The 57076-nt window shown below is 67.0% G+C and carries 49 protein-coding genes, 3 tRNA genes and 1 rRNA gene (1 of these 53 cut by a window edge); 17 read left to right on the top strand and 36 right to left on the bottom strand.

Annotation, left to right across the window (positions count from 1 at the left end; translation table 11 throughout):
* The 5 genes from METUNV1_RS00410 to glnA all read right to left on the bottom strand — a co-directional run.
* Nucleotides 1-90: the 5' portion of a biotin--[acetyl-CoA-carboxylase] ligase gene (locus tag METUNV1_RS00410; RefSeq protein ID WP_008057715.1), read on the bottom strand. 714 nt of this gene lie to the left of the window's left edge; only the first 90 of its 804 coding nucleotides appear in the window; its start codon is at nt 88-90; the stop codon falls past the left edge of the window.
* 38 nt (nt 91-128) lie between these two features.
* Nucleotides 129-1544: a nitrogen regulation protein NR(I) gene (gene ntrC / locus METUNV1_RS00405; protein ID WP_008057713.1), complete on the bottom strand. Its 1416-nt coding sequence runs from the start codon at nt 1542-1544 to the stop codon at nt 129-131.
* Nucleotides 1541-2632: a nitrogen regulation protein NR(II) gene (gene glnL, locus METUNV1_RS00400; RefSeq protein WP_008057711.1), complete on the bottom strand. Its 1092-nt coding sequence runs from the start codon at nt 2630-2632 to the stop codon at nt 1541-1543. Before glnL ends, ntrC begins: the two co-directional genes overlap by 4 nt.
* Nucleotides 2633-2686: 54 nt before the next feature.
* Nucleotides 2687-3166 (bottom strand): DUF4124 domain-containing protein, encoded by a 480-nt coding sequence (locus tag METUNV1_RS00395; RefSeq protein ID WP_008057708.1) that lies wholly within the window; start codon nt 3164-3166, stop codon nt 2687-2689.
* Between the two features lie 179 nt (nt 3167-3345).
* Complete coding sequence (gene glnA / locus METUNV1_RS00390; protein ID WP_008057706.1) at nt 3346-4758, bottom strand: type I glutamate--ammonia ligase; 1413 nt, start codon at nt 4756-4758, stop codon at nt 3346-3348.
* Between the two features lie 344 nt (nt 4759-5102).
* Between glnA and METUNV1_RS00385 the strand changes: the two genes are divergently transcribed.
* The 9 genes from METUNV1_RS00385 (at nt 5103) to METUNV1_RS00345 (ending at nt 13165) form a co-directional block, all read left to right on the top strand.
* Nucleotides 5103-5552 carry a rhodanese-like domain-containing protein gene (locus tag METUNV1_RS00385; RefSeq protein ID WP_008057704.1) on the top strand — a complete coding sequence of 150 codons (450 nt, stop codon included), beginning with the start codon at nt 5103-5105 and terminating at the stop codon, nt 5550-5552.
* A gap of 38 nt (nt 5553-5590) precedes the next feature.
* The gene (nadA, locus tag METUNV1_RS00380; protein ID WP_008057702.1) at nt 5591-6697 is read left to right on the top strand and encodes a quinolinate synthase NadA; all 1107 of its coding nucleotides are present in this window, start codon (nt 5591-5593) and stop codon (nt 6695-6697) included.
* Nucleotides 6698-6725: 28 nt separating this feature from the next.
* Nucleotides 6726-7478: an endonuclease/exonuclease/phosphatase family protein gene (locus tag METUNV1_RS00375; protein WP_008057700.1), complete on the top strand. Its 753-nt coding sequence runs from the start codon at nt 6726-6728 to the stop codon at nt 7476-7478.
* Complete coding sequence (clsB, locus tag METUNV1_RS00370) at nt 7475-8650, top strand: cardiolipin synthase ClsB (protein ID WP_008057698.1); 1176 nt, start codon at nt 7475-7477, stop codon at nt 8648-8650. The genes METUNV1_RS00375 and clsB overlap by 4 nt, the downstream gene beginning before the upstream one ends.
* 53 nt (nt 8651-8703) lie before the next feature.
* Nucleotides 8704-9048, top strand: a complete 345-nt coding sequence (locus METUNV1_RS00365; protein ID WP_008057697.1) for a PepSY domain-containing protein — start codon at nt 8704-8706, stop codon at nt 9046-9048.
* Nucleotides 9049-9200: 152 nt separating this feature from the next.
* Nucleotides 9201-9875, top strand: coding sequence for a response regulator transcription factor (locus tag METUNV1_RS00360; protein ID WP_008057695.1), 675 nt, complete (start codon nt 9201-9203; stop codon nt 9873-9875).
* Nucleotides 9872-11245, top strand: coding sequence for an ATP-binding protein (locus METUNV1_RS00355; protein ID WP_008057693.1), 1374 nt, complete (start codon nt 9872-9874; stop codon nt 11243-11245). The genes METUNV1_RS00360 and METUNV1_RS00355 overlap by 4 nt, the downstream gene beginning before the upstream one ends.
* Nucleotides 11246-11247: 2 nt before the next feature.
* Nucleotides 11248-11562, top strand: a complete 315-nt coding sequence (locus METUNV1_RS00350) for a PepSY domain-containing protein (protein ID WP_008057691.1) — start codon at nt 11248-11250, stop codon at nt 11560-11562.
* 100 nt (nt 11563-11662) lie between these two features.
* Complete coding sequence (locus METUNV1_RS00345) at nt 11663-13165, top strand: CoA-acylating methylmalonate-semialdehyde dehydrogenase (protein ID WP_008057688.1); 1503 nt, start codon at nt 11663-11665, stop codon at nt 13163-13165.
* A 16-nt stretch (nt 13166-13181) separates the two neighbouring features.
* On the opposite strand, the gene METUNV1_RS00340 is transcribed toward METUNV1_RS00345, so the two are convergent.
* On the bottom strand, nt 13182-15329 hold the full coding sequence (locus METUNV1_RS00340) for a putative bifunctional diguanylate cyclase/phosphodiesterase (RefSeq protein ID WP_043358706.1): 2148 nt from the start codon (nt 15327-15329) through the stop codon (nt 13182-13184).
* Between the two features lie 112 nt (nt 15330-15441).
* Complete coding sequence (locus METUNV1_RS00335; protein WP_051165413.1) at nt 15442-15963, bottom strand: hypothetical protein; 522 nt, start codon at nt 15961-15963, stop codon at nt 15442-15444.
* Between the two features lie 164 nt (nt 15964-16127).
* Here METUNV1_RS00335 and METUNV1_RS00330 point away from each other — a divergent pair, with 164 nt between their 5' ends.
* Nucleotides 16128-16706, top strand: a complete 579-nt coding sequence (locus METUNV1_RS00330) for a histidine phosphatase family protein (RefSeq protein WP_232416284.1) — start codon at nt 16128-16130, stop codon at nt 16704-16706.
* Here the strand turns inward: METUNV1_RS00330 and METUNV1_RS00325 are convergent.
* From METUNV1_RS00325 to METUNV1_RS00310, 4 genes are all read right to left on the bottom strand, one after another.
* Nucleotides 16700-17251: a cytochrome P460 family protein gene (locus tag METUNV1_RS00325; protein ID WP_008057681.1), complete on the bottom strand. Its 552-nt coding sequence runs from the start codon at nt 17249-17251 to the stop codon at nt 16700-16702. The two genes, METUNV1_RS00330 and METUNV1_RS00325, sit on opposite strands and share 7 nt — an antisense overlap.
* Nucleotides 17252-17341: 90 nt before the next feature.
* Nucleotides 17342-18274: a DMT family transporter gene (locus METUNV1_RS00320; protein WP_008057679.1), complete on the bottom strand. Its 933-nt coding sequence runs from the start codon at nt 18272-18274 to the stop codon at nt 17342-17344.
* A gap of 21 nt (nt 18275-18295) precedes the next feature.
* On the bottom strand, nt 18296-18676 hold the full coding sequence (locus METUNV1_RS00315) for a YybH family protein (RefSeq protein WP_008057677.1): 381 nt from the start codon (nt 18674-18676) through the stop codon (nt 18296-18298).
* A 77-nt stretch (nt 18677-18753) separates the two neighbouring features.
* Complete coding sequence (locus tag METUNV1_RS00310) at nt 18754-19257, bottom strand: MarR family winged helix-turn-helix transcriptional regulator (protein WP_008057672.1); 504 nt, start codon at nt 19255-19257, stop codon at nt 18754-18756.
* A 105-nt stretch (nt 19258-19362) separates the two neighbouring features.
* On the opposite strand from METUNV1_RS00310, the gene METUNV1_RS00305 reads away from it, so the two are divergent.
* Nucleotides 19363-19959 (top strand): DUF4126 domain-containing protein, encoded by a 597-nt coding sequence (locus tag METUNV1_RS00305; protein ID WP_008057670.1) that lies wholly within the window; start codon nt 19363-19365, stop codon nt 19957-19959.
* 67 nt (nt 19960-20026) lie between these two features.
* Nucleotides 20027-20200 (top strand): DUF3149 domain-containing protein, encoded by a 174-nt coding sequence (locus tag METUNV1_RS00300; RefSeq protein WP_008057668.1) that lies wholly within the window; start codon nt 20027-20029, stop codon nt 20198-20200.
* Between the two features lie 19 nt (nt 20201-20219).
* Here METUNV1_RS00300 and METUNV1_RS00295 read toward each other — a convergent pair whose 3' ends face one another.
* From METUNV1_RS00295 to ettA, 4 genes are all read right to left on the bottom strand, one after another.
* Complete coding sequence (locus METUNV1_RS00295; RefSeq protein ID WP_043358704.1) at nt 20220-20948, bottom strand: TFIIB-type zinc ribbon-containing protein; 729 nt, start codon at nt 20946-20948, stop codon at nt 20220-20222.
* An 85-nt stretch (nt 20949-21033) separates the two neighbouring features.
* Nucleotides 21034-22980 carry a peptidase U32 family protein gene (locus tag METUNV1_RS00290; protein WP_008057661.1) on the bottom strand — a complete coding sequence of 649 codons (1947 nt, stop codon included), beginning with the start codon at nt 22978-22980 and terminating at the stop codon, nt 21034-21036.
* A gap of 92 nt (nt 22981-23072) precedes the next feature.
* On the bottom strand, nt 23073-24023 hold the full coding sequence (locus METUNV1_RS00285; protein WP_008057659.1) for a PEP-CTERM sorting domain-containing protein: 951 nt from the start codon (nt 24021-24023) through the stop codon (nt 23073-23075).
* Between the two features lie 121 nt (nt 24024-24144).
* Nucleotides 24145-25809, bottom strand: a complete 1665-nt coding sequence (gene ettA / locus METUNV1_RS00280; protein WP_043358702.1) for an energy-dependent translational throttle protein EttA — start codon at nt 25807-25809, stop codon at nt 24145-24147.
* 249 nt (nt 25810-26058) lie between these two features.
* Between ettA and METUNV1_RS00275 the strand changes: the two genes are divergently transcribed.
* The 3 genes from METUNV1_RS00275 to METUNV1_RS00265 all read left to right on the top strand — a co-directional run bounded on the left by METUNV1_RS00275 (nt 26059) and on the right by METUNV1_RS00265 (nt 29875).
* A complete protein-coding gene (locus METUNV1_RS00275; RefSeq protein ID WP_008057654.1) occupies nt 26059-27987 on the top strand; it encodes a CHASE domain-containing protein in 1929 nt (642 codons plus the stop codon).
* Nucleotides 27984-28139 carry a LiaI-LiaF-like domain-containing protein gene (locus METUNV1_RS00270; protein WP_008057652.1) on the top strand — a complete coding sequence of 52 codons (156 nt, stop codon included), beginning with the start codon at nt 27984-27986 and terminating at the stop codon, nt 28137-28139. The genes METUNV1_RS00275 and METUNV1_RS00270 overlap by 4 nt, the downstream gene beginning before the upstream one ends.
* Nucleotides 28140-28222: 83 nt before the next feature.
* Nucleotides 28223-29875 (top strand): methyl-accepting chemotaxis protein, encoded by a 1653-nt coding sequence (locus METUNV1_RS00265; protein WP_008057650.1) that lies wholly within the window; start codon nt 28223-28225, stop codon nt 29873-29875.
* Nucleotides 29876-29911: 36 nt separating this feature from the next.
* Here METUNV1_RS00265 and METUNV1_RS00260 read toward each other — a convergent pair whose 3' ends face one another.
* From METUNV1_RS00260 to gltX, 13 genes are all read right to left on the bottom strand, one after another.
* Entirely contained in the window at nt 29912-31345 is a 1434-nt protein-coding gene (locus METUNV1_RS00260; RefSeq protein WP_008057646.1) for a mannose-1-phosphate guanylyltransferase/mannose-6-phosphate isomerase, read from the bottom strand.
* Nucleotides 31346-31458: 113 nt separating this feature from the next.
* Nucleotides 31459-32751, bottom strand: coding sequence for an ATP-binding protein (locus METUNV1_RS00255; RefSeq protein WP_008057645.1), 1293 nt, complete (start codon nt 32749-32751; stop codon nt 31459-31461).
* 26 nt (nt 32752-32777) lie between these two features.
* On the bottom strand, nt 32778-33395 hold the full coding sequence (locus tag METUNV1_RS00250) for a hypothetical protein (RefSeq protein ID WP_008057644.1): 618 nt from the start codon (nt 33393-33395) through the stop codon (nt 32778-32780).
* The gene (locus METUNV1_RS00245; RefSeq protein ID WP_043358700.1) at nt 33392-33760 is read right to left on the bottom strand and encodes a response regulator; all 369 of its coding nucleotides are present in this window, start codon (nt 33758-33760) and stop codon (nt 33392-33394) included. Before METUNV1_RS00245 ends, METUNV1_RS00250 begins: the two co-directional genes overlap by 4 nt.
* A 4-nt stretch (nt 33761-33764) precedes the next feature.
* The gene (nosR, locus tag METUNV1_RS00240; protein WP_008057642.1) at nt 33765-35096 is read right to left on the bottom strand and encodes a response regulator c-di-GMP phosphodiesterase, NosR family; all 1332 of its coding nucleotides are present in this window, start codon (nt 35094-35096) and stop codon (nt 33765-33767) included.
* A 121-nt stretch (nt 35097-35217) separates the two neighbouring features.
* Nucleotides 35218-36057 (bottom strand): HDOD domain-containing protein, encoded by an 840-nt coding sequence (locus METUNV1_RS00235; RefSeq protein ID WP_008057640.1) that lies wholly within the window; start codon nt 36055-36057, stop codon nt 35218-35220.
* Nucleotides 36044-36217 carry a hypothetical protein gene (locus METUNV1_RS00230; protein ID WP_158005290.1) on the bottom strand — a complete coding sequence of 58 codons (174 nt, stop codon included), beginning with the start codon at nt 36215-36217 and terminating at the stop codon, nt 36044-36046. Before METUNV1_RS00230 ends, METUNV1_RS00235 begins: the two co-directional genes overlap by 14 nt.
* Nucleotides 36218-36242: 25 nt before the next feature.
* Nucleotides 36243-37355, bottom strand: a complete 1113-nt coding sequence (locus tag METUNV1_RS00225; protein WP_008057633.1) for a response regulator — start codon at nt 37353-37355, stop codon at nt 36243-36245.
* A 23-nt stretch (nt 37356-37378) separates the two neighbouring features.
* Entirely contained in the window at nt 37379-37603 is a 225-nt protein-coding gene (locus tag METUNV1_RS00220) for a hypothetical protein (protein ID WP_139026254.1), read from the bottom strand.
* Between the two features lie 301 nt (nt 37604-37904).
* Nucleotides 37905-39050 (bottom strand): hypothetical protein, encoded by a 1146-nt coding sequence (locus METUNV1_RS00215; RefSeq protein ID WP_008057630.1) that lies wholly within the window; start codon nt 39048-39050, stop codon nt 37905-37907.
* An 11-nt stretch (nt 39051-39061) separates the two neighbouring features.
* Entirely contained in the window at nt 39062-44452 is a 5391-nt protein-coding gene (locus METUNV1_RS00210; RefSeq protein ID WP_008057628.1) for a DUF7379 domain-containing protein, read from the bottom strand.
* A 40-nt stretch (nt 44453-44492) separates the two neighbouring features.
* Entirely contained in the window at nt 44493-45560 is a 1068-nt protein-coding gene (locus tag METUNV1_RS00205; RefSeq protein WP_008057627.1) for a toll/interleukin-1 receptor domain-containing protein, read from the bottom strand.
* Between the two features lie 433 nt (nt 45561-45993).
* Nucleotides 45994-47391, bottom strand: a complete 1398-nt coding sequence (gene gltX / locus METUNV1_RS00200; protein WP_008057625.1) for a glutamate--tRNA ligase — start codon at nt 47389-47391, stop codon at nt 45994-45996.
* Between the two features lie 104 nt (nt 47392-47495).
* On the opposite strand from gltX, the gene METUNV1_RS00195 reads away from it, so the two are divergent.
* Both METUNV1_RS00195 and METUNV1_RS00190 read left to right on the top strand, forming a co-directional pair.
* Nucleotides 47496-47570, top strand: a tRNA-Val gene (locus METUNV1_RS00195).
* A 240-nt stretch (nt 47571-47810) separates the two neighbouring features.
* Complete coding sequence (locus METUNV1_RS00190; protein WP_232416285.1) at nt 47811-48410, top strand: TetR family transcriptional regulator; 600 nt, start codon at nt 47811-47813, stop codon at nt 48408-48410.
* Nucleotides 48411-48491: 81 nt separating this feature from the next.
* Here METUNV1_RS00190 and METUNV1_RS00185 read toward each other — a convergent pair whose 3' ends face one another.
* The 8 genes from METUNV1_RS00185 to rrf all read right to left on the bottom strand — a co-directional run bounded on the left by METUNV1_RS00185 (nt 48492) and on the right by rrf (nt 56954).
* A complete protein-coding gene (locus METUNV1_RS00185; RefSeq protein ID WP_008057620.1) occupies nt 48492-50396 on the bottom strand; it encodes a SurA N-terminal domain-containing protein in 1905 nt (634 codons plus the stop codon).
* A 76-nt stretch (nt 50397-50472) separates the two neighbouring features.
* Nucleotides 50473-50549: transfer RNA gene (locus tag METUNV1_RS00180), tRNA-Asp, on the bottom strand.
* A gap of 22 nt (nt 50550-50571) precedes the next feature.
* Nucleotides 50572-50647, bottom strand: a tRNA-Val gene (locus METUNV1_RS00175).
* An 88-nt stretch (nt 50648-50735) separates the two neighbouring features.
* Nucleotides 50736-53147, bottom strand: a complete 2412-nt coding sequence (lon, locus tag METUNV1_RS00170; RefSeq protein ID WP_043358693.1) for an endopeptidase La — start codon at nt 53145-53147, stop codon at nt 50736-50738.
* Between the two features lie 105 nt (nt 53148-53252).
* Nucleotides 53253-54518: an ATP-dependent Clp protease ATP-binding subunit ClpX gene (gene clpX, locus METUNV1_RS00165; protein ID WP_008057617.1), complete on the bottom strand. Its 1266-nt coding sequence runs from the start codon at nt 54516-54518 to the stop codon at nt 53253-53255.
* 53 nt (nt 54519-54571) lie between these two features.
* The gene (gene clpP / locus METUNV1_RS00160; RefSeq protein WP_008057615.1) at nt 54572-55192 is read right to left on the bottom strand and encodes an ATP-dependent Clp endopeptidase proteolytic subunit ClpP; all 621 of its coding nucleotides are present in this window, start codon (nt 55190-55192) and stop codon (nt 54572-54574) included.
* Nucleotides 55193-55289: 97 nt separating this feature from the next.
* Complete coding sequence (tig, locus tag METUNV1_RS00155; protein WP_008057613.1) at nt 55290-56591, bottom strand: trigger factor; 1302 nt, start codon at nt 56589-56591, stop codon at nt 55290-55292.
* A 249-nt stretch (nt 56592-56840) separates the two neighbouring features.
* Nucleotides 56841-56954: ribosomal RNA gene (gene rrf, locus METUNV1_RS00150) — 5S ribosomal RNA — on the bottom strand.
* Nucleotides 56955-57076 lie beyond the last annotated feature (122 nt).

Raw genomic sequence — 57076 nt, 5'->3', positions numbered from 1 at the left:
TGCCACCACATCGATGCCGGCGGCGGCGGGCAGCGCGGGCGCGCGGGCGCGCAGCGCCTGCGCGAGCAGAAGGAGGTCGTCGGCGGTCATGCGCGGATTGTAGCCGCGCCGCCGCCCGCGCCGGGCGCTTACTCGGCCTCGCTGTCGCCGTCGCGCCCGCCCTCGATATTGAGTTCCTGGATCTTGCGCGTGATGGTATTGCGGCCGATGCCCAGCAACTGCGCCGACTCGATGCGCCGGCCGCCGGTGCTGGCCAGCGCGCGCCGGATCAGCGTGCGCTCGAATTCCTGCATCAGGTGGTCGAACAGCGCGGGCTGCTTGACCGCGATCAGACGGTCCACCTCGGCCGCCAGCGCACCGCCCCAGTCGCCGTTGGATTCACGCGCCGGCTGGGCCCGCAGCTCGGCCGGCAGATCCTTCACGTCCACCGTCTGGCCGGGCGCCATCACGGTGAGCCAGTGGCACAGGTTTTCCAGCTGGCGGACATTGCCCGGGAAATCCAGCCCCTGCAGATAGCGCATGGCCGCCTCGGACAGCCGCTTGGCTTCGACGCCCAGTTCCTGCGCGCTCTTGGTCATGAAGTGCTGGGCCAGCAGCACGATGTCCTCGCGCCGCTCGCGCAGCGGCGGAATGCGCAGCCGGATCACGTTGAGCCGGTGGAACAGGTCCTCGCGGAACAGGCCCTGCTTCACCCGGTCCTCGAGATTCTGGTGGGTGGCGGCGATCACCCGCACATTGGACTTGATCGGCGAATGGCCGCCGACCCGGTAGAACTGGCCATCGGACAGCACGCGCAGCAGGCGGGTCTGCAGCTCCGGCGGCATGTCGCCGATTTCGTCCAGGAACAGCGTGCCGCCGTCGGCCTGTTCGAAACGGCCGCGACGGGTGGCGGTGGCGCCGGTGAAGGCGCCGCGCTCGTGGCCGAACAGCTCCGATTCCAGCAGGTCACGCGGGATGGCCGCGGTGTTGATCGCGATGAAGGGCGCGTCGCGGCGCGGGCTGTGACGGTGCAGCGCGCGCGCCACCAGTTCCTTGCCGGTGCCGGATTCGCCATTGATCAGCACGGTAGCGTGGCTCTGCGACAGCCGGCCGATGGCACGGAACACGTCCTGCATCGACGCCGCCTTGCCGAGGATTTCCGGCGCCATGTCGGCTTCGACCGGCGCACCACCCTGGTGCATGCTCTCTTCAATCGCGCGCCGCACCAGTTCGATCGCGTGGTCGACGTCGAAGGGCTTGGGCAGGTATTCGAATGCACCGCCCTGGAACGCGGCCACCGCGCTGTCGAGGTCGGAATAGGCGGTCATGATGATGACCGGCAGACTGGGATGGCGGGCCTTCACCTTCTCCAGAAGCGTGAGGCCGGATTCGCCCGGCATGCGGATGTCCGACAGCAGCACCTGCGGCTGGCCGCCGCCGTCCATCGCGTCCAGCGCTTCCTGCGCACTGGAATAGGCTTCGAAAGGAATGGATTCGCGGGCAAGGGCCTTTTCCAGCACCCAACGTATCGAGCGGTCGTCATCGACTATCCAGACCGGGTTCATGGCTTCTCCGTCGTGCCCTGTTTGAAGGGCAGCAGTATTGTGAATACAGTGTGGCCAGGCCGGCTCTGCACCTCGATGGTGCCGTGGTGCTGGTGCACGAAGCTCTGCGCGAGCGTCAGACCCAGACCGGTGCCGCCATCGCGGCCGGACACCAGCGGGTAGAAGATGCGATCGAGCAGTTCCTCGGGAATGCCGGGGCCGTTGTCGATCACTTGCAATTCGAGTGCCAGCTTGTGGCGGCGCTTCACCAGCGTGGCCTGACGGTAGGCGCGGGTGCGCAGCCGTATCTCGCCTTCGCCGTTCATCGCCTGCGCCGCGTTGCGCGCGATGTTCAGAACCACCTGGATGAGCTGTTCCCGGTCGGCGACCAGATCCGGCAGGCTGGTGTCGTAGTCGCGCTGCACCCGCACCTTCGGATATTCCGATGCGATCAGCAGCCGCACCCGCTCCAGCACCTCATGCACGCTGACCGTGGTGACCTGCATCGCGCGATGCGAATGCAGCAGACGGTTCATCAGGTCCTGCAGGCGGTCGCTTTCCTTGATGATGACCTGGGTGTATTCGCGCAGTTCCGGCCGCTCCAGCTCGCCTTCGAGCAGCTGTGCGGCGCCGCGTATGCCGCCGAGCGGGTTCTTGATTTCGTGCGCGAGATTGCGGATGAGCTCGCGGTTGGCCTGTTGCTGCTGCAGCAGCTGCTCTTCGCGCGCCACCCGCAGCTGCTGATCGATGGGACGGAATTCCAGCAGGATGCGGGCATTTTCCGCCTGCACCGGAGACACCGTGCAGTCCAGCTGCAGCGGCCCGCCGAGCAGGCGATCGACCGTGAGGTTGTGGCCGGTATAGCTCCAGTCGTTGGCCAGCGCGTTGTCGAGTGCGCTGTCCAGACCGTGGGCCGATCCGATCAGCCGGTCGCAGTGCTTGCCCACCAGCTTGATCGCACTGACGGCGAACAGGTTTTCAGCGGCGGGATTGAGATAGACGATATGGCGCCCTGCGTCGAGCAGGGCGACCGCACTGGCCAGAAGTTCCAGCCCGTGGAAGCGCTCGGGCCAGTGATGCGGGGACAGTCGGGGCGTGGTCGGCGTCATGGCACCGAACCACGCAAGAAGCGAGCCAGAGCGCAGGCTCTGTGCCCGCCTGCGTCAGGGCAGCTTGGACAGCTCCTTGCGCAGGGCATCGACATTCCGTTCGTGCAGAGAAACATTGTCCTTCAGCCCCTGGATGCGATCGAGATACTTCTGGTAGTTGCGCTCGTCGCCCAGGCGCACCGCCTCGCCCTCGGCCAGCGCCTTGCGTGCGGCTTCCAGGCTTTTCGATTCGGTATCCAGCTCGGCTTCGAGGATGCGGCGGCGCTCGCCGTCGCGCGCCTTCTGCTGGTCGCCGCTCACGCTTGGAAAGCTGCCACCGGAATTCGCCGGCTTCGCGGGCGCCGCCGCCGGACCGGGGACGGAACTGACCGGCATTTCGCTGGACAGCGTCTTGCAGCCGCGCGCATTCGACTTGTCGTTGGTGTAGGTCACGTGACCATCGGGACCGACGCACTTGAACACGTCGGCATGGGCCGGCAGCACGCACAGTGCGGCGGCGGTGGCGATCAGGAAACGGGAACAGCCTCTGAACATGTGAATCACCGGAACGGGACGTAAGCGGGCCGCGGCAGTGTAGGCCGCGCACACCGGCAGTGACAATGAAAAAGGACGGCAAGTTGCCGTCCTTTTTCGGGACCGGACGCGCACTGCCTGCGTCCGGCTTCAACGCCCCGCGTGCGGCCTGCGCCGACACGCGGTCCGGCCGGGCCGGATCAGAGGCTGTAGTACATGTCGAACTCGACCGGGTGGGTCGTCATGCGGGTGCGGTTGACTTCGCCCATCTTCAGTTCGATGTAGGCGGCGATGAAGTCTTCCGAGAACACGCCACCCTTGGTCAGGAAGGCATGGTCGGCTTCCAGCGCGGCAAGCGCTTCGTCCAGGCTGGCACACACGGTCGGGATGAGCTTGTCCTCTTCCGGCGGCAGGTCGTACAGGTTCTTGTCAGCCGGGTCGCCCGGGTGGATCTTGTTCTGCACGCCGTCCAGACCCGCCATCATCAGTGCTGCGAAGCACAGGTAGGGGTTGGCCAGCGGATCCGGGAAGCGGGTTTCGATGCGGCGGGCCTTGTCCGATGCGACGTGCGGAATGCGGATCGACGCCGAGCGGTTGCGCGCCGAGTAGGCCAGCTTGACCGGTGCTTCGTAGTGCGGAACCAGACGCTTGTACGAGTTGGTGCCCGGGTTGGTGATCGCGTTCAGCGCCTTGGCGTGCTTGATGATGCCGCCGATGTAGTACAGCGCGAACTCGGACAGGCCGGCGTAGCCGTTGCCCGCGAACAGGTTCTTGCCGTCCTTCCAGATCGACTGGTGCACGTGCATGCCGGAGCCGTTGTCACCGACGATGGGCTTGGGCATGAAGGTCGCGGTCTTGCCGTAGCTGTGGGCGACGTTGTGCACGATGTACTTCAGGGTCTGGGTCCAGTCGGCGCGGCGGACCAGGGTGTTGAACTTGGTGCCGATCTCGTTCTGGCCGGCGGTCGCCACTTCGTGGTGATGCACTTCGACCGGGATGCCGACGGCTTCCAGTGCCAGCACCATGGCAGCACGGATGTCGTTGTGCGAATCGACCGGCGGAACCGGGAAGTAGCCGCCCTTCACTGCCGGACGGTGACCGGTGTTGCCGCTCTCGAACTTCTCGCCCGACGACCAGGCGGCCTCTTCCGAGAAGATCTGCACGCGGCAGCCCGACATGTCGATGTTCCACTCGACGCTGTCGAAGATGAAGAATTCGGGTTCCGGACCGAAGTAGGCGGTGTCGCCCAGGCCGGAGGACTTCAGGTAGGCCTCGGCGCGCTTGGCGATCGAGCGCGGGTCGCGGTCGTAGCCCTTGCCGTCCGACGGTTCGACCACGTCACAGCTCAGCACCAGCGTGGTTTCGTCGAAGAACGGGTCGATGAAGGCGGTTTCCGGGTCCGGCATCAGCAGCATGTCGGAAGCCTGGATGCCCTTCCAGCCGGCGATCGACGAACCATCAAACGCGTGGCCTTCGGTGAACTTGTCAGCGTCGAAGTGGCTGACGGGCACGCCAACGTGCTGTTCCTTGCCGCGGGTGTCGGTGAAACGGAAGTCGACGAACTTGACTTCCTTTTCCTTGATGATGTCGAGAACCTGCTTCGCGGTGGTCATGAATCTCTCCTACGAGGTATGGATGTGCAACGAGTCGGCTTAGGGTCACGACGAACGGCGCGCGGATGCGCATCCGTTCCGGCGCGATCGGCCGGCGGCGGTCACCCGCGCCGGTCATCGCGACTTTGTCCTGCTGCGCGGCTCAGAAGCAGAACCCGTGCCACGCGATTCCTGAAGCCCGATGATTGTGCCACAGGCGGGCATGCAGGCGATGCGATGCACAAAACGAGCGCAGAGTCGCACCAACACGGGGCACTCGCACCATCGATAGGCACTGTTTTGGTGCAAACCACCTGCCGGCGGCGCGCTATATACTTTCGGCCATTCCACGGAGACGGATTGCGATGACTACGCTCGGACACATCCTGGGCCTCGCGCGCGAGCGTGCCCAGCAACTGCAACTGCCGTACGCCGGCGCACTCACCCCGGCCGAAGCCTGGGAACTGTTGAAACTGGCGCCCGGTGCCCGCATCGTCGACGTACGCACGTCGGCCGAATGGCAGTGGGTCGGTCAGGTACCCGACGCGGTGCAGATCGAGTGGAACCTGTCGAACGGCCAGCGCAATCCGGACTTCATGACCCAGCTCAAGCACCAGGTCGATCCGGAAACGCTGGTCATGTTCCTCTGCCGCAGCGGCGGACGTTCGCATGGCGCCGCCACGGCCGCGGCGGCGTCGGGTTACGGCAACGCCTACAACATTCTCGAAGGATTCGAGGGCGACCTGGACGCCAACGGTCACCGCAACAGCGTAGGCGGCTGGCGCAAGGCCGGCCTGCCCTGGCGCCAGGGCTGAGCACTCAAGCGGGACACCCCGCAGCACAAGGATTCAAGATGCAAGTCGCCACCATCAGTTTCGACCGCTTCAACGCCCTCGCCGACGAACAGGCGCAGGCGCGCATCCTCGCCGCCCGCGAAAAGCTGGGCAAGCGCGCGGTCATCCTCGGCCACCACTACCAGCGCGAAGACGTGTATCGCCACGCCGACCTGACCGGCGATTCGCTCAAGCTGTCGCGCCTGGCCAGCCAGACCGACGCCGAATACATCGTGTTCTGCGGCGTGCATTTCATGGCGGAAGTGGCGGACATCATGTCCAAGCCGGAACAGATCGCCATCCTGCCCGACCTCGCGGCCGGCTGTTCGATGGCCGACATGGCCAACCTTGCCAAGGTGGAACGCTGCTGGCGCGAGCTGCGCGGCCTGCTTGGCGGCGACCCGGACAACACTTTCACCCCGGTCACCTACATCAATTCCGCCGCCGACCTGAAGGCCTTCTGCGGCGAGCATGGCGGCATCGTGTGCACCTCGTCCAACTGCGGCAGCATTCTCGAATGGTCGCTGGCGCGGCGCGAGAAGGTGCTGTTCTTCCCGGACCAGCATCTGGGCCGCTGGACCGGCTACAACATGGGCATTCCGCTGGAAGACATGCTGGTGTGGGACCCTGACCTGGAGAACGGCGGCCTGACCGCGGAGCAGGTCGCGAAGGCGAAAATCCTGCTGTGGAAGGGCCACTGCTCTGTGCACCAGATGTTCCAGCCGTCCCACATCCTGCGCTGGCGCAACCAGAACCCGGACGGCATCGTCATTTCCCACCCGGAAAGCGCGTTCGAGGTGTGCCGGCAGTCGGATTTCGTCGGCTCCACCGAATACATCCTGAAGACGGTGAAAGCCGCGGCGCCGGGCACGAAGTGGCTGGTCGGCACCGAACTGAATCTGGTGAACCGGCTGGCCGAAGAAGTGAAGCACGAAGGCAAGACGGTGCAGTTCATGGCGCCGACCGTGTGCATGTGCTCGACCATGCAGCGCATCGACCCGCAGCATCTGGCGTGGACGCTGGAGAACCTGGTCGAGGGCAATGTCGTCAATCGCATCAGCGTGCCGGCGCACGAAGCCGGGCCGGCGAAGCTGGCGATGGACCGCATGCTGGCCGCCTCGCCCTGATCGCCCGGCTCCGCAGGCCCTGCCCCGCATGACTGACCTGCGCATCTGCACCTGGAACATTCACAAGGGCTTCTCGCAGTTCAATCGCCGCATGGTGGTCCACGAACTGCGGGAACGCCTGCGCGCTTTCGGTGCCGACCTGGTGTTCCTGCAGGAGGTGCAGGGTCTGCATCACGGCCACGCGCAGCGTCACGCCGACTGGCCGAGCGAACCGCAGTACGAATTCCTGGCCGACCAGGTGTGGCCGGCCACCGCCTATGGCCGCAATGCGGTGTATGACCACGGCCACCACGGCAACGCCATCCTGTCTCGCCATCCCATCGTGCAGGCGGTGAATCACGACGTGTCGGCCCACCGCTTCGAGCAGCGCGGCCTGCTGCACTGCGTGATCGAGCCGGACGAAGGCCGGCGCGTACACGCACTGTGCGTGCACCTCGGGCTGACCGCGCGCGGTCGCGAACAGCAGTACGCCATGCTGGCTGACCATATCCGCCAGAACATCGCGACGGACGACGCCCTCATCGTCGCCGGCGACTTCAACGACTGGCACAACCGCGCGGAAGACCAGTGGTCGCGCGCGCTCGGTCTGCACGAGGCGCACAGCCTGGTGCACGGCCGGCCGGCGCGCAGCTTTCCGGCCGCCTTCCCGCTGCTGCGCCTGGACCGCATCTATGTGCGCGGACTGCATGTCGGCGAAGTCCGCCTGCATTCCGGGCCGCCCTGGTCCAGGATATCGGACCACGCCGCACTGACCGCCCGCCTGACGCCGACCCCGATATGAGTCGACTGCTGCCCGGAAACGACGTCCGGCTGCTGGTGTGCGGCATGCAGTATTTCCCGGCGCTGGAACAGGCGATCAACGCTGCGCGCAGCGAAATCTTCCTGGAAACCTACATCTTCGCCGACGACGATACCGGCCGCCGCATCGCCACCGCGCTGGCCCGCGCGGCACGGCGCGGCGTACGGGTGCGGGTGCTGGTAGATGGCTTCGGCGCACGCGAATTCGAGCTCACCCACCAGCGGGGCCTGGAAGCCGACGGGGTGCACGTGCTCACCTTCCGGCCGGAAGTGGGACGGCTCAGCTTCCGCCGCAACCGGCTGCGCCGCATGCACCGCAAGATGGCGGTGATCGACGGCGAAACCGGCTTCGTCGGTGGCATCAACATCATCGACGACATGCACACGCCGCATCAGACGCCGCCGCGCTTCGACTATGCGGTCAGCGTGCGCGGACCGCTGGTGGCGCGCATGCAGGCCGAATGCCAGAAGCTGTGGGAACGGGTCGCGTGGGCCACGCTGCAGTTCCGGCCCCGGCTGCCGCGGGCACCGCACTACGGCCATCGCCACGCCGGCCGGGTGCGCGCGGCCCTGCTGGTGCGCGACAACCTGCGGCACCGGCACGACATCGAGAACGCCTATCTGCAGGCCATCGATGCCGCGTATGACGAAATACTGATCGCCAACGCCTACTTCCTGCCCGGCCGCCGCTTCCGGCAGGCACTGATCGCTGCCGCGGCACGCGGCGTGAAGGTCACCCTCATCCTGCAGGGCCGGGTCGAATACGCCCTGCTGCATTACGCGTCGCAGGCGCTGTACGGTTCGCTGCTGTCGCAGGGCGTACGCATCTTCGAGTACCGGCGCAGCTTTCTGCACGCGAAGGCGGCGGTGGTGGACCGTGACTGGGCCACGGTGGGCTCCAGCAACATCGATCCGTTCAGCCTCATGCTGGCGCGCGAAGCCAATGTGGTGGTGCGCGACGCCGGCTTCGCCGACGAACTGCGGCAGAGCCTGCGTGCCGCGGCCAAGCACGGCGGACGCGAACTGCGCCACCGCCAGTGGCGTGCGCGCCCGCTGCACGAGCGGGTGCTGCGCTGGCTGGCCTACGGCGTGGTCCGGCTCATGATCGGTCTGGCCGGCGAACGGGTGAGCCGCCACATGCTGAGGAAATCCTGACGCCAGCCGCGTCCTTTCAGGCTGGTTTCAGCCTGGCCGCCTACACTTGCGGCATGAAACCGAGACGCCTGCTCCTGCTGTTCGTACTGCCCGCCTGCGCGCTGATCGTCATGCTCGGCGCCGCCGGCCTGCTGCTGTTCCACGCCGGCGACAGCCTGGCCGGCGACGACGCGCAGAAGGCGCGCGCACTGAGTCAGCGCGGCGACATCCTGCCGCTGGAGAAGATTGCCGAACACGCGCGCGCGGCAAAGCCGGGCAAGCTGATCGACATCGAACTGGAGCAGAAGCACGGCCGCTGGATCTACGAAGCCGAAGTGCTGGACGAGACCGGCCGCGTGTGGGAGCTGAAGCTCGACGCACGCACCGGCAGCGTTCTGAAGATGGAACTGGATGACTGACATGAAACAGCGCCCTTGCCCGCTGCGCTTGCACAGCGTCGGCCTTGCACAGCCAACCCGTTCGGCATGCGCGGCGCAATGCGCCGCGAAACCCCTGCATCCCCCTCTCCGGGGAGCGCTCAGTGGCTTCGGAACGGCGGTGCGGAACTGACATGCGCCTGCTGCTCGCCGAAGACGACGAAGCGCTGGTGGCCGGACTGAAGCCGGCGCTGGAACGCGCCGGATACGCGGTCGACCTCGCCACCGACGGCATCTTCGCGCAGATGTCGGCGGAATCCATCGCCTACGACCTGGTGGTGCTCGACCTCGGCCTGCCGCGGCGCAGCGGTGTCGAGGTGCTGCGCGCCTGGCGGTCGACACGCCGCGCCATGCCGGTGGTGGTGCTGACCGCACGCGACACCTGGCAGGAAAAGGTCGAAGTGCTGAATGCCGGCGCCGACGACTATGTGTGCAAGCCCTTCCACACCGAAGAGCTGCTGGCGCGCATCGCGGCGGTGCTCAAGCGCAGTGCGGCGGTCGCTACGCCCGGCCCGCTCGCCCGCGGCGCACTGCGGCTGGACGAAGGCACGCAGAGCGCCACGCTGGACGGCGCGCACATCAGCCTGAGCGGCATCGAGTTCAGACTGCTGCGCTGCTTCATGCTCCATGCCGGTCAGGTGCTGTCGCAGCAGCGCCTCGGCGAACACCTGTACGACCACGAGGCCGAGCACGACAGCAACGTGATCGAGGCCCACATCACCCGGCTGCGCCGCAAGATCGGCCGCGACTGGATACGCACCCGGCGCGGCCAGGGCTATGTGTTCGGCGAACCGGAGAGCACGACGTGAGCAGCTCGCTGCGCCGACGTCTGGCCGGCGGACTGGCTGCCGGCTTTGTCGTGCTGGCCGGCCTGCAGTGGTGGCTGGCGGGGCTCGCGGTCGAACGCATGCTGCAGCAGCAGCTCGCCCAGCGCCTGCAGCGCGACGCGGAAAACCTGCTGGCCGCGCTGGAGCCTGCGGCGGATGGCCTGCCCGCACTCGATGCCGGGCGCATCGGCGGCGAATACCAGCGTCCGTTCTCAGGTCACTATTACCGCATCGTCGCCAACGGCGTAGATCTGTCCTCCCGCTCGTTGTGGGACGCGACGCTGCAGCTGCCGGGCGGCGACGCACCGGTGGTACAGCAGGCGGCGGCAGGCCCCGAGGGTCAGTCGCTGTGGCTGCTGGTGGCGCGCTACCGCAAGCACGGGCGCGACATCCGCATCGCGGTGGCCGAGGACAGCGCCCCGGTCGCAGCCGCGCTGCGCGAATGGCATCTGCTGTACGGCGCGCTGACCGTGACGGTGCTGGCGCTGGTGCTGGCGGTGCAGCAGTGGCTGCTGCGGCGCGCGCTGGCACCGCTGGACACGCTGGGTCGCCAGATGCAGGCGCTGGAGCGCGGCGAACGCGACACGCTGGACACCGCGCTGCCGGCGGAGATCGCGCCGCTGGTCGACCAGTTCAACCGGCTGCTCGGGCAGCTGCTGCGCCGTTCGCGCCGCTCGCGCGACGCGCTGGGCAATCTGGCGCACGCACTGAAAACCCGGCTGGCGGTCATGGTGCAGGCGGCGGAATCGCCGGCGCTGGACGCGCACCCGGAACTGCGGCAGCGGCTGGCGGACAGCGCCGAACTGATGCGCCGCTCGATCGAGCGCGAACTGCGCCGCGCCCGTCTGATGGGCGGCGCCCATCCGGCCCGGCGCAGCAGCGTGCGCGACGCGGCCGACGCGCTGGCGCGCACGCTGGCCATCCTGCACGGCGGGCGTGCGCCCAACATCGCGCTCGATCTGCCGCCCGGCCTCACGCTGGCCATGGACGAAGAAGACCTGATGGAGCTGCTGGGCACGCTGCTGGACAACGCCTGCACCTGGTGCGCGGGCCGTGTATGCCTGTCGGTCAGCCCGGCCGACGGCGAGCGTGGCGACGACCTCATGCTGACGGTCGAGGACGATGGCCCCGGCTGTCCGCCCGATCAGCTGGAGTCGCTGAGCACCCGGGGCTTTCGCGCCGACGAGGCGAAGCCGGGGAACGGCCTCGGCCTGTCCATCGTGCGCGATCTGGTCGACAGCTACGGCGGTGCGCTCGAGTTCGGGCGCTCGCCTTCCCTCGGCGGGCTGCGCGTCACCGTGCATCTGCCGTCCCGTCTGGCGCTGAGCGCGCCGGCCACCGTGAAGGAGTGATCATGAAAACGTCCACCACCGCCCTGCTGCTCGCCGCCGCGCTGCTGCTGTCGGCCCCGGTGCGGGCCGACGACGACGACCTGCCCAAGATGCGCGCCATCGCCGCCGCGATGAAGCTCATATCGCTCGAGGACGCCACCGCCAAGGCACTGGCGGCCAGGCCGGGCACGGTGATCGAGGCCGACCTCGACCGCCGCATGTTCGGCGGCTACGACTACGAGTTCGAAATCATCGATGCCGACGGCCAGAACTGGGACGTGCACATCGACGCCCGCGACGGCACGGTGCGCTCGGTGCGGCGCGACTGGTTCGACTGAGAGCGGGTGACGGAGGCGGCGGCCATGCTGCCGTGCGGCGGGAACTTGTAGCGCGACTGACGCACAATGCAGATCCTTCGACCTGCATCGGACGACCACGATGAGTACGCCCACCGACACCCTCACTCACTGGATCGACGGCCAGCGCAGCGCGCTGGACAGTACCCGCACCGCCGACGTGTTCGACCCGGCCCACGGCCGGGTGGCCCGTCAGGTGCTGCTGGCATCGGAAACGGATGTGAGCCGCGCGGTGGCCGGCGCGGCCGCCGCCCAGCCGGCCTGGGGCGCGCTGGCGCCGCAGCGGCGTGCCCGCGTGCTGTTCCGGATGAAGGAACTGGTCGAGCGCCACAGCGCCGATCTCGCGCGGCTGATCACCCGCGAACACGGCAAGACCTTCCCGGACGCGCAGGGCGAGGTGCAGCGCGGTCTGGAAGTGATCGAGTTCGCCTGCGGCATTCCGCAGCTGCTCAAGGGCCAGTATTCCGACCACGTCGGCGGCGGCATCGCCAACTGGAGCCAGCGCATGCCGCTGGGCGTCACCGCCGGCATCACGCCGTTCAACTTCCCCTTCATGGTGCCGATGTGGATGGCCCCGGTCGCCCTGGCCTGCGGCAACAGCTTCATCCTGAAGCCGTCCGAACGCGACCCGTCGCCGTCGCTGCTGACCGCCGAACTGTTCCGCGACGCCGGCCTGCCGGACGGCGTGTTCAACGTGCTGCAGGGCGACCGCGTCGCGGTCGATGCGCTGCTCGAACACCCGGACGTGCGCGCGGTGAGCTTCGTCGGCTCGACGCCGATCGCCCGCCACATCTTCGAGACCGCGGCGAAGCACGGCAAGCGCGCACAGGCGCTGGGCGGCGCGAAGAATCACATGGTGGTGATGCCGGACGCCGACATCGACCAGGCCGCCGACGCGCTGATCGGCGCAGCCTACGGCTCGGCCGGCGAACGCTGCATGGCGATTTCGGTTGCGGTCGCGGTGGGCGACATCGCCGACGCGCTGGTCGAGGCGGTGCGCACGCGCGCGCAGAAGCTGAACATCGGTGACGGCGAAGGCGACGGCATCGACATGGGCCCGGTGGTGACCGCCGCCCACCGCGAACGCATCGTGTCGCTGATCGATGCCGGCATCGCCGAAGGCGCGCAGCTGGTGCTGGACGGCCGCCGGCACACGGTGGCCGGACGCGAGAACGGATTCTTCCTCAGCGCCACGCTGTTCGATCGCGTCACGCCGGCGATGCGCATCTGGAAGGAAGAGATCTTCGGCCCGGTGCTGTGCGTGGTGCGCGCGGCGAATCTGGCGGAGGCGATCGCGCTGGTGAACAGCCACGAGTACGGCAACGGCGTGTCGCTGTACACCCGCGACGGCGCCGCCGCACGCGAATTCGGCCAGCGCATCGAAGCCGGCATGGTGGGCATCAACGTACCGATCCCGGTGCCGATGGCCTGGCACTCATTCGGCGGCTGGAAGCAGAGCCTGTTCGGCGATCTGCATGCCTACGGCGAAGAAGGCGTGCGCTTCTACACCCGCTACAAGAGCATCATGCAGCGCTGGCCGGACAGCGGCTCCAAGGGGCCGGAATTCGTGATGCCGGTGAACTGAGGCGACGGGCGGCTGATCAGGCGGCGCCGCGCGCGAGCAGCGCGGTCGCCTGCTCCGCCGGCACCGGTCTGCCGAACAGATAGCCCTGCCCGATGCGGCAGCCCTGATCGCGCAGGAAAGCCAGCTGGTCCTCGGTCTCGATCCCTTCGGCCACCGCATCGATGCGCAGCGCGTCGGCCATCGCCAGGATGCAGGCGCAGATCGCGGCATCGTCCGGGTCGTGGCCGATGTCGCGCACGAAGGACGCATCTATCTTCAGCAGGTCGATCGGGAAGCGCCGGAGATAGGCAAGACTGGAATAGCCGGTGCCGAAGTCGTCGATCGCCAGCGCGACGCCGAGGCGCTTGAGATCGCCAAGCCGCTTCACCGTCTGCGCGACGTTGTGCATCAGCATCGATTCGGTCAGCTCCAGTTCGAGGTTGCGCGGCGACAGGCCGCTGCGCTCCAGTTCGCGCGACACCGTGCGCACCACGTCGCTGCCGACGAACTGTCGTGCCGACACATTGACCGCAATCCGCAGGTCCGGATCGAAACGCTCGGCCCACGCCCTGCCCTGCGCGCAGGCCTGGCGCAGCACCCACTCGCCAAGCGGCACGATGAGGCCGGTTTCTTCGGCCAGCGGAATGAAATCCAGCGGTGACACCAGCCCGCGTTCCGGGTGACGCCAGCGCACCAGCGCCTCGAAGCCGATGATGCGGCGACCGTTCAGCAGATCGACCTGGGGCTGGAAATGCAGTTCGAACTGCTGCTGTGCCAAGGCGGTGTGCAGTTCGGCTTCAAGACGCAGCACGCCCGACGCGGGGTTCTGGTCCGGTTCGTGAAAGCAGATGGTGTTGCGCCCCGCCTGCTTGGCCCGATACATCGCGGCGTCGGCGTGACGCAGCAGCGTGGCCACGTCGCGGCCGTCGCGCGGGAACACCGCGACACCCATGCTGCCGGTGCAGTGGATGTCGTGATTCCGTATGGACACCGGCGGCGCCATCGCCGCCAGCATCTGTTCGCACACCGCCTGCGCGTCCTGCGGCTGGCGGATCTCCGGCAGCAGCACCACGAATTCGTCGCCCCCCAGCCGGGCCACCGTGTCGCTGGCGCGCACCCGCTGCGACAGCCGGCGCGCCAGCACGCGCAGCAGTTCGTCGCCAGCGTCGTGCCCCATGCTGTCGTTGACGATCTTGAAGCGGTCGAGGTCGATGAACACCACCGCCATCATCGCGTCGGTGTCGATCGCCGCGTCAATCGCCTTCTGCAGACGCTCGTTCAGCAGGATGCGGTTGGGCAGGCCGGTCAGCACATCGAAATGCGCGGCCTGGCGCAGCTTGGCTTCGCTGCTGCGCTGCTGTGTCACGTCGCGGGCGATGCCGTCCAGCCGTATTCGCGCACCGTGCTCGTTGAACACCACGCGTGCGCGATCGAGTATCCAGCGCACTTCGCCATCCGGTCTGACCACGCGGTACTCGGTGGTGAGGCTGCCGCTGGTGGTCGCTTCCTTCAGCGAACGCAGCATGCGCTCGCGGTCGTCCGGGTGCACCATCTCCAGCCAGTCGACCTCTCCGCGCAGAAAGGCCTCGGCGCTCACGCCGTAGATCGATTCAGCCGAGGGATTCAGATAGACCAGGCGCTGCGACGGCAGCTCGATCGACCAGATGATGTCTTCCAGCGTGGCCAGAATGCTGTGCAGACGCAGTTCGCTCTCGCGCAGCTTCTGCCTTTCGGCCCTCAGGGCCCGCGCGGTGGCCGACTTCGTCAGCTCGCGCTCGACCACCGCGCCGAGGCGCAGCAGGTTCTGTTTCAGCAGATAGTCCTGCGCGCCGGCCCGCATGGCGTCTACCGCCACCGCCTCGCCGATGCCGCCTGACACCAGGATGAAGGGCAGATCCGGCTGCATGCGCCGGACCACGCTCAGCACGTCGAGGCCGTCGCAGTCCGGCAGCACATAGTCGGAAATCACGATGTCCCAGTGCCGCTCGCCCAGCGCCGATTCGAGCGCGGGAATGCTGTCCACGCGGCGATGCTCGACCGCAAAGCCCGATGCACTGAGCTTGGCCAGCACCAGGACTTCGTCCACCGGATTGTCTTCGACAATGAGCGCGTGCAGCCGTCTCGCGACGCCGCCTGGGTCACGATCCGGAAGAGGAGATGCTGCGTGCTCAGGCAAGGGAGGCATCGATGCCGGCCTTGGTTCGACAATGATCCGTTAACGGCCCACGACGCCGCTGCTTGAACACTGCCTGAACGCTGCCTGAGCGCCGCGCAAGGCGGACGGGATACGCCCCGGCTTACTCGATCAGCAGCGTGGGCAGCCAGTGTGACTTCGGATCACCGACGCTCAGGTCGGCGTCACGCAGCGGCCTCGTTCGCCGTTCAGCCGGAACGGCATCCGGCGTAATGAAGGGGTCCATATCGACGTCATGCGCCTGACCTTCGATGCGCTCGCCGACCACTTTCATCCGGTAGTACACGCCGTTGAACGGATTGATGTGCAGCGAGGCGGGCGCGGTGCGCATGAACATCAGCGCGTATTCCAGCGGAACCAGATCGCCCGCGCTCACCACCTGCGGCTCGCGTTCGACCGGAAAGCTGCACAGCCGCTGGGTCGGCCCGGTCAGGCAGCGGAAGGGGCGCATGGCGAGGAAGTACTCCTCCAGCCGTGGGTCCAGCGTCACCGTGAAGGCGGACCGGCCATCGCCCAGCGGTGCGAACACCACTCGACCGATCACCTCGCGGCCCCCGTCCGCGTTGGCAAGCACGATGGATCGTGGGCCGGACAAGGGATCTGCCTGCACGGGCAGCGCAGTCATCAGCCCGCACAACACCATCGCACTCACCGCTTTGCTCGATTTCATCTTCGCCTCTGGTCGTCGGAAGGTTTCAGTTCGGTTCATCCGTGGCGCCTGACGGCCCGCCGGAAACCGAGACGAGTATGACCGGTCGACAACCCAAGTCCTACTCCGGCTCACCGCATATGAACAGACGTCACGCCCTGCAGGCGCTCGGCGGCCTGATGCTGCAAGCGACCGGTGCGCACGCCGGCTACGGCGCCGCACTGGCGTCGCTGCGCGCTGGCGGCGTCCTGCTGCTGCGCCACGCGCAGACCGAACCCGGCATCGGCGATCCACCGGGCTTTCGCATCGACGACTGCGGTACACAGCGCAACCTGTCGGCGGCGGGCCGCGCCCAGGCCCGCGCTGCCGGTGATGCCCTGCGGGCGCACGGCGTGCGGATCGACGCGGTGTACAGCAGCGCCTGGTGCCGCTGCATCGACACCGCTGCGCAGATGTTTCCAGACCTTCGGGTGGACCTGCTGCCGGCGCTGAATTCGTTCTTCGACGGCCAGGGCGACCGCGAGCGACAGACCGCCGCGCTGCGCGACTGGATCGCGAAGCTCGATGAAGGGCGACGGGTCGCCATGGTGACGCATCAGGTAAATGTGCTGGCGCTGACCGGCGACAATCTGGCGATGGGCGGCGCGGTGCTGATCGCGCCGGACGGCCGGGGCGGCATCCGCCGCCTCGGGCGCGTCGTGCTCGACGGCGATCAGTAGCCGGCGGTCTTCACCGCGGCGAAGTGCTCGTCATAGCGGAACACGAAATCCTTGTCCTTCAGCGGCGCGTGGCAGCCGCGACAGGTTTCGTACTTGGCTTCGCCATTCAGTTCGCCATTGCCCTTGAAGGCGGTGTAGATCCAGTTGCCATTGCGCTGGGCTTCCGGCACGTTGCCGCCCCAGCCGCTGTTCTTGCCCATCACGAACACCGCGGCCAGCTTGTCCTTCACCAGCTTGCCATCGGCGCCCTTGACCGGCTTGCCGTCGGCGTCCAGCTTGACCGCCCAGTTCTCCATCACGAACACCGAACCATTCGGGAAGCCCTTGTCGGCGGACCCCTTCTTCGCATCGGCATTCATGTAGATGTCGCGTACCTGCTTCGCGTCCTCGCGCTGCACCGCGGTCAGGAATTTCGGCCAGCTCCTGTAGTCGCCGGGCAGTGACAGCTGACCGTCGTTCAGCTGGGCAACCGGCTTCGATTCCATCTGGCTGCAGCCGGCGATCAGCAGGCCGAGTGCAAGGGCGGTCAGGGTGGGGGTCTTCATGGGCTCACTCCTCAGTTCAGGTCGTTCGCGGGATGCCGCGGCTGCAGGCGTGCTGCCCAAGCCGCTCCTTTCACATCCCGGATACCTGCACTACGCGCGAGCCCCATTTCCGGATGCAGCCGCCGCGAAATTCTTCTGCCGGCGGCGGCGCACCCCTTCGAGCGACAGCAGCACCAGGCCGGCACCGATCAGCAGCATGCCGGTCAGTTCGTTGGCCCCCGGCCGCTCGCCGAGCTGCAGGGCGGCCGCCACCACGCCGATCACCGGCGTCAGCAGCGACACCATGCTGGTGGTGCCGGCGGACAGCCGGCGCAGCGCGTACAGCCACAGCAGCCAGGCCAGCGCGTTGGCCAGCACGATGTTGAAGCCGAGCGCGGCGATCAGCGACGGCGACCAGTTCGCCTGGCGGGCCGGCCAGAACAGCGCGAAAGCGACCAGCGGCAGCGAACCGATCAGCATCTGCCACGCGGTCATGGACAGCAGATCGATGTCCGGCGCCCGCGTCTGCAGCCGCTTGGCGACGATGACCGCCAGCGCCCACAGCGCACCGGCCAGCGTGGCCAGTGTCATGCTGAACAGATCGCCGCCGAGGTGGGCCGGATCGAGAATGAACAGCAGGCCGGCCAGCGTGGCCGCGGCCGACGGCCACTGCCAGCCGTGCAGGCGCTCGCCCAGCAGCGGCCAAGCGAACATCATGACCCAGAAGGGCATGGTGTAGGTGAGCACCGCCGTCTTGCCGGCGCCGCCGGTCACCAGCGCGATGATGATGAGGCCGGTGAACCCGCAGGTCTGCAGCACGCCCATCAGCGCAACGGTGGGCAGATGGCTGGGGCGGAAGGGCCGGCGCAGCACCGCCATCAGCGCGAACAGGCTCAGCGCGCCGCCGAGGGTGCGCCAGGCCCCGAACTGGAGGGCGTCCATGTCGGCCAGACCGACCTTCATGACCACCCAGTTGTAACCCCAGATCACGGCCAGCAGCCCGAGGGCGGCCACGGCACGCAGCGACGGCGAGCGGGTATTCATGCGCGTTCCTTCCGTTCCGGCTCAGTTCCAGATATGGGTCAGCGCACGCCAGCCGCCATCCGGCTGCCGGCGATACACCACGGTGAGGTGACCGGAGAAGGTCTGCAGTTCGCCGTCGGCGTTCTTCGCCTGGGCGCTCCAGCGGCCGCGCTGGGTCGCGATGAGGTCATCGCCGGCCACCGCGTGCTGCTCGATCCGGTGGTTGTGGATGCCGCTGGCGATGGCGCCCGCGAACAGCGTCTGGATGGCGGCCGGGCCGACGGCCGCGTCCCCGCCGGCCGGCAGCACCGCCGCTTCGGCATCGTACAGCGCGGCCACCGCGGCGGCGTCACCCCGGTTGAAGGCGGCGTCCCAGCGGGTGTTGATGTCAGCGATGGCGGCTTGCAGGGTGGTCTGGCTCATGTCGTTCTCCTTGAAGTGAGGGGTGAATTCAGGTTTTGATACGGAACCTAACTATTTCGGCAAATTTTTTTCGCCGGTTACGCGAAAGCGTCTGCCGCGCCGCGCAGCGTGCCCAGCATGGATTTCAGCAGTACGCGCTCGTCCTCGTTCAGGCCGGTCATCAGGGTGCGCACGCGGCGGTAGTAATCCGGCATCACCGCGTCCAGCACCGCCTGCCCGGCCGGCAGCAGACGGATCGTGATGCGGCGGCGGTCCGCCGCGTCATACACCCGCTGCACCAGTCCGTCGCGCTCCAGCCCGTCCAGCAGACCGGTCATGGTGGCGCGCGTGACGCCCGCCTTGTCCGCCAGCACCGACGGCGACGACTCCAGCGTTTCCTCGCGGAACAGCAGGATGAGCACCCACCAGCGGCCCTGCAGCAGACCGTGCCGGGCCAGGAAGGCGTCCAGCATCTGCGACAGTTCGGTTGCGGTGCGCAGCAGGGTCAGAAAGGTACTGACTCCGCTGATGTCGGCGTCCGGATAGCGCTGCGCGAAACGTCGCAGCACTTCGGGGGTGGGCAGATCACGTACGGTCAGCATGGTTAGGGAGATTATAGTTAGGAACCGTACTTGTCAACAGGACTGGAAAGCGGTCTTCGGGCTGGCTAGCATGAGACATTCCATCGCCATCGCCCGGACTTCGCCATGGACACACTGGATGCCATCGCCGCCGCCGCAGGCCTCGCCTGGGCCAGCGGACTGCGGCTGTATGCCGTGGTTTTCCTGGCTGGACTGGCCGGCCGCATGGACTGGCTTGAACTGCCGGGCGATCTCGACCTGCTGGAACATCCGCTGGTGATGGCCGCCGCCGGCTTCATGCTGTGCGTCGAATTCTTCGCCGACAAGGTGCCGGCGCTGGACAGTTTCTGGGACGCCGCCCACACCTTCATCCGCATTCCGGCCGGCGCCCTGCTCGCCGCCGGTGCGCTGGCCGATCAGGGTACGGCGGCGGCGCTGGCGGCGGCGCTGCTGGGCGGCACACTGACCGGTGCCACCCATCTGACCAAGGCCGGCAGCCGCATCGCCATCAACACCTCGCCGGAACCGGTGAGCAACGTGATCGCCTCGACCGGCGAGGACGGCATGGCGGTGGGCGGGCTGTGGCTGGCCTTCACCCATCCGCTGGTGTTCCTGGCGCTGCTGGCGCTGGCGGTGCTGGGCATGCTGTGGCTGCTGCCCCGGGTATGGCGCTTCCTGACCGGGCTGCTGCACTGGGTGGCCGGCAAGCAGGCGCCCGGTTGACCTGCATCAGACCGTCATGAGCCGACCGGCGCTTCAATGACAAAAACAAGCCCACAGGGAGGGTGTCATGAAAGCGTGGTCCGATCTGCTGACGACCGATTACGGCCTGATGAGTCTGGTGGTGATCGCCATCGTCATCTTCATGAGCGTGTGGTTCTCGCGCTTCTTCAAGCGTCACATGGACGAGGACGCCGCCGCTGCGGCCCGCGCCGAACAGCAGTCGGGCAAGCCGGGGGCCTGAACCGGCCCGCATCGACCGCTCAGCGGGTGAGCACCCGCCACACCAGTCCGACGCCGGCCACCAGCAGGTCGGCCACATCCAGCCCGCCGGTATCGCGGGCTGTTTCGATGCGCTGCTGCCGCTCGGCGCGCGCACGCGTACGTTCGCTCTCGACGATGGCATCCGCCATCATCATCGGGTCGCGCGTAGTGCGTTTCGCTTCTGCCTGCTGATAGCCCTTCAGGGCGTTCTCGACCGCATCCGGATCGAGCAGCGAAAAGGCCGAGCGACAGTGCGGGCAGGCGTGATCCTTGCGGATATCGACCGGCGCACCGCAGCTGGTGCAGTAGATCGCCCCCACCCGCTTGGCCAGGTCGGCGATTTCGGCGGCAGTCATCTGCCGCACGAAACCCTTCTCCACCATGAAGGACGAAAAGCTGCTGTAGCGGCCGTGCTTTTCCGGGCAGCGGTAAGTCATGTAGCGACCGCTGCGCACCAGGTCGAAACCCTTGTCCAGCTTGCGGCTGCAGCGCGGGCAGGCCATCACGTTGGCGACCGGATGCTGCATTTCGTCGCGGTGGGCGTGCATCAGCTTGAACAGGTCGTTCACCGAACCGGGCGACAGCTGGAGGTTCTCGAAGGTGTCGAACCAGATGCCCTGGCAGTTCCAGCAGATGTCCAGCTCCATGTCTTCGCCACCGTGGTTCCTGAAGCGGTGAACCTTCATCGGCAGCCGGCAGGACGGGCAGTGCGGAACGGTATTCAGCATGGTGATCGGCGAAGCTCCGGAGCGCGGCGGACGGGCACCTGCACCGTCCTCATCCGCCTTGTCAGCGGCCTGCGCGGCGCAAGGTTTAGGGCCGTGGCGCCGAACGCGTCACCTTGACGCCTTCCGGCGCCGTGCGATGGAAGGTGACCGGCACCGCCTGCGCCTTCAGCACGTTCTTGCGGATACGGCCCACCACGTGCATTTCGCACTTCTTGCAGTCGAAACGCAGCGTCAGCTTGTCGTTGCCGTTCATCAGCGTCATCGGCTCGGCCTTCACCATGCCGCGCAGATCGTATTCCTTCAGTTCCTTCGGGCAGAGGTTGTGGCTGAAGCGCAGGCAGTGCTTGGTGATCATCAGCGACACCTCGTCCAGTTCCTGGTTCGCCTCATAGGCATCGGCGATCAGTTCCACGCCGTGCTTGCGATAGAAGGCACGCGCCTTCTCGTTGTACACATTGGCGAGATAGGACAGTTCGGTGTCGGTGAAACGCACCGGCGGTTCGACCGGCACGCCGGGCTGCGGCCGCAGGTGGGCGGCGATGCGGTTCGCCTCCAGCAGCGCCACCGCGTCACGGCGCAGGCCGTTCAGCGCGGATGCCGGCAGGAAGCGCGCCTGCGGCAGGTCGATCGCGATGTCGCCGGCTTCGAACAGCGTGTTGCCGAGCTTGCCGAGACTGTCGCGGATACCGGCCAGCGCCCGCTCGGCGTCGCGCGCCGGCTGCTTGTCGTGCGTCAGTTCGACGCGGGCGCTGACGCCGTCCTCGTCGGTCATCGTCAGCGCGAAGCCGTCCGCGGTTTCCTCGAAGCGCAGGTCGGCGCGGATGCGGCGGTCGGCCGACTTCTTCTCCAGCGCGCGTTCGAAAGCCTGGTCGCGGTTGCGGTACAGCGTCATGCCCGGCTTCAGGTCGCCCGGCATCACGTTCGGGTAGAGCTTGCGGCCCTGCGCGACGTTGATGCGCAAACCCATCAGTTCGCGGTGGCTGTCGTAGTAGCTCAGGCCGTCGCCGTTGTGGATGTCCACCGCGGCATCGACCTCGATGTGATCCGCCGCCACCTTGCTGATCGTCGCCGCCTCCTCGCCGACGAAGCTCGGCGATTCGAAGGCTTCGATGCCGTGCTGCCGGCCGTTGGCGAAGTAGTCGGTCGAGCCGCGGTTGAAGGTTTTCTCCGGCTGCGGCACGAAGGTGTAGCTGCAGCGGCCGCTGGACGCGCGGCGGTAGCCCGGCAGGTCTTCGAGCAGCCCGTTCAGCAGCGTACTGTAGTGGGCGGTGATGTTCTTCACATAGCCCAGATCCTTCAGCCGGCCCTCGATCTTGAACGAGGACACGCCGGCGTCGATCAGCGCGCGCATGTTCGCCGACTGGTCGTTGTCCTTCATCGACAGCAGATGCTTGTCGTGCGCCACCACCCGGCCCTGCGCGTCGGTCAGCGTATAGGGCAGGCGACAGGCCTGCGAGCATTCGCCGCGGTTGGCGCTGCGGCCGGTGTGCGCATGGCTGATGAAGCACTGGCCGCTGAAGGCCACGCACAGCGCGCCATGGACGAAGTATTCGAGCGTACAGGAGGTGTTCGCCGCGACCTTGCGCACGTCCTCCAGCGTCATTTCCCGCGCCAGCACGATCTGCGTGAAACCCACGTCCTGCAGGAAGCGCGCCTTGGCCGCGTCGCGGATGTCGGTCTGGGTGCTGGCGTGCAGCTGGATCGGCGGCAGGTCCATTTCCAGCAGCGCCATGTCCTGCACGATGAGCGCGTCCACGCCGGCGTCGTACAGCTGCCAGATCGCGCGCCGTGCCGGTTCCAGCTCGTCGTCGCGCAGTATGGTGTTGAAGGCGGTCAGCACGCGCGCGTGGTAGCGGTGCGCGTGCGTGCACAGGCGGGCGATGTCGATGATGTCGTTGTCGGCGCCCTTGCGCGCGCCGAAGGACGGACCGCCGATATAGACGGCGTCGGCGCCGTGGTTGATGGCCTCGATGCCGAAATCGGCGTTCTTGGCGGGCGCGAGCAGTTCGAGGATGCGGCGGTCGGCGGTCATGGATGCGGCGGACACTTCAAAACGCGGATTATCCGCGAGCGCGCCACAAATGAAAAACCGGCCCGCAGGCCGGTCTGGTGGCGCCGGCCGGATCAGGTCCGGCGGCGGGCCGATACGCCGACCAGCAGCAGGCCGCCGGCCAGCAGCGCCCAGCTGCCGGGTTCCGGCACCGGCGCCGGAATGGTCGCCTGCAGGCTGGCGACCTGCCAGCCGATGTCGTCCAGCGCAGCCCAGTCGAGATCGGTCATGTAGCGACGGGCACCGAGCGGAATGAAGGGCGACAGCAGCGGCACCTGCGCGCTTCCATTCACATGACCGGTCAGGGTGGTGGCGAAATGGGCGTCCGAACCGTCGTTGCGCAGCGCAGGCGCGACACCGCCATTGACCGCGGTGGCCAGCGTTCCGGTGAAGGTGTCGCCGACCACCTGCGCGAACCAGCTGTCGGCGGTACCGATGCCCAGCACGTGCGCCGTTTCATGAACCGCGACCGTGAACAGGTCGAACTGGCCGCTGAAGCTTTCGACCGTGCTCAGGTCGCTGTCGGCATACCAGCTGATCTGGGCGCCGAAGGTGATGGTGCCGCCCCAGGGTGCAAAATCGGTGGCCGGATTGAGCAATGCGCCGGGTTCGCCCCGCGATTCGACCTGGTTGATGAAGGCCTGGCTGCCGCCGAGCGACTGGAAGCCGGGTCCGCCCACCCCCAGCGTCTGGCCGGAAAACGCGTACGAACCGACGAAAATGCGGATCTGGTTCGCCGCGACCGTGAGGTTGTCCACCACCACGGAACTGTTCAGCGGATCGACCGGATCGTAGATGCGCGCCACGAACAGCTCGTCGCTACCGGGCTGGATGGCGCTCAGCGTGTCGGTCAGGTTGTCGCTGAACAGTCGGGCCACACCGTCCAGCACCGCCCGCCGGTCAGCGGTAAAGAAGCCGCTGCTGTCATAGCGGTAGTCGAACACGATGTCGACCGCCGATGCGGGCAGGGCCGCCGACAGCAGGCCGAGCGCGCACAGCGTGGATGAAATGCGGCGAATGGTCATGAAATGCTCCGGCGGGACAGAAGGAAGGTGCCGCAGCAGCCTAGCGCGGCAGGGCGCCGACCGGAAGCCCCCCGGCTTCCGGTTTCAATGCGACAGCGTGATCAGCTTGCCGCAGGCGTGATCAGCGGCTGATCGGCTTGTAGCGGATGCGCTTGGGCTTGGCGCCTTCCTCACCCAGACGCTTCTTCTTGTCGGCCTCGTACTCCTGGTAGTTGCCGTTGAAGAAGGTCCATTGCGAATCGCCTTCCGCCGCCAGGATGTGGGTGGCGATGCGGTCGAGGAACCAGCGGTCGTGCGAGGTCACCAGCACGCAGCCGGAGAACTCGAGCAGCGCGTCTTCCAGCGCCCGCAGCGTTTCCACGTCCAGGTCGTTCGACGGTTCGTCGAGCAGCAGCACGTTGCCGCCCGAAATCAGCGTCTTGGCCAGATGCAGGCGGCCGCGTTCGCCGCCGGACAGGTTGCCGACGATCTTCTGCTGGTCGCCGCCCTTGAAGTTGAAGCGGCCGATGTAGGCGCGGCTGGGCATTTCGAAGCGCCCCACGGTCAGGATGTCGGCGCCGTCGGACACCGCCTCGAACACCGTCTTGGAGGCGTCCAGCCCGTCGCGCGTCTGATCGACCGCGGCAATCTTGACCGTCGGCCCGACCACGATTTCACCCGAATCCGGCGTGTCCTTGCCCTGAATCATCCGGAACAGCGTCGACTTGCCGGCGCCGTTCGGGCCGATCACGCCGACGATGGCACCCGGCGGAATGGTGAAGCTGAGGTTGTCGATCAGCAGACGGTCGCCGAAACCCTTGGAAACATTGTGGAATTCAATCACCTTGTCGCCCAGGCGCTCGCCCGGCGGGATGAAGATTTCGTGCGTCTCGTTGCGCTTCTGGTATTCGACGCTGCTCATTTCCTCGTAGCGGGCAAGACGCGCCTTGCTCTTGGCCTGACGTGCCTTCGGGTTGCCGCGCACCCACTCCAGTTCGGTCGCCAGCGCCTTCTGGCGGGCGGATTCCTGCGACTCTTCCTGACGCAGGCGCTCGCCCTTCTGGTCCAGCCAGCTGGAGTAGTTGCCCTTCCACGGAATGCCGTGGCCGCGGTCCAGTTCGAGAATCCACTCGGCCGCGTTGTCGAGGAAGTAGCGGTCGTGCGTCACCGCCACCACGGTGCCCGGGAAGCGCACCAGGAACTGTTCCAGCCACTCGACCGATTCGGCATCCAGGTGGTTGGTCGGCTCATCCAGCAGCAGCATGTCCGGCTTGGACAGCAGCAGCTTGCACAGCGCCACGCGGCGCTTCTCGCCGCCGGACAGCGGGCCGATCTTCGCCTCCCAGGGCGGCAGACGCAGCGCGTCGGCGGCGATTTCCATCTGCGTCTCGACGTCCGAGCCGGCCGCGGCCAGCACCGCCTCGTACTTCGCCTGTTCCTCCGCCAGCTTGTCGAAATCGGCGTCTGGCTCGGCGTAGGCGGCGTAGATCTGTTCCAGCTTCTGGCGCGCCTCGACGATTTCGCCCAGCGCCGATTCGACTTCCTCGCGCACCGTCTTGTCCGGATCCAGTTCCGGTTCCTGCGGCAGATAGCCGATGCGCACGCCCGGCTGGTGCTGGACCTCACCGTCGTACTCACGGTCGGCGTTGGCCATGATGCGCAGCACCGTGGACTTGCCCGAGCCGTTCAGGCCGAGCAGACCGATCTTGGCGCCCGGGAAGAAGGACAGGGAAATGTCCTTGATGATGGTGCGCTTGGGAGGAACCACCTTGCTCACGCGGAGCATGGACATGACGTATTGAGCCATTTTGCCTAGTGCACTGACGAAGAAAACGCGCAAGTATATGCGCCGGGAGGTTGAAAGCCGATCCGGAAGGTGCAGCGCCGGCAGCCTTCAAGTACATTGTATTTTCCGTCGTAAAACGGCTAGTCGGAACAGAACCGGCGCCCGCTGCGCATATGCGCCCAGGTCGCCGGCCACCCACGCCCGGATCTCGCAGCTTCGATGCCCGACACGACACCAGACCCCCTCGGGGGAACGACCGCTGACCGCTCCGTGTGGCAGATCGTGCTGCCGGTGGTCGTGGCCATTGCGCTCGCGGTGGGCGCCTTTTCGCTGGTGTGGTCCGAGATCGGCCGCCGCCACCAGGAGCGGGTGACCGAAAGGCTGGATTTCGCAGCGCATGACGTCGCCCAGCAGATCGAACAGCGCATGCGCGCCTACCGGCAGGTGCTGCGGGGTGCCCGGGCACTGTTCGACGCTTCCGACGAAGTCACCCGCGAGGACTGGCACGCCTACGTGTCGGCGCTGTCGCTGCAGCGTGACTTTCCCGGCATCCAGGGGGTGGGGTTCTCACGCTTCGTCCCGGCGGCCGAACTGAGTGCCCACGAACTGGAAATGCGCTCGACAGGGCACGGCGACTACCGCGTCCGCCCGCCGGGCGAACGCCGCGAATTCAGCAGCATCGTCTACCTGGAACCGTTCGACTGGCGCAACCAGCGCGCCTTTTCCTTCGACATGATGTCGGAACCGGTGCGCCGTGAAGCCATGCAGCGTGCCCGGCTGAGCGGGGAAGCGGCCCTGACCGGCAAGGTGCGGCTGATACAGGAAACCGACCAGGACATACAGACCGGCGTGCTGCTCTATCTGCCGGCCTACCGTCACGGCATGCCGCTGGACACAGAAGTCCAGCGCTCGGACGCGCTGATGGGCTGGGTATTCAGCCCGTTCCGGATGCGCGACCTGATGGAGGGCACGCTGGGGCGCTCCATGACCGGCCTGCGCATGCGCATCTACGACGGCGAGGGCCGGCCGGAGGCGCTGCTGTACGACAGCCATCCGGACGACCCGGAGCGCTACGACGCGCCGGAGCACCGCCTCGAACGCGACATCGATGGCCGGCGCTGGCTGCTGGTGTTCGAACAGCGCGAGGTCACCGCGTCGGAGCTGGACCGCTGGCGCACCGAACTGGGGCTGGTCATCATGTTCGGCGCGCTGCTGGTCGCGCTCAGTGCCAGTCTGGGCATCGCTCGTCGACGTGCCGCCCGGCTGGCCGCGGTCAGCCGCTCGCTGGCGCGCAGCGAATCGATGTATTCCACGCTGGTCAATCTGTCGGGCGAGGGCATCCTGTCGGTCGATGTCCGGCAGGCCATCGAATTTGCCAACCCGGCGCTGCACCGCATGCTCAATCTGGACAGCCGTGACGTGGTCGGTCTGCCGGCTGACGAACTGGCCCCGGACGGCGGGCGCCATGCCCTGCAGGCCATGTTCACCGCACTGCTCGCAGGCGAGACAGTCAGGATGGAGCTCACGCTGAAGGCACGCGACCGCGGCGACGTGACCGTACTGGCGTCCGGCGTGCCGCGCATCGACAGCGACGGGCGCGTGACCGGGGCCATCGTCGTGATGGCCGACATCAGCGAACGCAAGGCGGACGAAGCGCGCATCGCCTGGCTGGCCACCCACGACAGCCTGACCGGGCTGCCCAACCGCTCCCTGCTGGCCGACCGGCTGAACCGCACCCTGGTGGCGGCCCGGCGCTACGACACGCCGTTCTGCGTGCTGTTCATCGACCTCGACCACTTCAAGGACGTGAACGACAGGCTGGGCCACCAGGCCGGCGACCAGGTGCTGATCGAAGCCAGCCGCCGCATGCTGTCCTGCCTGCGTGCCGCCGACACGCTGGCGCGCCACGGCGGCGACGAATTCGTCGCGCTGCTGCCGGAAACCGGCAGCGTGGACGCCGCCTGCGCGGTGGCCGAGAAGATACGTGCCCGGCTCGGCGAACCTTTCATGGTCGAACGGGGCGACGCGCAGATTTCGGCCAGCATCGGCGTGGTGACCTGCCCCGAGCAGGGCGAGGACTTCGACACACTGCTGGCGCGTGCCGATGCCGCCATGTATGCCGCCAAGGCCGACGGACGGAATACCATCGCGGTCTGGAAGGAACAGGACGGCAAACAGGACTTCAAGGACCCCTCATGATCGGATCGATCGGCCTCATCGTCATCGGCGCACTGCTGCTGGCGTCCAACCTCAATCTTTTTTCGCTGCGCGAGCTGGCAGAACTGTTCGGCACCTGGTGGCCGGCGCTGCTGATCGCCGCCGGGGTCGCCGGCCTCGCCAAACGCAAGTGAGCCTTCCGACCGTCCGTCACTGACGGATACAGATTCCCGGTTTTCGTCCGTTATTCAGGCACTTGTTAACAGGAGTGCCCGTCATGCCCGGATTGAAAACACTGCGCGGCCGACTGCTCGCCCTTGGCATCATCGCGCTTGCCGGCCTGATGGCGGCAGGCGGCTTCGGCCTGCTCCAGCTCTACCGCCTCGACCGCGGCGTCGCTGAAGATCTGGGGCGCCTGCAGCGCACGGTCGAGATCGGGCTGGATGTCCAGAATGCAAGCATCGACTTCAAGACCCAGGTGCAGGAATGGAAGAACATCCTGATCCGCGGCAGCGATGTCGAGCAGTTCCAGCGCTACGCAAAGAGTTTCGAGAAGCACGCGCAGGAGGTGTCCGCCCGTCTGGCCGACCTCGACGGCCGCCTGCAGGCGGAAGGATCGCCGCGCGTCGCCGAGGTGAAAGCGCTCGCCGCCGCACACGCCGCGATGCAGGCGCGCTATGTGGCGGCCCTGAAGAACTTCGACCCGGCCGATCCCGAATCGGGCAAGAAGGTGGATCGTGCCGTGAAGGGCATAGACCGCAGCGCGACCGAGGCGATGACCGCGCTGACCCGGCTGATCGAGCAGGACGTGAAGACGCTGGGCGACGACACGCGCGCCCGCACCAGCGCGCTCTACCGCACAGGCCTGATCACGCTGGGCATCGCCATCGCAGTGCTTTCGCTGCTGCTCATCGTCGGCATCGTGCTGACGCTGCGTCGTCTGACCACCAGTCTGTCCTCGCTGCAGGGTGCGCTCGGTCAGGCACGGGCGCGGATGGACCTGACCGTGCGCGCACCCGACAGCCGCGGCGACGAACTGTCGGCCGCCGGCGCGTCGATCAATGCGCTGTTCGCCGAGCTGCAGTCGACACTGAAATCGATGCGCGACAACGCGCAGCAGGTCGCCAGCCACTCCTCTTCACTGCACGGCTCGGTCGACACGCTGGCCGGTGCCGTGGCACAGCAGAACGATTCGACCTCAAGCATGGCGGCGGCGGCCGAACAGCTCGCAGTCAGCGTGGCCCACGTCAGCGAAAGCGCCGGTCACGCACGCGACGTATCCCGCAGCTCGCTCGAACGCGCCGACTTCGGTGGCGGCGTGATCGAAACGACCGCCTCCTCGATGCGCGACGCAGCCGTGGACGTCCAGGCGGCGGCCGGCGGCATGGAGGAACTGAGCAGGCAGGTGGAACAGATCGGGGACATCGCCGGCACCATCAAGGGCATCGCCGACCAGACCAATCTGCTGGCACTCAACGCGGCGATCGAAGCCGCACGCGCCGGCGAACAGGGCCGCGGTTTCGCGGTCGTGGCCGACGAGGTGCGCAAGCTGGCCGAGCGCACGACCGAAGCGACCAAGCAGATCGACGGTGTGGTCGGCAACGTCCAGTCGGTCACCGAACAGACGCGTAGCCGCATGCAGGAACTGGTGTCGCAGTTCGACCAGATCGGCCACTCGACACAGCAGGCGGCGCAGGCGATGGGCGACATCAAGAGCGAATCGCGCAACGCGGTCGGAGCGACCGATGAAATCTCGCGCGCGCTGCGCGAACAGACCAGCGCCAGCGAAAGCATCGCGCAGCAGGTCGAGCGCATCGCCGGCATGAGCGAGCACAACAGCGCGGCGGTACGTCAGGTGAGTCAGGCGGCCGACTCGATGAACGCGCTGTCGCAGTCGATGCGGCAGCGCCTGGAAACCTTCGTCGTCTGATCCGGCGACACGGCCCGCGCGCGCGGGCCGGCCCCCTCACTTGCGGCCGTAGGTGTCCTCGAAGCGGACGATATCGTCCTCGCCCAGATAGCTGCCGGACTGCACCTCGATCATTTCCAGCGGCAGCTTGCCCGGGTTTTCCAGCCGGTGCGTGGTACCCAGCGGAATGTAGGTGGACTGGTTTTCCGACAGCAGCAACACGTTGTCGCCGCAGGTGACGCGGGCGGTGCCGCTGACCACGATCCAGTGCTCGGCGCGGTGATGATGCATCTGCAGCGACAGCGAAGCGCCCGGATTGACCACGATGCGCTTGACCTGGAAGCGCGGGCCGGCGTCGATCGAGTCGTAATAGCCCCACGGGCGATACACCTTACGGTGGTTTTCCGCCTCAGGGCGCTTCTTCGCCTTCAGTTCGGTCACGATACGCTTCACGTCCTGGGTGCGGTCCTTGGCCGCCACCATGACCGCGTCACTGGTTTCGACCACCACCACGTCCTTCAGGCCGAGGCAGCTCACCATGCGGGTTTCGGCGAACACCAGGCTGTCCGAAGTGTCCTGCAGCAGCACGTCGCCGCGCGCCACGTTGCCGGCGGCGTCCTTGTCGGCCACCTGCCACAGCGCGTCCCAGGCGCCGACGTCGGACCAGCCGGCGTCCAGCGGCACCACGACTGCCGGCGCCAGGCGCGGCTCTCCGGCGGCCAGCGGTTCCATGATGGCGTAGTCGATCGAATCCGACGGGCAGGCGGCGAAAGCCGCCTTGTCAACGCGGTAGAAGTCGTGGTCGGCGGCGCCGCCTTCATAGGCGGCACGGCTGGCGGCCTCGATGTCCGGACGGAAACGCTTCAGCAGTTCGAGCGCGACCCCGGCCTTCATCATGAAGATGCCGGCATTCCACAGGTAATCGCAGCTTTCCAGGTAGGCAGCCGCGGTCGGCGCGTCCGGCTTCTCGACGAAGCGGTCCAGCGTGCGCGCCGGGCTGCCGGCCAGCGCCGCACCCACCTTGATATAGCCGTAGCCGGTTTCCGGCCGGTCCGGCGTGATGCCGAAAGTCACCACCGCACCCTGCTCCGCCTGGGCCGCACCGATGGCGACCGCGGCACGGAAGGCCGGGGTGTCGCGGATCACGTGGTCGGACGGCATGACCAGCAGCACGGTGTCCGGTCCGGCTGCGGCCAGCGCAGCCAGCGCCAGCGCCGGCGCGGTATTGCGGCCGACCGGTTCGAGCAGCAGCGCGGCCGGATGCACGCCGATCTGGCGCAGCTGTTCGGCAGTCAGGAAACGGTATTCCTCATTGCACACCACCAGCGGCGGCGCCAGTTCGATGCCCGGCGCGCCAGCACGCAGCGCGGTGTCCTGCAGCAGCGTGTTGTCACCATCGAGCGGCAGCAGCTGTTTCGGATAGCGCTCGCGCGACAGAGGCCACAGGCGGGTACCGGAACCGCCGCACAGGATGACGGGCTGCAGGGACATGACGCTTACCTGAGAAGAATCGGAAGCGCACGAGTCTACGCGAGGCGCCGGCCGTTTCTGCGATAAATCCGTTACAGCGCGCTGCAGGACGCTGGACCGGCAGGCCCGCCGGCTCAGGCGGAGGTCTGGCGCAGCGGCAGACGCAGCGTGAAGGTGGTGCCCTGCCCCGGCGTGCTGTCCACCGCGATGCTGCCGCGATGGCGGCCAACGATGCTGTGGGTGACCGACAGGCCCAATCCGGTGCCCTTGCCCACCGGCTTGGTGGTGAAGAAGGGGTCGAAGATGCGCTTGACCACCTCGGGCGGCATGCCGCAGCCGGTGTCGCTGAACTGGACCACCACGCTGTCGCCCTCGAGCCGGGTGCGCAGCGTGATGGCGCCCTGCCCGTCTATCGCGTGCGCGGCATTGACCAGCAGGTTCAGAAACACCTGATTCAGCTGGAAGGGCATGCACTCGATCTGCGGCAGATCGCCGTAGTCCTTCACCACCTGTGCCTTGTACTTGATCTCGTTCATCACCACGTTGAGCGTGCTGTCGAGACAGTTGTGCAGGCTCGCCCACTGCCACTCGGTTTCGCCCACCCGCGAAAAGTCGCGCAGGTCGGACACGATGCGTTTCACCCGCTCCAGGCCGTCGCGGCTTTCCGCCACCAGGCTGCGCGCGTCGTCTGCCATGAAGTCGTAGTCGATATCGGCTTTCATCTGCGCCATGTCGGCCTGCACCGCGGGCGGTAGCTGATCGAGCTGGCGGTCGTAGGCAGCGATCAGCGCGAACGCGCGCTCGATATAGCGTTCCAGCGCACCGAAATTGGACATGACGAAACCGACCGGATTGTTGATCTCGTGCGCAACGCCGGCCGCCAGCTGGCCGATGGCGGCCAGTTTTTCCGACTGGATCAGCTGTTCCTGCGCTTCGGCCAGACGCGCGATCAGCGTCTGCTGTTCGCTGCGTTCGGCCTCCAGCGCGCTGACGGTTTCGGCCAGGCGGCGGTGCAGCAGCGCTGCGTCGGTCACGTCGAACACGCACACCAGCACCAGCACCGCTTCACCGTGCTCGTCCTTGAGCGGAATGAAGCGGGTGTCCTGCTGCATGCAATCAACGCCACCGGTGATCGGCCGGTTGTGAGGAATGCGGAACAGCCAGGGGCGCTGCTCCCACGAGGTGAAGGACGGCGCGCCCAGCGCGAACACCCGCTCGAACTTCTTCTCCAGCCAGCCGCGCGGCAGATCGGAGAACAGGTCGAAGATGGAGCGCCCGATCGCCGCCTGCCTGCCGAGACCGCTGTGCGCCACCATGAAGGCATTCCAGCTGCGCACGCACAGTGCGCGGTCCACCGCGAACACCCCCACGTCGACCATGTCGATCAGACGTTGGCCGGCGGTCATGTCAGGTTCGAAGCGTTCCATGTCGGCGCCCTCCGCAGCGGTCCGCGTCAGAAGTTGGCGAGGAAGTCGTCCAGCGCGCGCCGTATGGCGCCCATGCTGTCGGCCGGCAGCATCATGAGCAGGCTGCAGGCGAAGCTGTGACGTTCGAGCCGGAAATTGACTTCTACGATGAGCGCGCCGGTGTCCGCCGGCGCCGCCGACGTACGGTCGAACAGCCCGGCGGGCGGCACGTGGCTGGCCAGCACCGACGGCGCCGAGAAGCACACGTCGGCATTCAGCTGTTCGGCAATGCCGCCCAGGCAGGCACTGACGATGACGTTGGATACGTCCAGCAGCAGTTCGTCCTCTTCGCAGTCCTCCAGCGCGCTGCCATAGCCCATCAGTCCGGCCAGATCCCGGCAGCCGGTGATGCCGAACACCACGATGGCCTCACCGCGCACCCGGCCGAAAAAGCCCTGGCGCACCGCGGTCAGCGTTTCGTCCGGAATGAGGTCGGCCACCGCGGCGGGCAGGCGGTCGAGCCCGGCTTCGCGCACCCGCGGCACCGACAGTTCGACGAATTCGTCGAACACGCCGGCGATCGAGCGGCCGGCACGGCCCATGCCGATGTTGGCGATCTCCTGCAGCGCCTCGTTCTGTTCTTCGGTCAGCAGGTTCAGGCTCATACCACCACTCCGTATTCGCGCAGCACCGGTTCGAGCTTGGCGGCGTCGACCGGCTTCTGGACGAAGGCGATGGCGCCCAGCTTCATCACCCGTTCGCGCGCCTGCGGCTGGACGTCGGCGGACACCACGATGACGAAGCAGTTGAGGTCCTCCGCCTGCAGCGTTTCCAGCACGCCGTAGCCGTCTATGCCCGGCATGTTCAGGTCGAGGAAGATGACGTCGGCACGGCCCTGGCGGTAGGCGGCGATCGCCTCCTCGCCGTTGCAGGCCTGGCGGATCTCGATGTCCCAGTCCGGCGGCAGCGACTTGATCAGCATCTTGCGCGCCATCGCTGAATCATCGACGACGAGTACGGAAATGGGCATGGTGTCAGCTCGCTTTCGCAGAGGCGCCGGGGTGGACGTGAAGTTTCATGGTCGGGCTCACCCGGGCCGCGTATTCGCGTATCTGGCGGATCACCACGCCGTCGAGCACGAAGTCGGCAGCCAGCAGCAGTCGGCCATCCCGGTCGACCAGATCGCGTGACAGCTTCATGCCCGGTTCCAGCTTGTCGACGGTGAGCGCGTCGTCCCGCACGCGGGCCGTGGTCGCCTCGTCGAGCGCGGCACGCAGCGCGACGACGATGCCCGCGTCGTAGCGGCTGCCCCGACCCAGGAGGATGTAGTCGAAGCTCGCGTCCTCGCTGTGGCGGACCCCGCACACCAGCCCATGCATGTAACTGTCGAAATCGTTGGCCACCGCGAGGATGCGCGCACCCGGGGGTATGGCCTCGCCCTGCAGCCCGTCGGGAAAGCCCTTGCCGTCCCAGCGCTCGTGGTGATGGCGGATGATGCGTGCCGCACCGCGCATCGAATCGAGCGCCAGCAGTGCCGACTCGCCCTGCGCGGCGTGAGCGCGCCAGGCCTTCAGCGGCTCGCCAGACAGCCGGTCGCTGGGCTGGGCGATCACCTCGTCCGCGAGGCCGATCTTGCCGATGTCGTGCAGCAGCGCGGCGGCGAACACCTCGTTGATCTGCGCCTGGTTCAGGTTCAGATGCCGCGCCATCGAGCCGGCCAGCGCCGCCACCCGCGCGGAATGTCCGCGCAGCATCGGATGCCGTATCTCGATCAGGTTGGAGAACACCTTGATCGAAGTGAGGAAGTTCTGCTTCAGGCTTTCGTTGGCGCACGCCAGTTCGGCGGTACGCACCTTCACCTTCTCCTCGAGCAGCACATTGATCTGCTGCAGTTCCTGGTTCTGCTCCTCGATCCGGGCCCGCAGCTGCTCGCGTTCACGCTCCAGCACCCGGCGCGCCAGGCCGTCGCGTACGACCGCCAGCAACTGTTCATCGTCCCAGGGCTTGGAAATGAAGCGGTGGATCTCTCCACGGTTGATCGCCTCTATCGTCGACGACAGGTCGGCGTAGCCGGTGAGCAGCACACGCACCGACGCGGGCCAGCGCGCACGCACGCGGGCCAGGAATTCCGCACCGTTCATTTCCGGCATGCGCATGTCGGAGATGATCAGATCGACCGGCGTGCCGTCAAGCAGCGCCAGCGCTTCGGCCGCGCTTTCAGCGGTATGGATGGCATACCCCTGCGGACGCAGCAGGCGGCGGAGCGAAGCGAGGATGTTGCGTTCGTCATCCACGCACAGCACCGAAAGCGGCGGCAGGTCGGCGGGCGCAGGCTCGCTGCGTTCCAGCGGGACAGTCGGATTCATACCCATGATCATCGACGGAGCGTGATATTGATCACGATATCGTCCGCCCCACCGGACCCCTTGATGGGGCGACACAGTTGTTCATGCTTGCAAAGCGGCGTAACCGAAAGCCACGTCCGGCTCAGGTTTCGGCCAGCAGCGCGCGCCATTCGCCCGAACGCGCCCGAAGGCGCCGCACCGCGATCACCGCACGTTCGACATCGCTCTGCGAAGGTGCCAGCCGCTGCCAGCTGCTGCGCTGCAGCCGCGGTGCCGGCTCGCTGCCCTCCTCGCCCTGCGCGACATGGGCGATCAGATTGGCCAGATGGATCAGGTGCACCAGTACCGGGTCGTCCGGCGCCGGCCGATGATGACGGCTGATTGCAGCGGCGAGCGCCTCCGGCAGCTTCCACGCTCCAGCCAGCAGCAGGCCGGCCTCTTCATGTCCGCTCTCTCCGATCGCGATCTCGGCCTCGGCGAAACTGCATCCCTGCTCACGTGCATGCGCCTCGACGCGCGCGAGTAGATCCGGGCGCGCGCACGCGACCACCAGCTTGCCCAGGTCGTGCAGCAGACCGGCGAGGAAGGCTTCGTCGCCGCACAGCCCGTGGGTGCGCGCGAGCGCGCGCGCGGCCGCCGCGGTTTCGAGCGCATGCAGCCAGAACGCATAGGTGTCGAAGTGGCCTGCCGGCGGACGCAGTGCGTTGCGCATGCCCAGGATGAGCAGCATGTTGCGGACCGCATTCACGCCGATCAGCGTGATCGCGTCCTGCATGCTGGCCACCCGCCCGGCCAGTCCGAAGAAGGATGAGTTCGCCAGCTTGAGCGTGGCACCGGCCAGCGCCGGATCGCGACCGACCACGCGCGCGAGCTGGGCGCCGTGCACCTGTTCCTGACCGATCATCATGACCAGTTCGGCCACCACCTCGGGCAGGGGTGGCAGCACGATGCTGCCTGTCCGTACCGATTCAGTCCGCTCCATGTCCGTCCTCCTCCAGCACCACGCGCACCACCACCTCGGTCAGCATGGCGATGCACGGATCGTCGGCATCGCTGCGTGACAGCACCCGGGCCACCGACTCACGCAGGCGCAGCTCCCGCGCGTCCATGCCGTCATCACCGCCGATCGGGGGCACGTCCACCGGCGGGTCCTGCGGACGCCGCGTGTCACAGCACATGACCGTTCTCCGGAACCAGAGCGACCACCCGGCCGGTACCACCGGGCAGCACGCCGATGCACAGCGCCCACTCGCGCCCGGCAAAGGCGAAGCCGCGCTCGTAGCCGGCTTCGCGCCCGCGGACCAGCGCCGTCAGCGAACCGTCGGCCGCCTGCAGCCCGAGATAGCGCGCTGCCGCGTCGTTGGCGGTGACCAGCTGGCCCTCGGCATCCAGCCCCAGCACCGGAAAGGGCAGCGCATCGTTCATGTCCTGCGCCAGATGCAGCGCGTAATCACCCAGCGAAATGCGGTGGTCCTGTTCGGACAGCAGTGTCTTCAGGCGCTGATTCGCGGCGCTGAGGTCGGCATTGGCCGTGGCGAGCGCCAGCTGAAGCTGCCGTGTCTGCATGCGCGAACGGTGCAGATCAGCCGCTTCGTTGAGCGCGAGCAGCAGCTGCGCGTCATCCCAGGGCTTGGCGATGAACCGGTACACGGCGCCCTCGTTGATGGCGTCGGTGATCGACTGCACGTCGCTGTAGCCGGACAGGATGAGGCGCACCGTATCCGGCGCATAGTCGCGCACCCGTGCCAGCAGCTGTACGCCGGTCGTGCCCGGCATGCGCTGGTCCGACAGCACGATGTCGGCCGGCTGCTGCTGCAGCATGGACCAGGCCTCATCCGCGCTGCCGGCGGTGCACAGTTCGAACGGCGCGCCCCGCAGCAGACGCCGCAGCGCGCTCAGGATGAAGGCCTCGTCATCGACCGCCAGCAGCGACAACGGGCGGGCGTGGCCCTGCCGCGGCGCGAACACCTGAGGCTGCAGATGCACCATCCAGCCATCGCGGCCTTCGCACAGCGGCTCCGCCGACAGCCGCCACACCGCCTCGATCCAGCCGGTGGAGCGCAGCAGCGGCGCAACGGACCCGCCGAGCAGTTCCTGCACCCATGCGTCGAGATGCCGCGCTTCACCGCGGCGTTCCGGATCAGCTGGCGTCCAGCACGCGCCGGCTGCTGCCGCCGCGCGCCACAGCTCGTTGGACCACACGGTGGCCCCGTCGCGATGCAGGGCCAGTGCATCCCACACCAGTGCCGGACCGCCGGCCACTTCACTGTCTCGATTCATCCTCGCACTCCAGGGTCGAGCGGTCAGAACAGTTCGATGCGTGCGCCTTCCGGCTCACGGACCATGCGGTTAAGCGCTTCATCATGATCGGCGCGCTGCATCCGGGTCAGTGAGGGCGGCCATGGCAGCACTCGCGCGGCGGACCCCACACGCCCGGCGTCTGAGCCGGCATCAATCCTGGAAAGCGGCGGGTCGCTCAACACCCTGTTCATCTGATTCCGATCCATGGCCGTCTTCACCCACGCCATCGTCATTCCCTCATGTCTGTCGCGGCCGGCATTGCCGGTCGTTCACCGCGCGCGACGGCAGACTCGGCCCCGATACGGACCGTGATCTGCGTCACACTTCAACGAGGGCTAACGGGTGGGCCGGAAGAGGCTTGAGAGGGCGACACAGTTCTTAAACAGGGTGTCGACGCTGTGTCCTGCGACGCGAAAGCTGCACTGCAGCAACGACTTGCCTGGCGGCCGTCTGGTCCGGGCGACGCGGCGCGGACACACAGTGTGACAAGTGGACGCTTCAGACGCGCCGGCCTGCCGGCGCGAGCGGTCAGGCCAGCCAGCGTTCCATCTGATGGACCGGCGCATTGCGCAACCGCCACAGCTGGGGGTTATCGCGCTCGGCCCGCTGGCCGGCTTCAGCGACCGCGACCGGTGCGCGGTCGAGGATGCACAGCCGGCGGCTGATGCAGTCAGCGCGCCACTGCGGGCTGGCCACGCGGCCCCGCTCCTCGACCGCGATGCGGGTGAGCGCGAATTCGTCCTGCGGATTCTCCCGCTCGATTCGGCGGCGGATGGCGGCATGCGCCTTGTCCAGGCTGCCCTGCTGCACGCACAGGTCATACAGCGCGGCGAGGCAGCGGAAATTGCGTATCGGTATCGGCCGCACGCCCTTCAGCCAGGCCAGCGCCACCACCAGCTTGCGGCCGTAGGTATCGTAGGCGTAGCGCAGCCATTCGGCACGGAAGGCCGGTTCGCGCCCCACCGCCTGCAGCGCGGCAGTCCAGGCCGGATCGAAGCGGGCCTTCTGCGGCCCACGGCTCAGCGCGTCGGCCCAGCGCACCTGGGCGGCCCGCGACGGCAGCTTCAGCATGCGCTGCCATTCATCCCACAGATCGCCGAAACAGCTGCGCAGCCGCCCTTCGTCGCGCGCGGCGAAGCGGCGGAACAGTTCCTGCAGCGTGCCGGTGCCCAGATTGACCTGCAGCGGCCCGAAGGACAGGCCGGCGCCGTCGAAATTGCCGGTCACCTGCTGATAGGGATCACCGCTGGTTTCGAAGGCGGCGGTGACCGCGATCGCCAGTTCCAGTGCGCGCTCGGCCGGCAGCGGCGGCAGCGCGGCCGGATCCGGCAGTTCGACATACACCCGCTCACCGCGCCGCTCGGCACGCGCCAGCCAGCCCTCGCGCACCACCTTCTGCGCCGCCGCCAGCAGCGCGGCCGGATCGGCCGCCTTCAGCCAGACGAAGAGGCCGTCGCGACCGGCGCCCAGCCCGGCCACCGGCGCCATGCCGGCGATGCTGATGCCCTGCCCGAGCGCGTCGCGCACGCACTGCACCGCCGCCAGCAGTTCGCGATGTACCCGCACCGAGCCGTCCGGCCGTACGTACTCGGACAGCGAAAAATTGGGCGTGACCGCCGCCCGCGCCGGTCCGCCCACCAGCCAGTCAGCGTCGTACTTCAGTCCCTTCGCCATGGCAATCCCCCTCACGCACCGAGCGCGGCGCGTATCTTCTTCATGCCGGCGCGCAGCACGCCGGCGTCGATCAGGAAGTCGAGGTGGTCGAGCACCGACGCGTGCTCGCGCGCGCTGCCGCCGCGCGCGAAGGCGGCACGATAGGCGGCGATGACGGCCGTCTGTTCCTGCGCTGCCAGCCGGCCATCGAGCAGCGCGTCCAGCAGCAGGCTGTCGCCGACCACCGCGGTACTCCAGAAATCGGGGTTCGGATGCGCGGCCGCCACCTCGCGCGCACGCACGCAGCCGGCGCGCACCGCCGCGGCGACGTCGGCCGGCAGACGCTGGTCGGTCAGGCGCGCATGCAGCAGCCGGGCGGTCCACAGGTTCAGGAAGGCGTAACTGTCCACCGTGGGCCCGGGCGCCCGCTCGGCCTGTTCCAGCGCGCGACCGTAATGCAGCGCCATCGCCTCGAGCGCCGCCAGCCGGTCGGCACCCTGCTGCATCCATGCCAGGCGCTTGTACGCGCTGCCGGTCAGCGCACTGCGGCGGGCGGACGGCACCAGCAGTTCGAGGTCGGCGATGGCGCGGCGGATGTCGTCCACCGGCGCCGCAGTGCGGCTGTTCTGCGCGCGCGCCAGCGCCCAGGCGTCATCGGCGGCGCGCACGCTGAAACTGGCCGCCAGTTCGAGCACCCGCAGCGGGCAGTCGCCGTCGTCAGAGGCGCGGGCGCGCGCAAGCCAAGGCGCGGCCACGGCATACAGGCCCGCCTCGCCCAGATACAGACCGATGGCGGCCGCGACGTCGGCACGCGCCAGCCAGTCCTCGCGCACCGCGGCCGGCAGCCGCTGCAGGCAGCGCTCCAGCCAGGCCTGCGGTTCGTCATGATTGCCGATGCACAGCGCACTGGTCCTGTTGTCCAGTTCGGCCACCAGTTCCGACGGCGTGCTGAACGGCGGCGGCGCGCTGTCGCGGTGCAGCGGGCCGGTCGGGTCGAGCCGGTAATCCGGATCGCCGTAGCACTGGTAGGCGCCCCAGGTATTGACCCGCGGGTGACGGCTCCAGGTGGCTTCGCGCGCCAGCCTGACCGCATCGCCGAAGCCGCGGCCCTCGAGCAGCGCGCCGTACAGGGTTTCGGCAAAGCAGCGTGCCGCCGCGTCGTCGACCGCCCAGCCGGCCGCGACCACCGCGCGCACGCCCATGCGGATGAACTGCATCGCGAGGTTGGCGGCCAGACGGTTGAAGTCGGTACTGGCGCCGCCATCGCCCCCGGTCGCGCCCAGATGGCAGCAGTTGATGAACACCAGTTCGGGCACGTAGCGCATCTGTTCCACGTCACCCGGTGTCAGGAACCAGCCGTCTCCGATCACCATGCCGGACACGGTACGCGCCTGCGCCCCGCCTTCGACCGGGGTGGCGGCCGGCAGCACGTATTCATGCACGCCATGGCCGGCCAGATGCAGGATGCGCCATGCGTCCTGATGCAGCGCGGCCATGATGGCGCGGCCCTCGGCCTGCACCAGTTCGGTCACCGCGCAGCCGCCACCGGACAGCACGGCAGCCACCGCGCGCGCTTCGGCGGCGGCTTCGGGCAGCGCGGCGAAATCGCGGCCCAGCGGTGCCGGGTCGCCGATGACCAGCGCACTGGCCCGGGTCGCCCCCTGCGGCCGCTCGCGGTACTGCGCTGTGCGCAGCTGGCGCAGCATGCCGGACGCCACCGCCGGCGGCTGCTGCCCCCCCTGCCAGCGGTCTTCCAGCAGCTCCCACGGGTAGCGGCCGGACACTTCGTCCACCAGCAGCACCAGGCTGCGCCGCTCGGGTGCGAGCTGCTTCATGCGGTGCGGCAGCAGCATTTCGAACAGCGTGCGCGCGGTATCGGCATCGGCCGCACAGGAGCGGCAGGCCTGCCGCACGAAGGCATCGACCTGCTGCAGCTGGCCGCCGACCAGGCTGATTTCCGCGCGGGCGCGATCGGTCAGCGCGATGAAGCGCAGTTCGTCCCGTCGGGCGTCATGGCTGATTTCGAGCCGGTGCCACCAGCTGGCGTCCTCGTCGAAACTGACCCGGCGGCGTCCGCCGTGCCCGCGCCCCAGCACCTGTTCCGGCCACGCGAAATCGCTGGCCAGCGCACCGCGCACCACTTCGCGCAGCGCGGCCGCGGCCTGTATCGCGATGTCCTCGTACAGCTCGATGAATTCGACCTCGGCGATATCGACGCGCGCGGCCAGTGCACCGTCATGCAGTGCACGCCGCGCATCGTTCACGCCCCGCAGGATGGACTCGACCGAATCGCGCACCCGCATGCCACCGGCACCGGTGCCGATCAGCAGCGTGGACACGCACAGCGTGCGCATGCCATCGGCCGGGCCGAAGCGGTCGTCCGGCCACTCGATCACCTGCAGCGCGAAATCGAGCAGCGCATGACGCACGCCATCCTGCAGCAGGCCGGGGCTCAGTTCGCCCACCTCGCCCAGGCCGATCACGATGGCGCCCTGCGGGTGCTGGTGCATTTCGCGCGGAATGAACACGCCATGCGTGCCGGCCGCCCCCGGGTAGCGCCCCAGCAGCTGGCTGCGCGACAGCGCGCCGTCCATCCGGCGGTCCATGCTCGCCTCGGCACTGACGATGGTGTCGCCGGCGTAGTGCCCCACCATGACCGGGTGACGCGCATAACTGAGTTCGCAGTGACGGACACGCACCGTGACCACGGTCCGGATCTCCGCGGCATCCTCGACCGGTGCGGGGCTGCCGCCGAAACCGAACAGCGCGAGATCGCCCGGCTGCGGAATGCCGTCGGCCGGAGGCGCCGGCCGCAGCAGGAAATCCGCGCCGTCGGCGCCGGCCGCCCGCGCACCGGCCGGCGGCGCCGACGGCAGACGTCGGGTGCTGCCGGTCATCAGCAGATCGAGGTAGCCTTCGAAGGCGCGGGTCTGCGCGCACAGGAAGTCGTGCGCGGTGTCTTCGGCGTACCACACCGGCACGCCAGGCAGCGCGCCCGAAGCCCAGCTCACGGTGCCGTCGCCGCGCGCGGTGGCGACGAAGTCGATGCGACTGCGGCCGAGCGGCCACGGGTCGTCCTCGCCGCTCACCTGATAGCCGATGACAGTGGCCGGCTGGCAGCCGGCGACATAGCAGGTGAGCCGGGCATCGACCGCGGCCGCGCGCAGCCGGTCCCAGGTGTCCCGCGCGGTTTTCAGCGTGGCCGCGTCGGCGGTGCGCCAGGCCGCACCCAACTGACGGCGCAGCGCGGTCCACAGGCCAGCGTCGGCGAAATCCGGGTCGCTGTCGGCGAAGGGCAGCAGTTCGAGCAGACCGGGATAGGTGCTCACCAGGTCGATGATGTCGGTGGTGCTCTGGGTGAAATCGAGCAGGGCCAGGCGCGCCTGTGTGGGGTTGTGGCCGGTGAGCCAGCGCACCGCCTCGTGCGAGCCGAAGTTGGGCGTGCCCAGCATCAGGAAGCGGCTGCCGGGCAGCCGCGCGATGCGCGCCCAGACCGCTGCGCCGCGCCCGCCGTCGGCCATCAGCGCGCGCACCACCAGACCGCCCATCGAATGGGCCACGATGTGCACCGGCTGGTGTTCGGCTTCGGCGCGCGCCACCAGCGCCTCCAGCCGCTCGGCCAGCCGGACGGCGGCGGCACGCACTGATTGCCGCCAGTCGTAGGCGAAGACGTCGACCCGGTGGGTGCGCGCGAGGAACTCGACCAGCGGGCCGTAGAACTGATCGACCAGACCGCCCGGTTCGACCTGCGCCGCGCCCATGTCCAGCCGCCGCAGGCCGCCGTTGAACAGCGCGAAGTAGTCGAGCCACACCGGATCGCCGCCCACGCTCAGTTCGCTGCCCATGGTGCCCGGGAGCACCAGCGCGAACGGCCTCGGTTCGGCGGCGGTCTGGCTGCGCGCGACCGCTCCGCGCCAGCGCGGCGCCTCGTGCTGTGCCCGGGCGATGGGCTGGAAGCCGCCGTCCTCGCTGTCGGCGCGCAGCAGGCCGGCGGCCAGCCAGCGCACGCTCTGCGCATTGACGAAGTAGCGGAAGTGATTCACCTGCCCGCCGGCGTCGCGCATGAAGCGGGCGCCGCCCGCCGGCCGGTTCAGGCCGCCGGTCATCGAGCCGGTGTTCACCACCAGATCGTGGTCGGCGCCGTAGAACCAGTCGGTCGCCAGCAGCTTGATCTTCTGCCACAGCGAATCGCCTTCGACGTCGCCGGCGATCACGCTCAGATCCGCGGCGGTGCTCAGCTCGGCGTGGTTGAGCAGGCGGGTGAGCGCGGAGCCCGGCATCATTGCCTCCGCGCCCGGCAGCGTGCGCGGATCGGTGCGTTCCTTCACCACCGCGAGCAGGAAATCAACCGCGTCGCCGAACAGGCCGTGACCGGACAGGAAATTGAGCACCGACAGCCAGCGGTCCAGCCGGCCGGACGCCAGCGTGGTGCCGCGCGCCGGACAGGCCACCCGCACGAATCGGCGCACCCGGATCTGCCGCGTCTTCAGTTCGCTCAGCAGCGTCGCCAGCAGTGCGCGATCCGCCTGATAGGCGGCGTGGCGGGCCGCTTCGGCCGCGGCGTCCAGCGGCCCGAGGCCGATCTGTTCCGACAGCGTGCGATCGGCGGCGAACAGTGCGTCCAGCCGCCCCTCGACCAGGTCGAGGTTCGTGCATTCGCCCAGACACAGCAGTTCGCCCACCAGCCCGCCGCGCGAATGACTGACCAGATGCAGTTCGGCCCCCTTCTGCAGCCGCTGCACCAGCGCCAGCGCATTGGCGATCGGACTTTCGGTCAGCGTGCGGTGCTCGAGCGCGAACACGCGATCGCCGTAGCGCGCGGCCAGTCGGCTGCGCAGCAGTGCGCCCTCCCGGTTGTCCGCGGCCCACAGCCCGCCGAAGCTGCCTTCGCAACTGGATCCGGTACCGTGCAGGAACACCAGCAGCGGCCCGGCGGACGCCGGCAGCGACTCGCGCGCCGGCAGCGGTGCGAGCGCAAAGCGGTCGAGCGCGCAGCGGTACAGGCCGGGCGCCCGCCCGAGGCACTTTTCCTCGAAGCCGCGACCGAGCGCGGCGGCGGCCTGCTTCTTCAGATCGACGCCGAAGAAATCCAGCACGCGGATGCCCAGACCGACCAGGCCACGCTCACCGCCGGGGGCCGGCGCCGACAGGGCCTCCACCGTCCAGCCGGCGCCGCCATCGCGGGCCACGGTGCGCCGGCCGTGCTCGCGCAACAGATCGTCGGCGCGACTCCAGAGGACGAAGCCGTTATCCAGCTCGATGCGGACCACATCGTCGGCCGGGGCCTCGAACTCACCGGCGCCCGCGTCCCGCGTGCTGCCCGGATGCAGACGGCGGGCGTGACTCAGCGTCAGCGACGTCGGCAGCGAAGGCGCGGGGGTGGCCGGGCTGGCCGCTCGGATGCGCAGCAGGGGGGGCGTCATCGGGATCGTCCTCCTAGGGGGCGCGCGGCCGGCCGCGCACTCAGGGTTGTCGGGCCAGCACGACCGTATCGCGCTCGCCGCTGTTGAGCTGCAGGCTGCCCGCCATCACCCGCCCTTCCGGGCCGACGCGCAGGTCGAGATGGCCGGTATCGACGACGAAGCTGCCCTCACCGCGTTCTTCTGCGCTGGCGATCACCACGGCCAGATCGGCGCGGTCGGCCGACAGCCGGCCCTCGGCAGTGAAAAGAATGTGAGTCAGCGGCCCCGCCTTCATCGCCGCCAGCGTGTCGAGATAGGCGCGCCAGTCCGGATCGTTGTCGACGCGCACCGGCTCTGAGCGCAGCAGCAGGCGCTCGCCCTGCTGGCGGATGGTCAGCGGGATGCGGTCGCCGTCGGCGGTGGTGAGCAGCCATCGACCTTCCAGCGACCCGCGCGCCGGCTCGGCCGCCTTCACCTCGAGCGGCCGCGAGGGATCGGGCGGCGGTGGGCTCGCATCACGCGGACCGGCAGCGGTGGGTGGCAGGACGATGTCGTCACGGGCGGCGTAGCGCACGCCGGCGAGGGTCAGCAGCAGCACGGCGGCCGCCAGCGCCCAGCGCAGCGCATGCATGCGCGGGCGCGGAGCCGCCGGCGTGCCGGCCGGTGCCACGCCCAGTCGTTCGATGTCGGCGATGATGCGGGGCAGATCGAGCCGGCTCCAGTCGTCGGTGCGCAGCGGCAGCGCGTGGCGCTCGGTCAGCGCGTGCATGGACGAAGGCAGGTCGTCGGCCTGCGGCATCGGCGTGCCATCGACCCGCAACGGCATCAGCACCGCGCCCGCATCGATCGCGGATTCGACCTCGAGGCGCACCGGGTCGTCGGCATCGTGCAGACGCAGCCGGCCGTCCGGATGGCGGGCCGCGGCAAAGCAGGGCGTGATCAGCAGCAGCACCACCGGCCGGTGGCCGATGGCCCGCGCGATCTCCTGCCGCCAGCTGCTGCCGCCGCGCAGGTCCTGCCGGTCGAGAAAGACCTGGTCGTCGCCGAACACCCGGCCCAGGTCGTCAGCCAGCCTGCTCGCGTCCTTGGCACCATCGATGGTGCGATAGCTGATGAAGATGCGGTTCATGGGCGCCACCGGAAACCGGCCGGCGTTCGCGCTGCGACGTGCGGATGCCTGCCCGGACGGGTCCGTTCCGAAGCGGCCGGACACCTTTTTTTGCAGTCTATGCCTTCCGCACATGCACGACCACCGGCCCGATGGACGATGAATGCGATGCACCGGCGGGCGAGCAAGGTCACCCGCCGGCCGCTTGCGCCCGGCCGAGTGCATCTGCCGTGCTGCTGGGGTCGGGAAGGACCGTGGGCGTCGGCGGCGCGCGAACGGCGCTGCGATCACCGCACGTCGGTGGAGGGCGCTTCGATCGGCATTCCGATCCGCACCGCCGGAGCAGCGCCAAGGTGCGCATCCGGACGGCGCTCACCCGCCGTCAGGCGACAGGCTCGGGCAGGCCCGGTCCCTTCCGTCGGCAGGGACCGGACCGAGAGGACTCAGCGCAGGCTCAGAGCACGCGGGCCAGACGGGCCTGGACGCGCTCGCGGCCGAAGGCTTCGAGCACCGCGTCGATCGACGGGGTCTGCGGCTGGCCGAGCAGCGCGACACGCAGCGGAATCGCGACCTGCGGCATCTTCAGGCCGCACTCGGTGCAGGTTTCCTTGATCGCGGCCGACAGCGCCGCCTTGTCCCAGGTGGCTGTCTCCAGCCGCGCCGACAGCTTGCGCAGCGCGTCGCGCGCCGGGTCGGTCAGGTGCTGGGCGATCAGTTCCGGCGCGACGTGCAGGTCGATGTAGAAGGCCTCCAGCGCGTCTGCCAGTTCGACCAGCGTGGCAACGCGGTCCTTGTACAGCGCGACCAGCGGCTCAAGCGCCGGGCCGGCTTCCGGATCGACGCCACGGCGCGCGAGACGGCTGGCCACGTCCGCCGCCAGCCAGGCGTTGTCGGTCTGCTTGATGTAGTGGGCGTTCAGCCAGCGCAGCTTTTCGGTGTTGAACTGGGCGGCCGAGGGCGTGATGTGGTCGAGATCGAACCACTGCACGAACTGCTCGCGCGAGAAGATTTCGTCATCGCCGTGGCTCCAGCCCAGACGGGCGAGATAGTTGATCACCGCCTCCGGCAGATAGCCGTCCTCGTCGTACTGCATCACGCTGACCGCGCCGTGGCGCTTGGACAACTTCTGCCCGTCATCGCCGAGAATCATCGACAGGTGGGCGTACTGCGGCACGGTCGCACCCAGCGCGCGCAGGATGTTGATCTGGCGCGGCGTGTTGTTCACGTGGTCGTCGCCGCGGATGACATGGGTGATGCCCATGTCCCAGTCATCGACGCAGACGCAGAAGTTGTAGGTCGGCGTGCCGTCTGCGCGGGCAATGATGAGATCGTCCAGTTCTTCGTTGGCGATCGCGATGCGCCCCTTCACCTGGTCCTCCCACGCCACCACGCCGTCCAGCGGGTTGCAGAAGCGGATGACCGGCTGCACACCTTCCGGCGGCGTCGGCAGCGACTTGCCCGGCGCCGGGCGCCAGCGGCCGTCATAGCGCGGCTTTTCGTTGTTGGCGCGCTGGCGCTCGCGCAGCGCGTCGAGTTCTTCCGGCGTGGTGTAGCAGCGATAGGCGTGGCCCTGTTCCAGCATCTGCGCGATCACCGCCTTGTAACGGTCCATGCGCTGCATCTGGTAGAACGGGCCTTCGTCATGGCCCAGATCCAGCCACTTCATGCCATCGAGAATGGCCTGCACCGCTTCAGGCGTCGAACGCGCGACGTCGGTGTCCTCGATGCGCAGGATGAACTGGCCGCCGTGACGGCGCGCATAGGCCCACGAAAACAGCGCGGTGCGGGCGCCACCGATGTGCAGATAACCGGTGGGGCTGGGGGCGAAGCGGGTGCGGACAACCTGGGACATGAGGGTGCGGACTCCAATGTAAGCCCGCAATTGTAGCGCGACGCGAAAGAGCATTTGACGCCGCTGGTTCCGCCGGCTATTATTCGCGCCCTGTCACGAATACAGGGCAGTTAGCTCAGCGGTAGAGCACCGCCTTCACACGGCGGGGGTCAGTGGTTCGATCCCACTACTGCCCACCACATTCAGGGCCCGAATCCAGCGATTCGGGCCCTTTTTCTTTTCCGGCATACGCCGCCTCCAGCGATTCAAGCTTTCCGCGAGGCACTGCCCGCGCGAGCCGGCTACACTGCGCCCGCCCTGCAAGTCTGTCGCACCACTTTGACGCGCGGTCCAGGAAAATATACATTCACGTCTGTTTGTATAAATCCCCTACAGTTTTCATGGTCAGACGGACGAAGGAAGAAGCGGAAGCAACACGAGTGCAGTTGCTCGATGCGGCCGAACGCTGCTTCCGGGAAAAGGGCGTGGCCAGCACCACGCTGGACGACATCGCGAAGGCCGCTGGCCATACGCGCGGCGCGGTCTATTGGCATTTCGAGAACAAGGCCGACATCTTCGAAGCAGTGTGCGAGCGAGTCGTGACGCCGATGCAGGCCATGCTGGGCGATCTGGCGGCCGATCCGGGCAGCGATCCGCTGGGCTATCTGCGCAAGGACGCCATCCACGTGCTGCGCATGCTCAGCGAGTGCGAGCGGGTGCAGTCGGTGTTCGAGATCAAGTTCTGCAAGCTGGACGGCGGCCCGGATTTCGACCGGCTGCGCCGCGCCGAGCTGGAAACGCACGGCCGCTGCCTGTCCATGCTCGAAGTCATTTTCGACGCAGCTGTCCGGCGCGGTCAGCTGCCGGCGCATGTCGATCCCAAGGTGACCGCGGAGGCGATGCATGCCTTCATCGGCGGTCTGATGCGCAGCTGGGTGGAGCGTCACGATTTCGATCTGCGCGCGCACGCCCCGTGGCTGGTCGATACCTTCCTGACCGGCCTGCGCAATGCACCGGTGCCGGAGACATCGGCCGACTGAGCCGGCTCCCTGAAAAACAAAAAGGCCACCCCGCGGGGTGGCCTTTTTCATGCCGGGCGCGAGCGCCCTGCTCTCTGTCACTCAGGGCTGCTTGGGCGCTTCGAGCAGCTTCTGGTTGATCTTGACCGGGTAATCCTTGCGCAGCGCGGTGATGTAGGACGCGAAATCGTCCTGCGACACCGTCTGTTCAAGCTGGGCCTTGATCGCCTGCACACGGGCCGGGTCCAGCGCTTCCTCCGGCTGCTTGACCGCGCTGATGCGGAAGATCGCGTAGCCGCCGTTGTCCATCGGGAAGCCGAGATAGGCCGGCAGCTTGTTGGCCGGTGCGTTGAAGATGGCCTTCACCATGACCGCGGCCGGTCCCTGCGCCTGGGCGCGCGACACGTCCTGCGGCGGCGACCACACCAGCGGCGCCTCTTCGCCGGCACGCAGCTTGGTCAGCGAGCTTTCTCCGCGTTCCAGCGCCAGCTTGCGGCCGGCCTCGAAGCCCAGCTTCTTCTCGATGTCGGCCTGCACCGATTCGAACGGCTTGATCGACGGCGGAATCTGCTCGATCACGCGCGCGGAAACCAGGGTGTTCGGCGCAGTCTCGACCGCCTGGGTGTTGCGGCGGTTCTTGATCGCGTCTTCGGCGAAAATGGCATCACGCAGCTTCACGCTGTCGAACGGGGCCGGCATCAGCATGCCCTTCGGAATGAGCGGGCTGGTCTTCACCTGCAGACCCAGCTTCTCCGCCGCCGGCGCCAGGCTGTCCGCCTGCTCGTACACCGTGTTGCTGAAGGTTTCGGCCAGTTCCGCGAAGCGACGGCGCGCGGCCTGCTTCTTCAGCTCGTCGGTGATTTCGGCACGCGCCTGTTCCAGCGTCTTGCCCTGACCGCCGCGCACGTCTTCGAGCTGGATGATGTGGTAACCGAAATCGGTTTCCACCAGACCGCTGATTTCGCCCTTCTTCAGCGAGAAGGCGACCTCCTCGAACGGCTTCACCATGGTGCCGCGACCAAAGAATCCGAGGTCGCCACCGTTGTCCTTGGAACCCGGATCGTCCGAATTGGCCTTGGCCAGCTCGCCGAACTTGGCCGGATTCGCCTTCAGCTGCTTGAGCAGCGCTTCGGCCTTGTCCTTCACTGCCTTGCGCTCTTCCGGCGTCGCGCCCTGCTTCACGCCGAGCAGGATGTGGCGGGCCTTGCGCTCCTCGCCCTGCATGTACTTGGACTGATTGGATTCGAACGCCTTGCGCACCTCCTCTTCCGCGATGTCCATCTTCGCGGCCAGCGTGGCTTCGCTCAGCATCAGGTACTCGACCTTCACCTGTTCAGGGACGGCGAATTCCTTCTGGTTGTCGTCGTAGTACTTGCGGATCTGTTCCGGGGTGATCTTGATCTGCTCGATGAATTCGAAGGGCGTGATGATGGCCTCGCTCACTTCGCGCTCTTCCTGCTGCATCTGCGCCCAGCGGCGGGCCAGCGACGGCGGCACGAAGGAACTGCCTGCGACGCCTGCGTAGAGCTGGCGCATCACGAGGTCCTGACGGATGCGGGCCAGCAGGCCATCACGGCTGTAACCCTGCGCCTGTGCCACCTGGTCGAACCGCGCTTCGGAGAACTTGCCGTCGACCTGGAAACCGGGCACACCAGCGATGATCTGGCTCATGCGCCCGTCGGACACCGTCAGGTGCTGGCGCTGCGCTTCCTGCATCAGCAGACGCTGGCTCACCAGGCCCTCGAGCACCTGGGTGCGCGCTTCCGGCGTTTCCATCATCTTGGGGTCGAATTCCTCGCCGGCCATCTCGCGCAGACGGTCGGTCTGTTCGCGCAGCGCCTGCTGGAACTCTTCCGGGACGATTTTCATCTTGCCGACCACTGCCGCGTCCTCGCGTGCGGAATCCCGGTTCATGTAGGACTCGACGCCGAAGAATGCGAAGGGCAGCACCATCAGCAGCAGGATGATCTGCACCACGCGCTTGTTGTTGCGGACTGCATCGAACATAAGCACCTTTCGCGGAACCCGGTTTTCCGGGCGCGGAAATGAAAAAGGCGAACTGTCGTTCGCCCGCTGTCAGTGTTGGCGGAGTGGACGGGACTCGAACCCGCGACCCCCGGCGTGACAGGCCGGTATTCTAACCAACTGAACTACCACTCCTGATACAGCGCATCCGGGCGTGTGGTGGGTGCTGACGGGCTCGAACCGCCGACATTCGCCTTGTAAGGGCGACGCTCTACCAACTGAGCTAAGCACCCGCTCGGACCGGCACAGGGCCAGGCTGCAAAAAACAGCCCGCGATGATACCTCACAAGACGAGGTTCGCGGGCTGTCGCTCGGCCGCTTTCAGTGCGTAAGGACCGTGCTCGCGGCAGCGGGTTCCTCCACCTTGGCGACCACGGCCGCCGGGTCGGCTTCAGGCAGCGGATCGGGCTTGCGCTCGAGCGCACGCTCCAGCACGTCGTCGATCCACTTCACCGCGACGATTTCGATCGAGTTCTTCAGGGTGTCCGGCATTTCGGCCAGATCCTTGACGTTCTCGTGCGGAATCAGCGCGGTCCGGATGCCGCCTCGCACTGCGGCAAGCAGCTTTTCCTTCAGGCCACCGATGGCCAGGACCTCGCCGCGCAGCGTGATTTCACCGGTCATCGCGACATCGGCGCGCACCGGAATGCCGCTCAGCGCCGACACCAGCGCAGTCGTGATCGCGATGCCGGCGGAAGGACCGTCCTTGGGCGTCGCACCTTCCGGGAAGTGCACGTGCAGGTCGGTCTTCTCGAACACTTCGTCCTTGATGCCCAGACGACGTGCGCGCGAGCGCACCACCGAACGTGCCGCCTCGACCGACTCCTTCATCACGTCACCGAGCGAGCCGGTACGCTGCACCGCGCCCTTGCCCGGCATGGTCGCGACTTCGATCGTCAGCAGTTCGCCGCCGACCTCAGTCCAGGCCAGACCGGTCACCTGGCCGATCTGGTTGTCCTTCTCGGCGATGCCGAAGGTGTAGCGGCGCACGCCGAGGAACTTGTCGAGGTTCTTCGCGTTGACCACCACCTTGGACGAGCGCTTGCGCATCACCAGGCCCTTCACCACCTTGCGGCAGATCTTGGACACTTCGCGTTCGAGCGCACGTACACCGGCTTCGCGGGTGTAGTAGCGCACGATGTCGCGCAGCGCGTCTTCGGTGACCGACAGCTCTTCCTTCTTCAGGCCGTTGTTCTTCATCTGCTTGGGCACCAGGTAGCGCTGGCAGATGTTGACCTTCTCTTCCTCGGTGTAACCGGACAGACGGATCACTTCCATCCGGTCCAGCAGCGGCGCCGGAATGTTCAGCGAGTTCGCGGTCGCGACGAACATGACGTCCGACAGGTCGTACTCGACCTCGACGTAATGGTCGACGAAGGTCGAGTTCTGTTCCGGATCGAGCACTTCGAGCAGCGCCGACGACGGGTCACCGCGGAAATCCTGGCCCATCTTGTCGACTTCGTCGAGCAGGAAGAGCGGGTTCTTCACCGCAACCTTGGTCATGTTCTGCAGGATCTTGCCCGGCATCGAACCGATGTAGGTGCGACGATGACCGCGGATTTCGGCTTCGTCACGCACGCCGCCAAGCGCCATGCGCACGAACTTGCGATTGGTCGCCTTGGCGATCGACTGACCGAGCGAGGTCTTGCCCACGCCCGGAGGGCCGACCAGGCACAGGATCGGCGCCTTCAGCTTGTCGACGCGCTGCTGAACCGCCAGGTATTCGAGAATGCGTTCCTTCACCTTCTCGAGACCGTAGTGGTCCTTGTCGAGAATCTTCTCGGCTTCGGCCAGATCCTTCGAAATGCGGGACTTCTTGCGCCACGGCAGGCCGACCAGCGTTTCGATGAAGTTGCGCACCACGGTCGCTTCGGCCGACATCGGAGACATCAGCTTGAGCTTCTTCAGCTCCGACTGCGCCTTGGCGATGGCTTCCTTGGTCATTCCGGCAGCCTTGATCTTCTTCTCGATTTCCTCGAGATCGGCGCCGTCCTCGCCTTCACCCAGTTCCTTCTGGATGGCCTTGACCTGTTCGTTCAGGTAGTACTCGCGCTGGCTCTTTTCCATCTGCCGCTTCACGCGGCCACGGATGCGCTTCTCGACCTGAAGGATGTCGAGTTCGGTCTCCAGCTGCGACAGCAGACGCTCGATGCGCTCGGCGGTGCCGAACAGTTCGAGGATGTCCTGCTTCTGTTCGAGCTTGAGCGGCAGGTGAGCCGCCACCGTGTCCGCCAGACGGCCGGCTTCCTCGATGCTGGACAGCGAGGTCAGGATTTCAGGCGGGATCTTCTTGTTCAGCTTGACGTACTGATCGAACTGGCTGATCAGCGCACGACGCATGGCCTCGATCTCGTGCGAGGTCTGTTCTACCGCAGGCACGGTCGTTACCTGAGCCATGAACAGCGTCTTGATATCAGCGATGTCCTCGACGCGCGCACGCTGCGTGCCCTCGACCAGCACCTTCACGGTGCCGTCAGGCAGCTTCAGCATCTGGAGGATGTTGGCGACGCAGCCGATGCGATAGAGGTCTTCCGCATTCGGCTCGTCCTTGGCAGCCGACTTCTGGGCCACCAGCAGGATGCTCTTGCCGGCTTCCATCGCCGACTCGAGTGCCTTGATGGATTTCGGGCGACCCACGAACAGCGGGATCACCATGTGCGGGAACACGACCACGTCCCGCAATGGCAGCAGCGGCAATTCGAGTTGCTCGGGAACGGTTTGGAGGCTGGACATTGCAATTCCTTAACGCGACAGTGTCAGACAGATTGGGGCGGCACTTCCCGAATCAAGCCGCCCCGGCTCCGGCACCCGCGCAGCGCGCAAACCGACGCGCGGGTTTCAGTTCGAACCGGACACCTTGGGCTGTTCGGCGAACAGCATGATGGGCTTTGTTTCGCCCTCGATCACGCCTTCGTCGATCACCACCTTTGCGACATTCTCGACGCCCGGCAGTTCGTACATGGTATCGAGCAGCGCGGCCTCGATGATGCTGCGCAGACCACGAGCCCCGGTCTTGCGCTTGAGCGCCTTGCGGGCGATGGCCTGCAAGGCACCGGGGCGCACTTCCAGTTCGACACCTTCCATCTGGAACAGCTTCTGGTACTGCTTGATCAACGCGTTCTTCGGTTCGATCAGGATCTGGATCAGGGCATCCTCATCCAGTTCCTGCAGCGTCGCCACGACCGGCAGACGACCGACGAATTCCGGAATCAGACCAAACTTGATCAGATCTTCCGGCTCGACGTCCTGCAGCGCTTCGCCGGCGCTTCGGCTGTCGCGGCTCTTAACCTCCGCTCCGAAACCGATGCTCACGTGTTCGGTGCGGTTGCGAATCACCTTCTCGAGCCCGTCGAACGCGCCGCCGCAGACGAACAGGATGTTGGTGGTATCGACCTGAACGAAGTCCTGGTTCGGGTGCTTGCGCCCGCCCTGCGGCGGCACGCTGGCCACCGTACCTTCGATCAGCTTGAGCAGCGCCTGCTGCACGCCTTCACCCGACACGTCACGGGTGATCGACGGGTTGTCAGACTTGCGCGAAATCTTGTCGATTTCGTCGATGTACACGATGCCCTGCTGCGCACGCTCGACTTCGTAGTCGCACTTCTGCAGCAGCTTCTGGATGATGTTCTCCACGTCCTCGCCGACATAGCCGGCTTCGGTCAGCGTGGTCGCATCCGCCATGACGAAGGGCACATTGAGCAGCCGGGCCAGGGTCTGCGCCAGCAGCGTCTTGCCCGAACCGGTCGGACCGACCAGCAGAATATTGCTCTTGGACAGCTCCACCTCGTCCTTGCGGGACATGTGGCGCAGGCGCTTGTAGTGGTTGTACACCGCCACAGCGAGGATGCGCTTGGCCGGCGACTGCCCGATCACGTACTGATCTAGGATTTCGCAGATTTCCTTGGGCGACGGCAGGTCGCCACGCGAACTTTTGCCCGCCTGCTCGTTGCTGATCTCGTCGCGGATGATGTCGTTGCAGAGATCGATGCACTCGTCGCAGATGAAGACCGACGGCCCGGCGATGAGCTTCTTCACCTCATGCTGGCTCTTTCCGCAGAAGGAGCAGTACAGCAGCTTTTCGGAACCCGATTTCTTGTCGGTCATGAGTCAACTCCAAACTTGACAGGTACGTCACCCGGCTTGAGCCACGCGGCTGCTCAGGCGGCCGAGCTCTCGGCGCGGGTGGTGAGCACCTTGTCAATGATGCCGTATTCGCGCGCCTGTTCGGCCGACAGGAAATTGTCGCGGTCAGTGTCGCGCTCGATCGTTTCTATCGGCTGGCCGGTATGGTGCGACATGATGGTGTTCAGCTTCGCGCGCAGCGTAAGAATTTCGCGGGCGTGAATTTCGATGTCCGAGGCCTGACCCTGGAAGCCACCCATCGGCTGGTGAATCATCACGCGCGAATTCGGAAGGCATGCACGCTTGCCCTTGGCGCCCGCCGACAGCAGGAAGGCGCCCATGCTGGCCGCCTGACCGATGCACAGCGTCGACACGTCGGGCTTGATGAACTGCATGGTGTCGTAGATCGACAGCCCTGCCGTCACCGAACCACCAGGCGAGTTGATGTAGAAGAAGATGTCCTTGTCCGGATTCTCGGATTCAAGGAACAGCAACTGCGCAACGATCAGATTGGCCGTCGCATCATTCACCGGTCCGACCAGAAACACCACGCGTTCGCGCAGCAGACGCGAGTAGATGTCGTAAGCACGCTCGCCCCGACCACTCTGCTCGATGACCATGGGCACCATGCCCAGACCGACGGTTTCCGACATCATTCCCTAAGCTCCCGGACGGGGCCGCGAGCGGCCCCTCTGTCTATCATTCAAGCAAACATCGGCGCCGACGCTGCCGGCGATCGAAGCTGACCGTTGATCAGTTCGTCGCCATCAGGTCGTCGAAGTCGACCGGCTTGTCGGTCACCTTAGCGACACCAAGCACCCAGTCAACCACATTGTCCTCGACAACCAGCGCTTCCACCTGTGCAAGACGTTGCGTATCGCTGTAGTACCAGCGGATCACATCGGCTGGATCTTCGTAGCTTTGAGCCTGTTCCTCGACCACGGCGCGGATTTGTTCCGGCTTGGCATACAGTTCATTCTTCTTGACGATCTCGGCGACCAGCAGACCCAGACGCACGCGACGCACGGCCTGATCTGCGAACCACGCGGCCTCGACCGGGATATCCTTCACGTTCATGCCGCGCGACGCGAGATTGGCACGAGCCTCTTCCGCCATGCGCTGCGATTCCTGCTCCACCAGCGCCGTCGGGACATCGAAGGCATGCGCTTCGATCAGCAGATTCATCACTTCGTTCTTTACGCGAGCCTGCAGGCGCTTCTTCACTTCCCGCTCGAGGTTGGTCTTCACATCGGACTTCAGCTGCTCGACATCACCCGACGGCACGCCCAGCGACTTTGCGAAATCCGCGTTCACTTCCGGCAGGACCGGCGATTCGACCGCCTTCAGCTTGACTTCGAACTGCACCGTCGTGCCGGCCAGATCCTTCGCCTGGTAGTCTTCCGGGAAGGTCAGCGAGAAGGTCTTGGTCTCGCCTGCCTTCATGCCTTCAACGTTCGCCTCGAAATCCGGCAGCATAGCGCCCACGCCAAGCACGACAGGGAAGTCTTCAGCAGTGCCGCCGTCAAACGCTTCGCCTTCGCGGGTGCCGCGGAAGTCCATTACGACGCGATCTTCCTTTGCGGCAGCCTTGTCAGCGGCCACATAGGAAACACGCTGCTTGCGCAGCACTTCGAGCGTCTTGTCGACCTCGGCATCACCGACCGACAGCGTCGCGCGATCCAGAGCCTTGTCAGACAGATCGGCGGTTTCGATTTCCGGATAGACCTCGAACGTCGCACTGAAGAAAACCTTGCCCGGCTCGGTCGATTCCATCGGCTCGATCTTCGGGAAACCCGCCACACGCAGATTCTGCTCGCGCACCGCGGTGCCGAAGGCCTGCTGGACGGCCTCGGTAAAGGCTTCGGAGCGGGCCTGAGCGGAATACTGCTGCTCGACGATCTTCATCGGCACCTTGCCCGGACGGAAACCCGGCATCTTGACGGTGCGAGCCATGCGCGCGAGGCGGGTCGCGACGTTCTTTTCCACATCCGCGGCGACCACCGACATATTGATCTTCCGCTCGAGAGTGTTCACGGGTGAGGTGTTCTGCGCCATTAGCGAATGTCCTTGAATCGTAAGGGAAAGTTACGCGTGTTTTTGTGAAGTACCGCGATCGCGGATAGCCGTCAAGAATAGCACAGAGCGCGCGCTCTTGTCCGACGGCGGGACAGCCCGCAGCGCGTACCAACTTGAGGCTGCCAGCATGCTGTTGCGCGCCGCGTTGTGTGTTGGGCGTGATTTTGGTGTTTTAGAAACACGAACGCCCGATCACTGGGTTGTGATCGGGCGTTGTGTTGAAGGGTAGCCTGGCGCTGACCTACTTTCGCGAGCGGATTGCTCACTATCATTGGCGCGGCTGCGTTTCACGGTCCTGTTCGGGATGGGAAGGGGTGGTTCCACAGCGCTATGGGCACCAGGCTGAAGCTTGTCATGCAGGCTCGAGGTGCATCGTGCCTGCATGTGGAAGAAGTAAAGGATATGGGGTGATTGTGTGCGCGAGGCACTTTTGATCACCGGTGCAGATTCAACGTTTTGTTGAG

Source organism: Methyloversatilis universalis FAM5, assembly GCF_000214035.2.
Classification (GTDB): Bacteria; Pseudomonadota; Gammaproteobacteria; order Burkholderiales; family Rhodocyclaceae; genus Methyloversatilis; species Methyloversatilis universalis.
The sequence above is the reverse complement of the archived record's forward strand: the minus strand, read 5'-3'. Positions and strand labels throughout refer to the sequence as shown.

Coding starts and splice junctions, on each gene's coding strand:
- ntrC (WP_008057713.1), bottom strand. CDS start 1,544: ATGAACCCGGTCTGGATAGTCGATGACGACCGCTCGATACGTTGGGTG.
- METUNV1_RS00340 (WP_043358706.1), bottom strand. CDS start 15,329: ATGCCTCCCTTGCCTGAGCACGCAGCATCTCCTCTTCCGGATCGTGAC.
- METUNV1_RS00330 (WP_232416284.1), top strand. CDS start 16,128: ATGAACAGACGTCACGCCCTGCAGGCGCTCGGCGGCCTGATGCTGCAA.
- METUNV1_RS00245 (WP_043358700.1), bottom strand. CDS start 33,760: ATGCCCATTTCCGTACTCGTCGTCGATGATTCAGCGATGGCGCGCAAG.
- METUNV1_RS00325 (WP_008057681.1), bottom strand. CDS start 17,251: ATGAAGACCCCCACCCTGACCGCCCTTGCACTCGGCCTGCTGATCGCC.
- nosR (WP_008057642.1), bottom strand. CDS start 35,096: ATGAATCCGACTGTCCCGCTGGAACGCAGCGAGCCTGCGCCCGCCGAC.
- METUNV1_RS00295 (WP_043358704.1), bottom strand. CDS start 20,948: ATGCTGAATACCGTTCCGCACTGCCCGTCCTGCCGGCTGCCGATGAAG.
- METUNV1_RS00225 (WP_008057633.1), bottom strand. CDS start 37,355: ATGAATCGAGACAGTGAAGTGGCCGGCGGTCCGGCACTGGTGTGGGAT.
- METUNV1_RS00255 (WP_008057645.1), bottom strand. CDS start 32,751: ATGGAACGCTTCGAACCTGACATGACCGCCGGCCAACGTCTGATCGAC.
- METUNV1_RS00345 (WP_008057688.1), top strand. CDS start 11,663: ATGAGTACGCCCACCGACACCCTCACTCACTGGATCGACGGCCAGCGC.
- ettA (WP_043358702.1), bottom strand. CDS start 25,809: ATGGCTCAATACGTCATGTCCATGCTCCGCGTGAGCAAGGTGGTTCCT.
- clsB (WP_008057698.1), top strand. CDS start 7,475: ATGAGTCGACTGCTGCCCGGAAACGACGTCCGGCTGCTGGTGTGCGGC.
- lon (WP_043358693.1), bottom strand. CDS start 53,147: ATGTCCAGCCTCCAAACCGTTCCCGAGCAACTCGAATTGCCGCTGCTG.
- METUNV1_RS00270 (WP_008057652.1), top strand. CDS start 27,984: ATGATCGGATCGATCGGCCTCATCGTCATCGGCGCACTGCTGCTGGCG.
- METUNV1_RS00310 (WP_008057672.1), bottom strand. CDS start 19,257: ATGCTGACCGTACGTGATCTGCCCACCCCCGAAGTGCTGCGACGTTTC.
- METUNV1_RS00185 (WP_008057620.1), bottom strand. CDS start 50,396: ATGTTCGATGCAGTCCGCAACAACAAGCGCGTGGTGCAGATCATCCTG.
- glnA (WP_008057706.1), bottom strand. CDS start 4,758: ATGACCACCGCGAAGCAGGTTCTCGACATCATCAAGGAAAAGGAAGTC.
- METUNV1_RS00365 (WP_008057697.1), top strand. CDS start 8,704: ATGAAACCGAGACGCCTGCTCCTGCTGTTCGTACTGCCCGCCTGCGCG.
- METUNV1_RS00350 (WP_008057691.1), top strand. CDS start 11,248: ATGAAAACGTCCACCACCGCCCTGCTGCTCGCCGCCGCGCTGCTGCTG.
- tig (WP_008057613.1), bottom strand. CDS start 56,591: ATGGCGCAGAACACCTCACCCGTGAACACTCTCGAGCGGAAGATCAAT.
- METUNV1_RS00290 (WP_008057661.1), bottom strand. CDS start 22,980: ATGACCGCCGACCGCCGCATCCTCGAACTGCTCGCGCCCGCCAAGAAC.
- METUNV1_RS00220 (WP_139026254.1), bottom strand. CDS start 37,603: ATGGCGTGGGTGAAGACGGCCATGGATCGGAATCAGATGAACAGGGTG.
- METUNV1_RS00305 (WP_008057670.1), top strand. CDS start 19,363: ATGGACACACTGGATGCCATCGCCGCCGCCGCAGGCCTCGCCTGGGCC.
- METUNV1_RS00260 (WP_008057646.1), bottom strand. CDS start 31,345: ATGTCCCTGCAGCCCGTCATCCTGTGCGGCGGTTCCGGTACCCGCCTG.
- METUNV1_RS00360 (WP_008057695.1), top strand. CDS start 9,201: ATGCGCCTGCTGCTCGCCGAAGACGACGAAGCGCTGGTGGCCGGACTG.
- METUNV1_RS00235 (WP_008057640.1), bottom strand. CDS start 36,057: ATGGAGCGGACTGAATCGGTACGGACAGGCAGCATCGTGCTGCCACCC.
- METUNV1_RS00300 (WP_008057668.1), top strand. CDS start 20,027: ATGAAAGCGTGGTCCGATCTGCTGACGACCGATTACGGCCTGATGAGT.
- METUNV1_RS00265 (WP_008057650.1), top strand. CDS start 28,223: ATGCCCGGATTGAAAACACTGCGCGGCCGACTGCTCGCCCTTGGCATC.
- METUNV1_RS00335 (WP_051165413.1), bottom strand. CDS start 15,963: ATGACTGCGCTGCCCGTGCAGGCAGATCCCTTGTCCGGCCCACGATCC.
- clpP (WP_008057615.1), bottom strand. CDS start 55,192: ATGATGTCGGAAACCGTCGGTCTGGGCATGGTGCCCATGGTCATCGAG.
- nadA (WP_008057702.1), top strand. CDS start 5,591: ATGCAAGTCGCCACCATCAGTTTCGACCGCTTCAACGCCCTCGCCGAC.
- METUNV1_RS00205 (WP_008057627.1), bottom strand. CDS start 45,560: ATGAACCGCATCTTCATCAGCTATCGCACCATCGATGGTGCCAAGGAC.
- METUNV1_RS00285 (WP_008057659.1), bottom strand. CDS start 24,023: ATGACCATTCGCCGCATTTCATCCACGCTGTGCGCGCTCGGCCTGCTG.
- gltX (WP_008057625.1), bottom strand. CDS start 47,391: ATGTCCCAGGTTGTCCGCACCCGCTTCGCCCCCAGCCCCACCGGTTAT.
- METUNV1_RS00385 (WP_008057704.1), top strand. CDS start 5,103: ATGACTACGCTCGGACACATCCTGGGCCTCGCGCGCGAGCGTGCCCAG.
- METUNV1_RS00315 (WP_008057677.1), bottom strand. CDS start 18,676: ATGAGCCAGACCACCCTGCAAGCCGCCATCGCTGACATCAACACCCGC.
- clpX (WP_008057617.1), bottom strand. CDS start 54,518: ATGACCGACAAGAAATCGGGTTCCGAAAAGCTGCTGTACTGCTCCTTC.
- METUNV1_RS00250 (WP_008057644.1), bottom strand. CDS start 33,395: ATGAGCCTGAACCTGCTGACCGAAGAACAGAACGAGGCGCTGCAGGAG.
- glnL (WP_008057711.1), bottom strand. CDS start 2,632: ATGACGCCGACCACGCCCCGACTGTCCCCGCATCACTGGCCCGAGCGC.
- METUNV1_RS00375 (WP_008057700.1), top strand. CDS start 6,726: ATGACTGACCTGCGCATCTGCACCTGGAACATTCACAAGGGCTTCTCG.
- METUNV1_RS00395 (WP_008057708.1), bottom strand. CDS start 3,166: ATGTTCAGAGGCTGTTCCCGTTTCCTGATCGCCACCGCCGCCGCACTG.
- METUNV1_RS00210 (WP_008057628.1), bottom strand. CDS start 44,452: ATGACGCCCCCCCTGCTGCGCATCCGAGCGGCCAGCCCGGCCACCCCC.
- METUNV1_RS00320 (WP_008057679.1), bottom strand. CDS start 18,274: ATGAATACCCGCTCGCCGTCGCTGCGTGCCGTGGCCGCCCTCGGGCTG.
- METUNV1_RS00215 (WP_008057630.1), bottom strand. CDS start 39,050: ATGGCGAAGGGACTGAAGTACGACGCTGACTGGCTGGTGGGCGGACCG.